Raw genomic sequence first — 57294 nt, forward strand, 5'->3', positions numbered from 1 at the left:
GACCGGCACCGAGCGGACCACGCCTCCCGCCCTGCCTGCGCAGGAGCGCCGGCGGAAGGATCGGATCAGAGGCTTGCGGGCGACGATCGACCAGGCGCCGGAGCCCATCACCCTCTCGCTACCTTGCTAGAAGGGGCATCAGCGACTGGCATCAGCGCCGCCCTGTGCCGAGGCCTCCAGGGCGTGCCCGGCGCCCGCAACGTGCCGGACCGGTCTCGGCCGGCCTGCAAGAAAGCCGGGCGAGCCAGGAGCCGATTCGGGAGACGGCGGGCGCTGCCCCAATCGCGGCGACCAGCGGGTATTCCGCCCGAATCGCTTGAACCTCGGGCTGGTGGTGCCATTGGAGAGCTACCCCGCGCTCAACCACGCCTTCTCGGAGCACGGTGACAGCTTCCGCGAGAGCGTCGCCTATATCCAGCGCCTGTGGGAGGACTCGCCGGCCTTCGACAATCGCCACGGGCGCATCGAGGGCACCATGGACATGCTGCCGAAACCGGCATCGGGCCGGCTGCCGCTGATCGTGACGGGCGGCAGCCAGCAGAGCCCGGAGTGGATCGCCGGCCATGGCGATGGCTGGATGCGCTATCCGCGAGCGCTCGAGACACAGGCGCGCAACCTAGACGACTGGCGCGCTCGCACTCGGGCGCTGGGCAGGGGTGTGCGACCGGCGATGCAACCGCTCTACATCGACTTGAGCCCCGATCCTGATGCGGCCCCCGAGCCGATCCACCTCGGGCGGCGCGTGGGCGTACGCGCCCTTCGCCACTACCTGGAGACGCTCGAGGCCATCGGGGTCAACCATGTCGCATTGAACCTGCGCTTCAACCGGGCGGATATCGACGACACCCTCTATCGTCTTGCCGACGATATCCTGCCCGCCTTTTCCCCCCAAGGAGAGACACGACCGTGAAGACCATTCTCATGACGGGGTCGACCGACGGCATCGGCCTGGCCACGGCCGAGAGGCTCGTCCGACAGGGCCACCGGGTGCTGATCCACGGCCGGAACCCCGAGAAGCTTCGAGCCACGCAGGCGCGTCTGTCCGCCGCGACGGAACGCCCGAACGTGGAGGGCTACGTGGCGGATCTCTCCCGCCTGGCGGACGTCGAGGCCCTGGCAGAGGCGGTCGCGAGTCGACACGCAAGGCTCGATGTCCTGATCAACAACGCCGGGGTCTTCCGGGTTTCCGATCCCCTCACGGCCGATGGGCTCGATGTGCGCTTCGCCGTCAACACCATCGCCCCCTACCTGCTGACCCGACGGCTGCTGCCGCTGATGGAAGCGGGCGCGAGAGTGATCAACCTCTCCTCCGCCGCCCAGGCCCCGGTGGACATCGACGCCCTCGCCGGCCGGAGACGGCTGGACGATGCCTTCTCCGCCTACGCTCAGAGCAAGCTGGCCCTCACCATGTGGTCGCGCCACCTGGCCATGACGCTGAACGACCGGGCCCCGCCCATCATCGCCGTCAACCCGGGCTCCCTGCTCGGCAGCAAGATGGTGAAAGAGGGCTTCGGTGTCGCGGGCAACGACCTCCAGATCGGCGCGGACATCCTGGTCCGTGCAGCGCTCGACGCCGAGTTCTCGAAGGCCAATGGGCGATACTTCGACAACGACGCCAAGCGCTTCGCATCGCCCCATGCCGATGCACTGAACGCCGAGACATGCATGAGGGTCGTGGCGACCATCGACGGCATGACGGGCTGCACGCCCAGGCCGGCCAGCGAATGACAGGACGCGCGGCCCGCTCCGTGGCGAAACGGAGCGGGCCGGCGCGTCATGGGCTGCCGCTGAGTGCGAGCCGGATCAACTCAGGTGGTTGACCTCTTGCAGGCCATAGACGGGCGTGGGAATGCCCTCCTGACGGGCCTTGAGCTGCAGCGCCAGGTAGTGGGAGTAGTGGCGGGACTGATGCAGGTTGCCGCCGTGGAACCACAGCGCCTGCTGCTGGGTCGGCTTCCACATGTTGCGTAGCTCGCCCTCCCAGGGCCCCGGGTCCTTGGGCGTGTCGGAGCCGAGCCCCCAGCACTTGCCGACCTTGTCGGCGACGTCCTGGGAAATGATCCGGGCCGCCCAGCCGTTCATCGAGCCGTAGCCGGTGGCGTAGACGATCAGGTCGGCGGGCAGCTCCGAGCTGTCGGTCAGGGTCACCGAGTGCGGGTTGATGCGCTCGATGCTCACGCCGCTGCGCAGCTTGATGTCGCCGTTGGCCACCAGCTCGCAGGCGCCCACGTCGATGTAGTAGCCGGAGCCGCGACGCAGGTACTTCAGGAACAGCCCCGAGTCGTCGGCGCCGAAGTCGAGCAGGAAGCCGGCCGCCTCGAGCCGGCGATAGAAGTCGGCGTCGCGCTCGCGGATGGCGTCGAAGGCCGGACGCTGGAAGTCCGGCAGCACCTTGTAGGGAATCGAGGCGAAGATCAGGTCGGCCTTGTGATGGTCGATGCCGTTCTGCAGCGCCTGCTCGGAGTACAGCGGCCCCAGCGCCTCTTCCATCAGCGAGTCGGACTTCACCACGTGGGTGGAGGAACGCTGCAGCATGGTCACGTCGGCGTCGTGCTCCCACAGCGCCGCGCAGATGTCGTGGGCGGAATTGTTGGCGCCCACCACCACGACCCTCTTGCCGCGATAGGCATCCGGCCCCGGGTGCTGGCTGGAGTGCTGCTGCTCGCCCTCGAAGGTCTCGGCACCGGGGAACTTCGGCACGTTGGGCATGCCGGACATGCCGGTGGCCAGCACCAGCTGCTTCGGCCGCAGGGTCACTCGCTCGCCGTCGCGATTGACCTCGACCACCCACTCGCCGCTGGCCTCGTCGAAGCGCGCGCTCTCGCACTCGGTGGAGTTCCAGTAGTTGAGCTCCATCACCTTGGTGTACATCTCCAGCCAGTCGCCGACCTTGTCCTTGGGCGCGAACACCGGCCAGTTGTCCGGGAAGGGAATGTAGGGCATGTGGTCGTACCAGACCGGATCGTGCAGGCACAGCGACTTGTAGCGGTTGCGCCAGGAGTCCCCCGCCCGCGGATTCTTCTCGATCACGATGGTCGGCACGTTCATCTGCCGCAGGCGCGCCGCCAGGCCGATGCCGCCCTGGCCGCCGCCGATGATCACGCAGTAGGGCTGACGCTCGTAGCCGAGCTCGGCCTCCTCCCGCTGGCGGGCCTCCAGCCAGGTCTCGCGTGCCTTGTTGGCGCCGTGTTCGGCGCCCATGGGACGCTTGAGGCCGCTGGGCTCGGGGAAGTCCCTGAGCTCGCTCATGACGGTCAGCAGCGTCCAGCAGCGGCCATCCTTCAGGCGCAGCAGGCCCTTGCCCCGCGCCTCGGCGGTCTCGAAGGTGAACCAGGCCTCGACGACGCCAGCGGCCTCGCTGGCCTCGCCGTCCAGCTGCCAGTTCGAGGGCGCGACGCGATCCAGTGTCGCATCGAGCATCGACTGGATCTCGTCGGGGCCTTCCAGCGTCTTGAGGTTCCAGGTGAAGGCGACCAGGTCGCGCCAGTAGCATTCCTCGCCGAACAGCGAGAGCACCCGGGCGATATCGCGGCGCGTCAGGGCGGCATCGAAGTCATCGAGCCATTGCCGGGCGATCTGAGTGGGCGTGCGTGCGGTCATGGCGTCTCTCCGCTTGTTATTGGTGATGGGTGATCGTTATCGGGTCACGCCCCCAGTCACTGGCAGCATTCGTGCCAGATCGTCATGTATAGATAGCAAGGCACTGATAAAAAAGATAAAAGCTCAAACATCACGCGCCGGATCGACTCGCCGAGCCACGACGCGATGTCACAGCTGTACCCCGTACGCCGTGACAGCCCGCGTTACACCTGTCACCCCCCCGACCAAGGGCGAAGCCCGCGCCGATTGACGCCCGCGCCCAGCGGCATAGGCTGAACGGAGCGCATCGACACATCACAACAACATCACAAGAGCCGCCCTCAGGCGGCCCGAGCGGAGGCAGCCTTGGCTCTGCAACCCGAGAAACGCCAGCACATCCGGACCCTGATGCGGCTGGGCGAAGGCCAAGACGCCGGCCCTGCCGAACACCGCGACGTCATTCGCCGCTCCTGGCAGCGCTGTCTGGGCGAGTATCGGCTCGACCCCTGCCACCCGCGGCCGGTGCGGGTGCTCACCCAGCAGGCGCTGCGCGACCACCAGGAATCGGTGGACGAGCTGCTGCACGTGGCCCGCGCCGGGGTCGATCGCCTCTACGGCCAGGTCGCCCGGCTCGGCTACGCGCTGCTGCTCACCGACCGGCGCGGCATCACCGTGGCCTTTCGCGGCCAGTCCGAGCAGGACCGGGCCCTGCGCCGTGCCGGGCTCTACCTGGGCGCCGACTGGGACGAACGCCACGCCGGCACCTGTGCGGTGGGCACCTGCCTGCACGACGGCCAGGCCATCACCTGCCACCAGGGCGAACACTTCGACGCCACCCACATCGACCTGACCTGCACGGCGGCGCCGATCACCGATCCCCAGGGCCGGGTGATGGCGGTGCTGGACATCTCCGCCCTGCAGTCGCCGCGCGCCCAGGAGAGCCAGACCTTCGCCCTGTCGCTGGTCAACCTGCACGCGCGGATGATCGAGGACGCCTACTTCCTGCACCGCTACCGGGACAGCCTGATCCTGCGCTTCGACAGCGCACGGGAATTCGTGCACCTGAACGGCCGCGGGCTGATCGCCATACAGGAGGATGGCAGCCTGATCGCCGCCAATCACGAGGGCCGCGCCCTGATCGACGCCCACCTGCGCCGCTGGCCGCCCTGGTCGGCGGCCTGCCTGCCCGGCGCCACCCAGCTGTTCGACGCCGAGCTCGGCGACCTCTTGGGCATTCCGGCCGCGGGCGAGGATCAGATCCGCGCGTTTCGCGCCCGGGCCAACGACGCGACCTGCTTCGTCACCCTGCTCGAGCCGCGCGGCCGCCCGCCGAAGGCCACCACCACGGCGGCCCCGCGCGATGCCTCGGTGCCGGCGCTGGACCGGCTCGCCGCCGACGATCCCGCGATGCACCGCCTGCTCAAGCTGGCCCGGCGGCTGCGCAACGAGACCGTGAGCGTGCTGATCCGCGGCGAGACGGGCACCGGCAAGGAGGTGCTGGCCCGCGCCCTGCACGACAGCGGTCCGCGGGCCCAGGCGCCCTTCGTGGCGGTGAACTGCGCGGCCATTCCCGAAGCGCTGATCGAGAGCGAGCTGTTCGGCTATCTGCCCGGTGCCTTCACCGGGGGGCGGCCCAAGGGCATGCGCGGGCTGATCCAGCAGGCCGACGGCGGCACCCTGTTCCTCGACGAGATCGGCGACATGCCGCTGACGCTGCAGACCCGCCTGCTGCGCGTGCTGGCCGAGCGCGAGGTGATGCCGCTGGGCGCCGAGACGCCGGTCAGGGTCGACATCCGCGTGGTCACCGCCACCCACCGCGACGTGACCGAGCTGATCCGTGCCGGCGACTTCCGCGAGGACCTCTACTACCGTCTCAACGGCGCCGAACTGCGCCTGCCCGCGCTGCGCGAGCGCGCCGACCGGCACTACGTGATTCGCCGCGTCCACGACGAGCTCCAGGCCGAACGCGGCCAGTCACATCACCTGCGCGCCGACGCCATGAGCGCGCTGCTGGCCCACGACTGGCCGGGCAATATCCGCCAGCTCAGAAACGCGCTGGCCTTCGCCATGGCCACCGCGGAGGGCGACGAGATCACCCTTCACGACCTGCCCGAGGCCTGCCATGGCGCCGTCGGGCCCACCACCCTCACGGCACCGGCGTCGCTTGGCTCGGCACCCAGCTCCGCATCTGCCGCGCCCTCGGCGGACGGCCAGGCGCTGCTCGAGCTGCTCAGGCGCTCGGCCTGGAACATCAGCCAGGTCGCCCGCCAGCTCGGCGTCTCGCGCCCCACCGTCTACCGCCGCATGCGTCGCCATGGCCTGGTGGCCCCCAATCACCGGCCCGTCTCGTAGGGCACCAGGGCGGCGGATGCTCCCCTGCTTCCACCGCCTCCCGCTTGCGCCGACTCACTGCGCCAACTCACTCCGCCCCCTCGCCGACCTTCACTCCGGTTCTTCCTGATGCCGTCCGGCTTCTATGCTCAAGGCAGGGCTCTTCTCGATCACGGCTCTTCACTATCGCCATCCTGCACGATCACGACCTTGGTCTAGGCCCCAAAGGCTGCACTTTACGTTAACGTCAACCAATCCTAGGCTGGACCAGAACAGCCGAGCACCCGAACGCTCCCGGACCGACACACAACGAACGGAGATCGCCGCCATGCACGCCCCCTATACCCCCCTCGACTTCGGCCTCGACGACGAGCTCAACATGCTGCGCGATCACGTCAACGCCTTCGCCCGCGACGAGATCGCCCCGCGCGCCGCCGAGATCGACGCGAACAACGCCTTCCCCGCCGACCTGTGGCGGAAGTTCGGCGACATGGGCCTGCTCGGCATCACCGTGCCCGAGGAGGACGGCGGCGCCGGCATGGGCTATCTCGCCCACTGCATCGCCATGGAGGAGATCTCCCGCGCCAGCGCCTCGGTGGGGCTCTCCTACGGGGCCCACTCCAACCTGTGCGTGAACCAGCTCAAGCTCAACGGCTCGGCCTCCCAGAAGGCGAAGTACCTGCCGAGGCTGATCAGCGGCGAGCACGTGGGGGCACTGGCCATGTCCGAGCCGGGGGCCGGCTCCGACGTGGTGTCCATGAAACTGCGCGCCCGCCAGGAAGGCGACCGCTTCATCCTCGACGGCAACAAGATGTGGATCACCAACGGCCCCGACGCCGACGTGCTGGTGGTCTACGCCAAGACCGATCCCGACGCCGGCTCCAAGGGCATCACCGCCTTCATCATCGAGAAGGACATGCCCGGCTTCTCCACCGCCCAGAAGCTCGACAAGCTCGGCATGCGCGGCTCCAACACCTGCGAGCTGGTGTTCCAGGGCTGCGAGGTGCCGGCCGAGAACGTGCTCGGCGAGGTCAACAAGGGCGCGCGGGTGCTGATGAGCGGGCTCGACTTCGAGCGCACCGTGCTGGCCGCCGGCCCCATCGGCATCATGCAGGCCGCCATGGACGTGGTGGTGCCCTATATCCACGAGCGCAGGCAGTTCGACCAGGCCATCGGCGAGTTCCAGCTGGTGCAGGGCAAGGTGGCCGACATGCTCACCACCCTGAACGCCTGCCGCGCCTATCTCTATGCCGTGGCCGGCGCCTGCGACCGGGGCCACACCTCACGCAAGGATGCCGCCGGCGTGATCCTCTACTGCGCCGAGAAGGCCACCCAGGTGGCGCTGGACGCCATCCAGCTGCTCGGCGGCAACGGCTACATCAACGATTACCCCACCGGGCGGCTGCTGCGCGACGCCAAGCTCTACGAGATCGGCGCCGGCACCAGCGAGATTCGCCGCATGCTGATCGGCCGCGAGGTCTTCAACGAATCCGCTTGAGGGGATAGCGGCGCTCATCCCGCTAGTTCATCGGTGAGGTACTGAAGGAGCCATTGATGGCCATTCTGAACACCCAGATCAATCTGCGCAGCGAGGGCTTCCAGGCCAACGACGCGGCGATGCGCGCCGAGGTCGGCAAGCTGCGCGAGCTGACCGCCGCCATCGCCCAGGGCGGCGGCGAGAAGGCGCGCCAGCGCCACGAGGCCCGCGGCAAGCTGTTCGTGCGTGACCGCATCGACCACCTGCTCGACGAGGGTTCGCCGTTCCTCGAGCTCTCGGCGCTGGCCGCCCACGAGGTCTACGACGACCCGGTACCCGCCGCCGGCGTGGTCACCGGCATCGGCCGCGTCTCGGGCGTGGAGTGCGTGATCGTCGCCAACGACGCCACGGTCAAGGGCGGCACCTACTTCCCGCTGTCGGTGAAGAAGCACCTGCGCGCCCAGGAGGTCGCCCGCAAGCACCGCCTGCCGTGTATCTACCTGGTGGACTCCGGCGGCGCCTTCCTGCCGCGCCAGGACGAGGTCTTCCCCGACCGCGACCACTTCGGCCGCATCTTCTACAACCAGGCCACGCTCTCCGCCGAGGGCATCCCGCAGATCGCCGTGGTGATGGGCTCGTGCACCGCCGGCGGTGCCTACGTGCCGGCCATGGCCGACGAATCGATCATCGTCCGCGAGCAGGGCACCATCTTCCTCGGCGGCCCGCCGCTGGTGAAGGCCGCCACCGGCGAGTCGATCAGCGCCGAGGACCTGGGCGGCGCCGACGTCCACGCCCGCATCAGCGGCGTGGCCGACCACTACGCCGAGAACGACGCCCACGCCCTGCAGCTGGCCCGGCGCTGCGTGGCCCGGCTCAACTGGCAGAAGCGCGGCGAGCTCGCCATGCAGGCCTCGAAGCCGCCGCGCCTCGACCCCGAGGAGCTCTACGGCATCGTCGGCACCGACCTGAAGAAGCCCTTCGACGCCCGCGAGGTGATCGCGCGGCTGGTCGACGACTCGGCCTTCGACGAGTTCAAGCGCGACTACGGCGACACCCTGGTCACCGGCTTCGCGCACCTGCACGGCCATCCGGTGGGCATCGTCGCCAACAACGGCGTGCTGTTCTCGGAGAGCGCGCTCAAGGGCGCGCACTTCATCGAGCTCTGCGCCCAGCGCAAGATCCCGCTGATCTTCCTGCAGAACATCACCGGTTTCATGGTCGGCTCGAAGTACGAACACGAGGGCATCGCCAAGCATGGCGCCAAGCTGGTCACCGCCGTGGCCTGCGCCAGGGTACCCAAGTTCACCGTGCTGATCGGCGGCAGCTTCGGCGCCGGCAACTACGGCATGTGCGGCCGCGCCTACGACCCCAACCTGCTGTTCATGTGGCCCAACGCGCGCATCTCGGTGATGGGCGGCGAGCAGGCCGCCGGGGTGCTGGCCCAGGTCAAGCGCGAGCAGTTCGAACGCGACGGCAGCGAGTGGAGCGCCGACGACGAGGACGCCTTCAAGCAGCCGATCCGCGACCAGTACGAGCACCAGGGCCACCCCACCTACGCCAGCGCCCGGCTGTGGGACGACGGCGTGATCGACCCCGCCCAGACCCGCGACGTGCTGGGCCTGTCGCTGGCCGCCGCCATGAACGCGGACGTCGAAGACACGCGCTTCGGCGTGTTCCGGATGTGAGGGAGATCGCCATGCACACCGACACCGAATCCCGGCCCCCGATGTGCCACCTCGAGATCGACGACCGCGGCGTGGCCCGGCTGACCCTCGACCGGCCCGAGGTGCATAACGCCTTCGACGACCACCTGATCGGCCAGCTCAACGACCACCTGCGCCGCGCCGGCGAGCTCGCCCACCGCGGCGAGGTGCGCCTGCTGGTGCTGGCCTCGAAAGGCAAGAACTTCTCCGCCGGCGCCGATCTGCACTGGATGAAGCGCATGGCCGACTACGACTTCGAGGACAACCTGGTCGACGCCCGCGAGCTCTCGGCGCTGATGCACGGTCTGGACACCCTGCCCTGCCCGACCGTGTGCCGCGTGCAGGGCGCGGCCTTCGGCGGCGCCGTCGGCCTGGCCGCCTGCTGCGACATCGTCGTCGCCTCCGAGAAGGCCCGCTTCTGCCTCTCCGAGGTCCGGATCGGCCTGTCGCCGGCGGTGATCAGCCCCTACGTGCAGCGCGCCATCGGCGAGAGGCAGCTGCGCCGCTACGCCCTGACCGCCGAGGTCATCGACGCGGCCATCGCCCAGCAGCTGGAACTGGCCCACTGCGTGGTCGAGCCCGACGCCCTGGACGCCACCGTCGACGCCATGATCGACACCCTGCTGGCCACCTCGCCCCAGGCCAGCCGCGCCACCAAGGCGCTGCTGGCCGAGGTCGCCCGCGAGCCCGACAGCAACGCCACCCGCGACCACACCTGTCGCATCATCAGCGAGCTGCGGGTGAGCCACGAGGGCCAGGAAGGCCTGGCCAGCTTCTTCGAAAAACGCCGCCCCGCCTGGGCCCCGGATTCCGACACGGAGCGCCATTCATGAGTCCCACGCCCCCTTCCGCCCCGCGCTTCGATACCCTGCTGGTCGCCAACCGCGGCGAGATCGCCTGCCGCGTGATGCGCACCGCCCGCCGCATGGGCCTGCGCACCGTGGCGGTCTACTCCGACGCCGACGCCAACGCCCGTCACGTGCGCGAGGCCGACGAGGCCGTGCGCCTGGGTCCGGCCGCCGCCCGCGAGAGCTACCTGAACGTGGACGCGGTGATCGAGGCCGCGCGACGCACCGGCGCCGGCGCCATCCACCCCGGCTACGGCTTCCTGTCCGAGAACGGCGCCTTCGTCGAGGCGCTGGAGGCCGCCGGCATCGTCTTCGTCGGCCCGCCCGCGCCGGCCATCGCCGCCATGGGCGACAAGTCCGCCGCCAAGGCGCGCATGCAGGACGCCGGCGTGCCGCTGGTGCCCGGCTACCACGGCGAGAACCAGGACGACGCCCTGCTGTTTGAGGAGGCCGGGCGCATCGGCTATCCGGTGCTGCTCAAGGCCAGCGCCGGCGGCGGCGGCAAGGGCATGCGCGTGGTCGAGAGCGACGGCGAGTTCCAGGCCGCGCTGGACGGCTGCCGCCGCGAGTCGAAGGCCGCCTTCAATGATGACCGCATGCTGATCGAGAAGTACCTGGTGCAGCCGCGCCACGTCGAGGTCCAGGTGTTCTGCGACCGCCACGGCAACGGGGTCTACCTGTTCGAGCGCGACTGCAGCGTGCAGCGCCGCCACCAGAAGGTGCTCGAGGAGGCGCCCGCGCCGGGCATGACCGAAGCGCTGCGCCGTGAGATGGGCGAGGCCGCGGTGCGCGCCGCCCGCGAGATCGGCTACGTGGGCGCCGGCACCGTCGAATTCCTGCTGGATGCGGATCGCTCGTTCTACTTCATGGAGATGAACACCCGCCTGCAGGTGGAGCACCCGGTCACCGAGATGATCACCGGCCAGGACCTGGTCGAGTGGCAGCTGCGCGTGGCCATGGGCGAGCGGCTGCCGCTGGCCCAGGACGAGCTGACGATCGGCGGCCACAGCTTCGAGGCGCGGCTCTACGCCGAGGATCCGGCGCAGGACTTCCTGCCCGCCACCGGCACCCTGAGCCGCTTCGCCCTGGACCTCGCCGGTGCAGGCCTGGAGGCCGACAAGGTCAGGCTCGACAGCGGCGTGGAGAGCGGCGATGCCGTGTCGATGCACTACGACCCGATGCTCGCCAAGCTGATCGTCCACGGCGACGACCGCGCCCAGGCGCTGGCCACCCTCAATCGCGCCCTGGCCGCGCTGGACGTGCGCGGCGTGGTCACCAACCGCGCCTTCCTCCAGCGACTGGCCGGCCATCCGGCCTTCCGCGCCGCCGAGCTCGACACCCGCTTCATCGAGCGCCACGAGGCCACGCTGTTCGCCGAGCGCGAGACCGCGCCGGAGGAATACGCCGCCGCGGCGCTGATCGGCCTGCATCAGCTGGCCCGGGAGTGCGAGAGCGACTCGCCCTGGGACCGCCACGACGGCTTCCGCCTGAACGCGCCCCACACCATCCGCATCGCCCTGTGCGCGCCCGAGCATGCGGCGGACGAGGACGACGCCGAGCGCGTGACGGTGGTCGAGGGCCGGCGCGAGCGCGAATCCGCCCCCTGGCAGCTGAGCCTGAACGGCCAGACGTTCGAGGCCACCCTCGAGCCGCTCGAGGGCGACGCCGTGGCGGTGACCATCGACGGCCATCGTCGCCGGCTTCAGGCACGGCTCGTGGGTGAAGGTGGGGAGCGCAACGTGGTGGTGATGGTCGACCCGATGCGCGAGACCCGCCTTTATTGGCGGCGCATCGACGCCATCGACCACGGCCAGCGCGAGGCCGAATCCACCCTCACCGCGCCCATGCACGGCACCGTGGTGGCATTGCTGGCCGAGGCCGGCAGCCGGGTCGAGAAAGGCATGCCGCTGATGGTGATGGAGGCCATGAAGATGGAGCACACCCTGGCCGCCCCCGCCGACGGCCACGTGGCATGCTTCCACTTCGCCGCCGGCGACACCGTCGGCCAGGGCGACGTGCTGCTGGAATTCGCGCCGGAGGAGTAAGCCATGACATTCCCCACCCACGTTCGCCTGGTCGAGGTCGGCCCCCGCGACGGGCTGCAGAACGAGCCCGAGGCGATCGACACCGGCACCAAGCTGGCCCTGATCGACCGCCTGGGCGCGGCGGGCATCACCCACATCGAGGCGGCGAGCTTCGTCTCCCCCAGGTGGGTGCCGCAGATGGCCGACCATCGCGAGGTGATGCACGGCCTGCGCCGCCACCAGGGCGTGACCTACTCCGCCCTCACGCCCAACCTCAAGGGCCTGGAAGCCGCGCTGGAGTGCGGCGTCGACGAGGTCGCGGTGTTCGGCGCCGCCTCCGAGGCGTTCTCGCGGAAGAACATCAACTGCTCGGTGGCGGAATCCCTCGAGCGCTTCGCCCCGGTGCTGGAGCGCGCCCGCGAAGCCAACGTCCGAGTGCGCGGCTACGTCTCCTGCGTGCTCGGCTGCCCCTACGAGGGCGAGATCGCCCCCGCCAGGGTGGCCGAGGTCGCCAGGGCGCTGCATGAGATGGGCTGCTACGAAGTCTCGCTGGGCGACACCATCGGCACCGGCACCCCGCTCAAGGCCAAGCGCATGCTGGAAGCCGTGGCCCGCGAGGTACCGATCGAGCGCCTCGGCGCCCACTTCCACGACACCTACGGCCAGGCACTGGCCAACCTCTACGCCGTGCTCGAGGAAGGCATCGCGGTGATCGACAGCTCCGTGGCCGGTCTCGGCGGCTGCCCGTATGCGAAGGGAGCTTCCGGCAACGTGGCAAGCGAGGACGTGATCTACCTGCTCAACGGCCTCGGCATCGAACACGGCGTCGACCTCGAGAAGCTCGCCGCCACCGGCAGCTGGATCACCCGCGCCATCGACCGGCCCAACCGCTCCAAGGCGGGCGTGGCGCTGGCCTCTCGGTAGGCTCGCGACGAGGCCGCGCCAGAACGCAGAAGCCCCGAGCCGGTTGACCGGCTCGGGGCTTTAGTGGCGCTTCGGCGCGCGAGTCCGCCGGGCTCTGTGCGGAAACCGTCTGCGCTCGCCGACCTTTCGCAACAACCTAGGGCCGGCGCCACTCCCCCTGTCGGTATCCCAGGATCTCGCCGCTCTCGTCATCGAGGGCGAAGAGGTGGAGCCAGCCGTTGCCCACCAGCGATTGCAGGCTCTCGTGGCGCGCGATGATGGCCTCGATCGCCTCGGTGGGCGCCGCCAGGTAGACGCTCAGGCGCAGGGGCTCGTGACGCCAGCGCTCGCCGTCGTGCACCGACTGCAGCGGCAGGCCGATGCGCAGGTCGCCGCCGTTGCCCTCGAAGACGCCGATATGCCCGCCGACGACGTTGTGCAGCACCTTGTTGCCGCTGCCGAACTTGCTATTGTCGGTGACGGAGGCGTTGTACTGCATGTTGATCCAGTGGGCGACCACCATGGGCGCGGTCATGATCAGTTCCAGCCGCGAGGAGTCGGTGTCCGAGCGCCAGTCGTAGTCGTGCAGGAAGCTGCGCCCGTCGAGGTCGAGCGGCGCGATAAGCCGCCGCGGCGCGGCGATGAAGCTGGCGTTGTTGGCCAGGCCCCACTCCGGACGCGTCTGCGACCAGTCGGCGCCGCGGCGATCGAGGGTCTTCTCCAGCTCCGGTGCGTCGGCCGACAGGCCGAGACTGGCGGCACGCTCGCGCCGGGCCTGGGCGCCGGCCCGCTCGAGCCAGGCACGCTCCTCCTCGCTCAGCGCGAAGGCATCCGTCTCCCCCTCCGGCAGCTCGATGCGATCGGTGATGGTGTGGTGCAGCGCCGGCACGAAACGGGTCGTTTCCGGGATCACGAGGCCGCTCTCGGCCAGCGCCTCGCGCAGCGCGGGATCGTTGAGCAGCCTCGCCAGGGCCCTCACCGAGACCTCCCCGGACTGCCCGCCGCAGGCCCCGCACTCGAGCCCCGCGGCATGCGGATTGTTGCTGCTGTGACTGCCGTGCCCCACCAGCAGCACCCGGGGTGCGAGGTGCTCGGCGAGCCCCATGGCCCCCAGCACGGTCCTTGCGAGCGTCGCCTTGTCGGCCAGGGTCAACGCCTCGCCGCTGTCGCGCCAGTGCCAGCCGAGCTCGTCCATGGCGAGCGGCGCGCGCTTGGCCTTGGCCTCGAGCGAGCGGCGCAGCAGCTTGCCGGCATAGAGCAGGCCGCCCGTTTCCACCGCGGTGAAGCTGGCACTCGCCGTGCGGCTCCACTCCTGCAGTCGCGCCTTCCAGTTGAGCTGCTTCGCCGAACGAGCCTCACCCTCGCAGGAACCGCTCCTGAGGGTCACCCGCGGCGCCAGCAGGCCCGGCAGATGGGGCTGGGCCAGCGCGGTGCCATCCTGCTGGTGTTCCAGGGGCAGGCCGAAGAAGCCGGCGAAGCCCAGGGTCTGGATAGACGGGCTCTGGCTTTCCAGCGCACGGCGCAGCGGCTCGGAGCGCACGTCGATGCAGAACACCGCCTGCAGGCGAGGTTCCTCGGGCGACGAGGCCGAGGCACGCACCGCCTCGCCCAGGGCACGGTGCAGCGGCTGCTGGTAGGCCAGCTCGCCGGCGAGCTGCCACACCCACAGGGGCCGCTGGGCGCGCCGATGGCGTTCGACCCGCTGCGGCATCTCCTCCAGCTCGGCGTGCCACTGGCGAGTCAGATGGTCGCCCTGGTCGGGATACTCCGCCCGGATGTAACGCCACAGCGCCAGCTCCCACGCCAGACGCATCGCCAGCAGGCTGCGCATGTCCGACGCGGGCCCCACGCGCTCGCTCTCTTCCTCCGGCGTGGCCAGCGCCTGCTGCCAGTCCTGGTAGGCCACCCAGGCGGCCCAGCCGTTGATGTCGAGCAGCAGGGCCTGGGCATAGCTCTCGAGACGCTCTGTATCCACCTCCAGCTCGGCGACGGCGGCCTGGAAGAGCCCGTCCTCGGTGTCCGGCAGGGTCTTGAAGTAGCGCAGTAGCGTCGGCTCGCCCATCAGGATGGCGATGCCGCGATCCTTCAGGGTCATCTCCCGCCAGTGCTGATAGAGCCGCATGCCGCGGGGCGCCTGCAGTCGCTCGGCGTTGAGCGGCCCATCCTCCTGGAAGTAGGCGGCGCAGAACTGGCTGATCTGCTGGGTGATCTCGTCGCGCCAGGCCATCTTGTGCTGGCGGTCGCGGCGGGCATCGATCAGATCGCTGATGTTGTGCCAGTGGGGCAGCCGGCCGAGTTCCTCGACGACATCCAGCAGGTCGCGGTAGCCCCCCTGGTAGTCGAGCCGCTCGGCCGCTTCTTCCAGGTGTTCCGACGTGATCTCGCCGCGTTGCCAGGCGTCCAGGTAATGGCTCGGCGGCATCAGGCACTGGACGTTGCCCAGCGCCGAGAGCCGCGCCGACACGGTCGTGGCATCCTCGCCGCGCTGGGTCCAGTAGGGGCTCACCGCAATCAGACGATCCAGCGGCCAGTTCGGGGCGATGCGTGCGCAGGCGCGGTCCAGCGCCGCGTCCTGGTCAGCGGTCAGCGGCGCGACGTCGTTCGCGTCGGCCGGGCGCACGGCACTAGCATGTTCGAGACTCGTCATTGAGAACTCCCGCGAAAGACGGTGTGCAGCTGCTTGGCCCTGATCCGGCCGGGCAGGTCGTGGGGCCAGAGCCTGAGGGTATTCCGGGTGACCCACTCGTCCAGGTAAAAGCCGGCATAGCAGTAGCGGTTGAGGGTCTGGGATGCCGGATAGTGAAGCCCATGGCGCTGCAGCCAGTAGCCCGCGAAGAGCAGCACGAACAGCGCACTCACCCACAGGTCGCCCCAGAGCGAGACGCGGTGACCGGTCTCGGGCAGAAAGGCGGCGAACAGCGTCTTGAGTCCGACGTAGGCGAGCACCACCAGCGCGGCCAGGCCGACAAAGCCGACGACGGAGCCCGCGGCGCGCTCGCTGTTGCGCTCGGCCAGCAGCACGGTCAGGGCGAGGGCAAGCAGCACCCAGGGGCTGTTGGCATCGAAGGCCGCCGCCTCGGTCAGGCTGCGTGCCAGCGCCACCACCGCGGCCACCAGCGACACGCTGACAAGGCCAGCCAAGAGCCACTGGCGCGGCGTGGGACTGCGTCCGGGGGCCCGGCGGCGCAGCAGATCCTGCTCGACCGCCTCGCCCGAGCTCAGGAAGGCGTAGGCCTTGTAACAGGAGTGCGCCAGCAGGTGCAGCATCGCCAGCTCCGTCAGCCCCAGGGCGATCTCGACCAGCATCAGGCCCATCTGGGCGCTGGTGGACCAGGCCAGGCGCACCTTGATGCTGACGCGGGTCATCATGACCAGCGCCGCCAGCACGCTGCCGAGGCCCGCCACCGCCAGGACCAGCGCCTGGGCCGGAGCCGACCGCATCAGCAGCGGCGAAAACAGCAGCAGCAGGTAACCGCCGAGGTTGATCACGCCGCCGTGCAGGGTGGCCGACACCGGCGTGGGCGCCTCGACCACCTGGATCAACCAACCGTGCAGCGGGAGCTGGGCGCACTTGATCAGTGCCGCCATCGCGAGCAGGCAGGCCGCCGCCTGTTCCGTCAGGGTCAGGACGCCGTCGGCGGAGGCATAGTCGCTCACGATGACGCTGATCCGGACGCTGTCGTGGTGCAGGTAGAGCAGCAGGAAGGCCACCATGGCACAGAGCTCGGCGGCGCGAGCGAAGAGGAACTTCTTGTGGACCGCCAGCGCCGCACGGGGGCGGTCGGGATAGAACATCAGCAGCTGATGCATCGCCAGGCTGATGCCCAGCCAGGCCAACAGGAACGCGAGGAGGTGATCGCCGAGCACCGCCACGCTCACCGCGGCAAACACCGCCTGAACGAGGGCGACGAAGCGCCGCTGGCGCGGCTCGCCCTGCAGGTAGGTGGCGCTGTAACGCACCACCACGAAGGCGATGAAGTTGGCCAGCAGCAGCATGATCAGCTGCAGCACGCCGCTATGCCACCAGCCGACCACCGCCGGAAGGCCCGATACCAGCCCCAGCACCAGCGCCGAGGCCGACAGCAGCAGGCCGCTGGTGGTCGTGATCCGGCCGGTGCGCCAGGCACGCTCGCGGGGGGCGCGTGCGCTCGTCACTGCCCCCAGCGCCAGGATGACCGGCACCAGAGTAAGCAGGAAGGTGAAGAACAGCGCATGTCCGTGCATGGAAGGCCTCCGGTGGTCCATGGAGCGTGCAGTATCCGGCGAGCCGCTTTTTAATTAAAATAGATATTTATTGACCTATTGTTCTATAAAAAAGAACCCAATGAGCCGACTCAACTACCATCACCTCTACTACTTCTGGCGCGTGGCCCGCGAGGGCAAGCTCACGCGGGTGGCGGAAACGCTGCACCTGTCGCAGAGCGCCCTCTCGGCACAGATCCGCAAGCTGGAAGACAGAATGGGCAAGCCGCTCTTCGAGCGACGCCATCGCGCCCTGGTGCTGACCGAGGCAGGACGACGGGTGTTCAACTATGCCGAAGTGATCTTCACCAAGGGCGAGGAGCTGGAGTCGCTGATCGGCCGCGGCATCGAGCCCGAGTATCAGCGCCTGCGCATCGGCACGCTCTCCACCATGTCGCGCAACTTCATCGAGAGCTTCATCGCCCCCCTGATCCACCAGAGCGGCCAGCGCGTCCACTTCAGCCTGCACGCCCGCGACATGGCCAACCTGCTCGATGGCCTGGCCCGCCACGAACTCGACGTGGTGCTGACCAATACCCAGATGCCGCCATCCGATTCCCCGCAAGCCTCATGGCAGAGTCAGCTGCTGGCCCGGCAGCCGCTGTCGATCATCGGCCCGCCCGACTCGCTCCCCGGCCGCCCCTTCCCCGAGGGCTTCGACGACATGCGCTGGGTGCTCCCCGGCGAGCATCACGAGATTCGCCGCGCCTTCGATGGCCACTGCAGCCTGTACCAGTATCGGCCGAAGATCCTCGCCGAGGCCGACGACATGGCCATGTTGCGCCTGCTGGCCCGTGACAGCGGCGCCCTGAGCGTGATGCCCGAGGTGGTGGTCAAGGACGAGCTGCAGCAGGGGCGTCTGACCCGCGTGGAGCAGCTGCCCAACGTCTACGAGAACTTCTATGCCATCACCCTGCCCCGGGAGTTCATGCCGGGCATCGTCTCGGAGCTGCTGGCCCGGCCCCCGAAGGATATGGCCTAGCTCGGTGGCCCCTTGCCACCAACGAAAAGCCCCGAACCGGTCTCCCGGTTCGGGGCTTTGCCTTGTCAGGCGGTTTTACCGGCTAGCGCAACGCGCGGCTCAGGCGCTGGCCTTCTCGGCCGCCAGGGCGGCGCGATGCGCGTGCAGCTTCTTGTAGCTCTCGATCAGGCGCTGGTGACGCTCCAGGCCTTCGAGCTGCATGCCGACCGGCTCCAGGCCCGGGAAGCGGACCGTGCCGTTCACCGCGCCGACCACGGTCTCCATGGTCGCTTCGCCGAACATGCGCTTGAAGTTGTAGAGGAAGTCCTCGAGCTCCAGCTCGTCGTCCAGGGCGATCTCCAGCACCGCGTTCACGGCCTGGTAGAACAGCCCGCGCTCGACGGTGTTGTCGTTGAACTGCAGGAACATCTGCACCCGATCCAGCGCGTCCTCGAACTGGCCCAGCGCCAGGTTGGCCATCAGCTTGAGCTCGAGGATGGTCAGCTGGCCCCAGACGGTGTTCTCGTCGAACTCGATGCCGATCAGGGTGGTGATGGTCTCGTGGTCGTCGATCTGGGTCTCTTCCAGGCGCTCCAGCAGGTCGCTCAGCTGCTCGTCGTCGAGGTCGTGCAGGTGCAGGATGTCCTCGCGGAACAGCAGCGCCTTGTTGGTGTTGTCCCACACCAGGTCCTCGACCGGATAGACCTCGGAGTAGCCCGGCACCAGGATGCGGCACACCGGCGCGCCCAGGTCCTCGTGCACGGCCTGGTAGGCCTCCAGCTCGAGCTCCTCGAGGATGCCGAACAGGCCCGCGGCCTCCTCTTCCGTACTGTTGGAGCCGCTGCCGGAGAAGTCCCACTCGACGAACTCGACGTCGGCCCTGGAGCTGAAGAAGCGCCAGGACACCACGCCCGAGGAATCGATGAAGTGCTCGACGAAGTTGTTGGGCTCGGAGACCGCCAGCGAGTTGAAGGTGGGCGGCATGAAGTCGTTCAGGCCCTCGAAGCTGCGGCCCTGCATCAGCTCGGTCAGGCTGCGCTCCAGCGCCACCTCGAAGCTCGGGTGCGCGCCGAAGGAGGCGAACACGCCGCCGGTCTTCGGGTTCATCAGGGTGACGCACATCACCGGGAACTGGCCGCCGAGGGAGGCATCCTTGACCAGCACCGGGAAGCCCTGGGCCTCCAGCGCCTCGACGCCCTCGAGGATGTGCGGGTACTTCTGCATCACCTCCAGCGGCACGTCGGGCAGCGTGATCTCCTCCTCGATGATCTGGCGCTTCACCGCCCGCTCGAAGATCTCCGACAGGCACTGCACCTGGGCCTCCGGCAGGGTGTTGCCGGCGCTCATGCCGTTGCTGAGGAACAGGTTCTCGACCAGGTTCGACGGAAAGTAGACCGTCTCGCCGTCCGACTGGCGCACGTAGGGCAGCGAGACGATGCCGCGCTCGGCGTTGCCGGAGTTGGTGTCGATCAGGTTGGAGCCGGCCAGCTCGCCCTCCGGGTCATAGATCGCCCGGCAGTGGTCGTCGAGGATGCCGTCCGGCAGCGAATCGTTCGGCCCCGGCTGGAACCACTTCTCGTCCGGATAGTGGACGAAGTCGTGATTGGCGAGGTCCAGGCCGAAGAACTGGTCGTTGTAGAAGAAGTTGCAGCTCAAACGCTCGATGAACTCGCCCAGCGCCGAGGCCAGCGCGCTCTCCTTGGTGGAACCCTTGCCGTTGGTGAAGCACATGTTGGAGTGGGCATCGCGGATGTGCAGCGACCACACGTGGGGCACGATGTTGCGCCAGGAGGCGATCTCGACCTTCATGCCGAGGCGCTCGAAGATCGCCGTCATGTTGGCGATGGTCTGCTCCAGCGGCAGGTCCTTGCCCTCGATCCAGGTGCTCTCGCCCTCCTCCGGCTTGGCCATCAGCAGGGCCTGGGCGTCCTCGTCGAGGTTCTCGACCGTCTCGATCTGGAACTCGGGCACGTTCTGTACCACCCGCTTGACCGAGCAGCGCTCGATGGAGCGCAGGATGCCCTGGCGGTCCTTATCGGAGAGGTCCTCCGGCAGCTCGACCTGAATCTTGAAGATCTGCTTGTAGCGGTTCTCCGGGTCGACGATGTTGTTCTGCGACAGGCGGATATTCTCGGTGGGAATATCACGCGCGTTGCAGTAAACCTTGACGAAATAGGCCGCGCACATGGCCGACGACGCCAGGAAGTAGTCGAAGGGACCGGGGGCCGAGCCGTCGCCCTTGTAGCGGATCGGCTGGTCGGAGATGACGGTGAAATCGTCGAACTTGGCCTCCAGCCGGAGGTTGTCGAGATAGTTGACCTTGATTTCCATTGACAAAGCACCGGATTCGTGTGTGGGGCGGCCGTAGCGCGTAGCCGGCCATTATCCAGCTTTTGGCGGGCTTCGTCTTGGGCGGGTGGTCAAAAAAGCGCCGGCCGGCGTGACCGGCAGACGCCGCCCTGGCGGGACGGCCTCAGCGGAGCGCTTCGTCTGGTGGGGGAAAGCCCCCGAGCGCCCGGGCCGCATCAGGTTGATGTGGTAGCGAGCGGAGAGCCGGCCCCGTCACGATGCCTCGGGGGCCGATGTTCATGCTTGGCCAAGCTTTTCCATGTACTCCTTCAATACATGAGCGTGACTGTGCTTCTTGTCTTTTGCGCCGTATAAAAGCACCAGGTCATCCCGATCAACCTCGGATAAGTACTTCTTCACGTCATCTTTCTTGTTGCTCAGCTCGCTCATGTATTGCTTCCTGAACTCCCCCCATTTCTCGGGATCATGAGAAAACCACTTCCTGAGATCATCACTTGGGGCCAGTTCCTTCCAGTGCCCATCGAGATGTGCCTCTTCCTTCGATACGCCTCGTGGCCACAACCGGTCCACCAGGGCGCGATAACCCGACGGCGGTTCATCGTCATAGATACGGTAGGTGATGATGTTCATCCTCACTCCTCTCGACGCGTGATGTCTGCAGACTCCGCCGCATGATCAGCACCGGCATTTTCGGCCGTGTCATCACGGCGGAGGCCGCATTCTCGTCAATTAAGAGCCTATGCCATCACGTCGATGAGCACCAAACGCCACCGATGAGATGACGGGCACTCCCCTGTCACGGTCACCGGGAACGGGGGGCGGCTGGCATCCTGGCGAGCACGACATGATTCCCGGGGCATCGGCGCAGGCCCGGGGAAGGCGCCCGAAGGCCCGGCACTTGACCGGCCGATGTTTCCGTACCACGCTTAAGATTATGTTTATAAAGGCATCCATCGCCATCGCTCAGTAGCCGTGTCGGTACTCGATGCACCGTGATGGCATCACGCGCGGCTCGGCGAGCACGACATTCGCCCATCATCTGGCAGGCCGGGCCAGCGCCACCTCGGTGTCGCTAGCCGCTACGCCGACGCATCGCTTCCTATACAGCCCCACCGACACAGGCACGTTGCTGTCATATCTACCCACCCCTGGAGGATGAGACCGTGACCGACCATCGCCATAACACCGAGACCACTACCGCTGGCGAGCCCTATCCGAGTGATGAACATTCGCTGACCGTCGGCAACGATGGGCCGATCGTCATGCACGATCATTTCCTCATGGAACAGATGGCCGCCTTCAACCGGGAAATGATTCCGGACCGCCAGCCACACGCCAAAGGCGGCGGGGCTTTCGGCCATTTCGAGGTTACCGAGGATCTCAGCCAGTACACCAAGGCGGCCTTCCTGCAACGGGGCGCCAAGACCGAGATGGTGGCACGCTTTTCCACCGTCGCCGGCGAATCCGGTAGCCCGGATACCTGGCGTGACCCACGCGGTTTTGCGCTCAAGTTCTATACCGACGAAGGCAACTTCGACATGGTGGGCAACAATACGCCCGTCTTCTTCGTCCGGGATCCGATGAAGTTCCAGCACTTCATCCATTCGCAGAAGCGGCGTGCCGATAACGGACTCCGCGATCACGACATGCAATGGGACTTCTGGACCGAGTCTCCCGAGTCGGCCCACCAGGTGGCCTGGCTCATGGGGGATCGTGGCATTCCCGCCACCTGGCGCCACATGAACGGCTATTCGAGCCATACCTACATGTGGGTCAATGCCAAGGGGGAGCGTTACTGGGTCAAGTATCACTTCAAGACCGACCAGGGCATCAAGTGTCTGACCCAGGAACAGGCCGACCGGATGTGCGGGGTAGACAACGACTACCATCGCCGGGACCTGTTCAACGCCATCGATCGCGGCGAGTATCCGACCTGGACCCTGTACGTGCAGGTCATGCCGTATGAGGACGCCAGGACCTACCGGATCAGCCCCTTCGACCTGACCAAGGTCTGGCCACACGAGGACTATCCGCTGCACAAGGTCGGCACGATGACGCTGGACCGCAATCCGACCGATTTCCACTCGGAGATCGATCAGGCGGCATTCGAGCCCAACAACATGGTGCCCGGCACTGGCGTCTCCCCCGACAAGATGCTGCTGGCCCGCGTGACCTCCTATGCGGATGCCCACCGAGCCCGGCTCGGCGTGAACTACAAGCATATCCCGGTCAATGAACCCAAGGTTCCCGTTCACAGCTACACCAAGGGCGGCGCCATGCGCATCCACAAGACGGCCGACCCGGTCTATGCGCCCAATACCAAGGGAGGTCCACGCGCCAACCCGGATGCCTACCCGGCCGACAACGTATGGGAGGCCAACGGCAGCATGGTCCGCGAGGCCTACACGCTGCGCGAGGACGACGGCGACTTCAATCAGGCCCACGACCTCGTCAGCAAGGTCATGGACGATGCCGAGCGGGACCGCCTGGTGTCCAATGTGGTCGGCCATCTCTGCGGCGGCGTCACCGAGCCCGTGCTGGAGAAGGCCTTCCAGTATTGGAAAAACATCGATCAGCGGGTCGGCGAACGCATCGAGCAAGGGGTGCGCGACCACCTCAACGCCAGGTAACGTTCGCGCTGTCGCGATCCCGGCATCGGCAAACGGCGATTCCCATGAATCGCCGTTTCGCCAGATCGGGATCGAGCGCTTGCCCGCCTGAAGGCCCGCGGTATTCGGGTATATGAGGTTTTCGTGCGCCGGGGAGGCCCGGCGCGAAGGGAGCACGCCATGTCACGACCGACCGATGCCCAGGCAGCCGATCATGCCGAGCCCGAGAACGATTCGGCGCCGATCCGCCGGATGCGCCTGGTCTACGACGGCGACTGCCCGATCTGTCGGCGCTATGTGCTCTGGTATCGCATCCGCCGCGACGTCGGCGAGCTGGAGCTGATCGACGGGCGCGAGGATAGCGAGGCCCGCCGCGAGCTCAGCGCCCAGGGCATCGACCTGGACCAGGGCTTCGCGCTGCAGGTCGGCGAGCGCTGGTATCACGGCAGCGAGACCCTGCTTCGCCTCACCCTGCTCGGCACGCGCAGCGGCGTGTTCAACCGGCTCATGTATCGCCTGTTTTCGAGCCGCGGGCGAGCCGCCCGCCTCTACCCCTGGCTCAAGGCCTGTCGCAACGCCCTGCTGCGGCTGTGCCGCATCCCGCCCATTAACAATCTGCGCCGCTGAGCGGAGACGGGCCCACCCGATGGGCGGAGCCGCACTGAGACGATGAACGTCCGTGGTTCAGTCGAAGCGTGACGCCATGAAGCCGGCGATGGCCGCGTTCACCCGCTCCGGCTGCTCCAGTGCCGAGAGATGACCGGCAGCGGGGATGATCGCGAGGCGCGAGTCCGGCAGCCGCTCGTGAAGGCGGCGCGAGAACGGCACCGGCAGCGAGCGGTCCTCCTCCCCCACCGCCACGAGTGCCGGCACGTCGATCTCGGCCAGGCGCTCGAGCAGCGAGTCGCGCTTGATCAGGGCGTCCAGGCCCAGCAGCGCCGAGGGCACGTCCACGGAGGCGAAGCGCGCCTTCCACTCGGCCACCAGGGCCGGCTGCTCGCGGCGGGTGGTGGCCGAGAACATCAGCCGGGCCACCGAGGGCAGCAGCGGCCCCAGCCCGAAGCGCCTGGCGACGGCGCCCATGGCGCGATACTCGAGCGTGTGGACCAGGGTCTCCGGACCGGCGTCGGTATCCATCAGGATCAGGCCGGCCACGCGCTCCGGATGCTCGAGCGCGGCGCGCAGCGCCACCATGCCGCCGATCGAGAGCCCGCACCACACGGCACGCTCGATGCCGAGCTCGTCGAGCACCGCGATCACGTCCGAGACGGCGTCGTAGAGCGTGAACGGCTCGCTGAGGTGGCTCGAGCCGCCGTGGCCGCGGAAGTCGATGTTGATGATCCTGCGCTCGCCGTCCAGTGCGGGCAGCTGCTCGCGCCACATCTCGCCGCTGCAGAGGAAGCTGTGGCCCAGCACGATGGGCAGGCGCGGGGTCGCCTCGCTGCCATGGTCCTCGAGGGCAATCCTGACGCCGCGGTTCTCGACCAGGGTCATGGGGCTATCTCGTCAGCCGTCTCATGGTTGGGTGACGGCAGGATAGCAAAAGCCCCGGACCATGGCGGGCCCGGGGCTTCGATCAGGCAGCGGGCCAACGGCCCGCGTCCGCCGTCAGTCGCGGCTGAAGGCCACCGCATCGGGAGCACGCGGTTTTTCGACGCTACCCAGCCGGGTCAGGCCGTTCGGCGCGGCGATGCGGAAGAAGCGCTCCACCACCTCGCTCGGGGCCGGCCGGGTGGCCAGCGACACCGCCACGAACACCGGCAGGTTGAGCATCAGCCCCCAGAAGCCGGCGTGGATGCCCAGCGGGTGCTTCCACACGGTGGTGAAGGCCACGGTCACCAGGAAGCCGCTGACGATGCCCGCCATCACGCCCCACTTCGAGGCGCGCGGCCACAGGAACATGCCGATGAAGGCCGGCAGCACCTGGGTGGCGAAGCCCAGCCCCACCAGCAGGATCATCACCAGGCTGCCGGGCTCGGCGATCGCCAGCGGCGCGATCACCATCGCCATCAGGGGCACGATCATCCAGCGCGCCAGCTTGCCGGTGAACGCCTCGGAGAGGCCCAGCAGCGGCTGCACCACATCCTTGCTCCAGGACAGCGCCACCGAGTGGATGAACGGCTCGCTGGAGGACATCGATGCGGCCAGGGTGCCGGCACCGAGCAGCCCCACCAGCCACACCGGCAGGAACTGCATGGCGTATTCGAGCACCACGGTATCGGCACGGGCCAGGTCGGGCAGCGCGAAGATGCCGATGAAGCCCACCACCACCATCGGCAGGATCACCACGTAGTAGGTCGGCAGCCAGGTGGCGCTGCGGCGGATGGTGCGCGCGGAGGATGCGCTCATCCACTGGGTCCACACCGGCGGCATGAAGGAGAACATCGACACGATGATCGAGGTGGTCCAGAAGCTGAAGCTCATGTCGCCACCGCCGCCGGGCAGGGTCAGGAAATCGCCGTGCTCGGCCTGCAGCCGCGAGAACAGCGCGCCGACATCGAGCCCGCCGGTGGCACCGTGCAGCGCCCACAGCCCCACCGCCCAGGCCACCACCAGCATCAGCACGCCCTGGAAGGCGTTGGTGCGGCCGATGGCGCGCTGGCCGCTGACGAACAGGTAGACGGCGATGCAGGCCAGCACCAGCGGCACCGCCAGCCACACCGGGATGACCCCGCCGCTCATCACGTTGAGGATGTAGGCGGAGCCGATGGTCTGCAGCACCGCGTAGGCCACCGAGCCGATCGACATCACCAGCGCCGCCAGCGCCCCCAGCAGCGGGCTCTGGTAGCGGTCGGCGATGGCGCTGGCCTGGGTGACATGGCCGAAGCGCTCACCGAACTGCCACACCTTGGGGCCGAAGTACCAGGCGATCAGCGCCAGGTAGGCCAGATAGACGGCCACGTAGAACACCGGTACGCCCTTGGCATAGGCCCAGCCCGGCGCGCCCATGAAGGTGTAGGCGCTCACGCTGCCGGCGGCGATCAGCAGATACAGCGTCACCGGGCCCATGCTGCGCCCGGCCACGCCCCACTCCTCGAGGCTGTTCATGCGCCGCCCGCCGCGGGCGCGCAGGCCGATGATCATGGCGATGGCCACATAGGCCAGGGTGATGAGAAACGCCCAGGCACTAGTCATGCTCACGCTCCTTGCGTGCGAGCACGCGATTGGCGATCAGCATCACGGCGAAGCAGGCGAAGATCACCACATAGCTCCACACCACCAGCAGCGGCAGGCCCATTACCAGCACGGAACGATTCACCCAGCCGATCACCGGCCAGATGCCGGCCGCCACCACGGCGATGAAGGCGATGAGCAGCCCCCAGCCGGCACGGCTGGTGGGCAGGACGACGAGTCGAGATGACATGACAAGAACTCTCCCACGATGAATATGTGAGGCAATGCCCGAGAGATGGACGCGGACCTTACTGCGCCGCGGGGGGAGAAGGCCAGCTCGGCGCGAGCGCCAGACGGGTCTCCAGCACCTTGGCCAGCTTCAGCACGAAGTGATCCGCCAGCCGCGGACCGATCAGCTGCACGCCTAATGGCATGCCATCGCGGGAAAAACCGGCGTTGAGCGACAGCGCCGGCTGCTCCCCCATGTTCCACGGCACGGTGTAGACGATGTGCTCGAAGGGGCGACGCGGATCGTTGGAGGGCGACGGCCAGTCCGCGGGGAAGGCGACGTTGGGCGTGGTCGGCGAGATCACCGCGTCGAGGTCGTCGAACACCGCCTCGGTGGCGCGGCGCATGGCCAGGGTCTGTTCGAAACCGCGCACCGCTTCCCCGCCACCGATCCGCCCGCCGTCGTCGGCCCAGGCGAGGATCGCCGGCAGCACCCGTTCACGCTGCTCGTTCGACAGCGCCGACAGGGCATTCCACTGGCGCACCCGCCAGAAGCGATCCAGCCCATCGAGCATCTCGCGCGTCATCACCGGCGCCAGCGGCACCAGCGTGGCCCCGGCGGCCTCGAGCCGGGCGGCGGCGGCCTCCACGGCGGCGGCGATGTCGTCGTCCAGCGGCAGGCCGCAGCCGGCCTCCATCATCACGCCGATGCGCAGCCCCGACACGTCCAGATCGAGGTCGCGCCAGTCGATGTCCTCCGGCGGCAGGCGTGTCGCATCGCGACGATCGGTACGTGACAGGGCCGTCATCATCAGCGCGGCGTCGTCGACGCTGCGCGTCATCGGGCCGGCACAGCGCCCCACGTAGTAAGGATCGATGGGAATCCGCCCCAGCGTCGGCTTGAAGCCGACGGTGCCACACCAGGCGGCGGGCAGGCGCACCGAGCCGCCGATGTCGGTGCCCACGTGAAGCGGGCCGTAGCCCGCGGCGGCGGCCGCTCCGGCGCCGGAGCTTGAACCGCCGGTATTGCACTCGAGCCGCCAGGGATTGCGGGTCAGTCCATGGAACGAGGACAGCCCCGAGGAGAGCATGCCGAAGTCGGGACACGTCGTCTTGCCCAGCAGCGTCGCACCGTCCTCGACGAGGCGTGCCGCCGGCGGCGCATCGTCGGCGGCCGCAGACTGGTCGCCGAGGCCGGTGCCGCTCGGCACCGGCTGGCCGCGGGTGGCAATCAGCTCCTTGAGCGTGACGGGCACGCCGTCCAGCGCCCCGCGCGGCTCGCCTCGCGCCCAGCGCTCGCTGGAGGCCCTGGCTGACGCCAGAAACGCCTGCGGACAGAAATCGTAGAGCGCATTGAGGTGCGGCTCCCAGCGCTCGACGTGCCGGACCAGGGCCTCGGCGGCATCCAGCGGCGACAGGCGCCTGTCACGATAGGCCGCCAGCAGCTGGGTGGCGGTCATCTGGTGGGGATCGATCATGAGGGCCTTCCGTGATTGTTGTTGGTGTGGCGGGTGTCCTCAGCCTGGCGCGTTCCCGTGTCACCAGCCATCACAATGATGACGCCAGGGTGTCCACGTTTTGTGTGCACCCCGTCCGCCCCTGCGCCGGCCGCTGCCCTCTTCCGCCTGCGATACCGATCAGTCCTGATCCCCCAGGCCCTGAAGCGCCGAGGCCAGCAGCCCCAGGCAGGCGTCGGTGGCGAAACTGCGCTGACGATGTCGATGCAGGCAAAGATCGAGGCGGGTGCGCGGCAGCTCGCCCGGCGCCAGCGGCACGCTCGCCAGCTGACCGCCGCCGCACTCTCGGGCGACCGCCATGGGCGGAAGCATCAGCAGCGCGGCACCGGCCAGCGCCAGCGCCTTCTGGGTCTCCAGGGAGGCGGTATGGAAGGTGGGCGTCAAGGTGAGCCCCTGATCGCGAGCCGCCTCGTCCAGGGCCTGACGCACGCCGTAGTGTTCGTCGGGCAACGCCAGCGGGTGCTCGGCAAGCTCGGCCAGGCGCAGCTCCCTCTTGACGGCGAGCGGATGGCTCGGCGCCATCACCACGTGGTGCTCCAGGTGACTGCTGGCAAACGGCTGGATATCGTCATGATGTGGCAGGAAGAAGGCCAGCCCGATATCGGCATCACCGCTGCGCAGCGCTTCGACGATCTCGCCGGCGCTGGCGATCTGTATGTCGAAGCGCAACCGCGGGTAGTGCCGCCCCAGATCGGCCAGCGTCGGCGCCAGCAGACCCGCCACCACCCCCTCGGCCACCCGCAGACTGACCCGCCCGGTGCGCAGTCCCTTGAGATCGCCGATCTGCTCCTGGACCCGCTCCAGGTCTCGCAAGGTCCGCCTGGCCTGCACCGCCAGCAGCTCGCCGGCCGACGTCAGGCGGATACCGCCGGGGCCACGCTCGAGCAGCGGCGCCCCGAGCCGGTGCTCGAGCAGATCGATCTGACGGCTGATGGCGGTAGGCGCGATATGCAGCCGCGCCGACGCCTCACGCAGCGAGCGGCAGCGGGCGACCGTGTCGAAGTAGTGAAGGGCTCTCCAGTGCATGGCTCAGACCGGCCGCGCGGCGGCAGACGGCACTGGACCTCGCGGCGAGAGGTCCCGCCGCATGATGGTCACGGTCTCGCCGTGGTACTCGCGCTCCTCCAGGTCTTCCCAGCCCAGCTGCCGATACAGCGACTGCTGGTCCGGCGTGTAGAGATAGAACAGCTCGTGGCCGCCGTCCTCTGCCTCTTGCTCCACCCGGCGCACCAGCGCGGAGGCGATGCCGCGGCCACGCCACTCCGGCAGCACGAAGACCGATGCCAGCCAGGGCGTCAGCTCACGACGGTCGCTCATGTCGTCGGCGACCAGGCTGGCCATGCCCACCGGCCGCTCGCCGTCCATGGCGGCGAACACCGAGGGCACGCCTTGCGATCCGCAGTCGGCACGGAAGGTGGCGATGGTGGCGGCGCGACTGCGCCCGGGATGCAGATGCCCCCACTGGTCATGGGCCCAGCCCGCCAGTGTCGGCACGAGGGGCGAGAGGGCGTCGATGCGGACGAGAGGCAGGCCGGATTCCATGGCGAGAGTCTTCCTGTCGAGTGGCGTGATGTGGCCAGGCCGCGCACGGCCCGGCAAAAAACGCCACAGTATCCCCGCTCCGGCCGCCACTGGCCAGGGCCCCTCCCCGACCCGGGCGGCTCGGCCAGGCGCGAGGGCTCGGCCACCCGGGAAGATGCCGATGTCCATCACCCTGAACAGGCCCTGGCACTGGTGGTGACACGGCGGGTCGCCCGCGGGGTCGGCCGGCGCTTCCGGCACGGCGACTGGCACCTGGAGCCACTGGCGGCCGCGGTCCGACTCAGGAAGCCGCCCCGCCATCGCCGCGGGCGATATCCTGGCGGCCGAGCACCACCACCTCCCGCGGCCACCATTCAGGGTGCTCGTCGCGAATGAAGGCCATCAGCCCCTCGCGCACGTTGTTTTCGGCGATCCAGCCGCCGACCGGCTCGCGGGTCATCAGGTAGCAGGAGGCCTCCAGGGTCGCCTCGCGCTGCGCCGTCACGTGGCACTCCAGCCTGTCGGGGTCGACGACGTACTCCTCCCGCCGCGCGAGCTCGACGAAGCGCTCGCGCAGCACGGCGATGTCGGCGCTGAGGTGCAGGGTCAGCGCGATCTTCCGGTAGAGCCGGGGGTTCTTGGTCGAGAGGTTGTCGAAGGGCTGGGAGACGAAATAGCGGATCGGCACGATCAGTCGCCGCTCGTCCCAGGAGCGCAGCCGCACGAAGGTGTAGTAGATCCCCTCCACGTAGCACCACTGGCCCTCGAACACGATCAGGTCGCCCATGCGGATGGGCTTGGCCAGCGAGACCTGGACGGAGGACAGGATATTGCCCAACACCGCCTGCCCGGCGATACCCACCAGCACGGTGAGCACGCTGGCCGAGGCCACCAGGGTCATGCCCAGGGTGCCGAAGAGGTTGATCTGGCTCAGCACGTAGGCGATCACGGCGACCACCGTGACCAGGATGATGCTGCGGCGAAGGGCATACAGGGAGGTCAGCAGCTTGCGCTCATCGCGATGCCTGGTGTCATCGATCTCGCCGACCAGGCTCTGGGTCATCTTCATCAGGAAGGCGTCCAACAGCCGCACCGCCACCAAGCCGACGCCCCAGGCCGCGATGATGATCAGCAGCACGCGCAACGAAGTGGTGACGGCCCCGGAGAACGACACCACATAGTCGAGCAGCATCCGCGCGACCAGGGCCATGGCGATGAACGCGATGGGCGTCTGGACTCGCCCGGTGAAGGCACCACTGATCCGCCGGAAGATGCGCCGCACCAGCCAGTCCACCAGGCGATGCACGCCCCAGCCCACCAGGCCGATGATCAGCAGGAAGATCGGCAGGGCGATCCATTCCCATAGCCGCAGCTCGCCGAGAGGTGCCTGCAGGCGCGAGGGAATGTGATCCTCCAGCCAGGAAGGGCCGTACTCGGCGTACAGGGCAGGCACGTAGGCCAGGCTGTCCGGCGTGATCAGCCATACCGGGGGCCGCTCGCCGACCCGGTAGCGGGCCAGGCGGATGTCATGGGGCGCGCCGGCGGCCTCCAGCGAGGTGAGCAGCAGGTTGCGGCGCGGCATGCCGGCCATGGGATGCTGGCCCGAGGGCGCCACGATCATGGCATCGCGGCGGCTCGGCAGGTCGGCGGGCTCCAACCAGTCGCCCCGCTGCAGCACCGAGGCCAGCTGGCGGGCCAGCTCGGCGCCGCGGGCCGCCTGCTCGCCGGGAGAGAGGTCGGCGAGATTGAGCAGGTGCGCGGCCGAGTCGAAGTCGCCTCGTCGGGTCAGGGTCAGGAAACTGCGCAGCGCCTCCCGGGGCGTCTGGCGGCGCACCTCCTCGGGGGGCTCGCCGAGCCCGGCGTTGAGTGACTCGAGGTCGAACCAGCGAGGCGCTTCGCCGTCCGGTGATTGGGCGAGGCTCGGGCCGACGGCGAACAGCGCGACGACCAGCAGTATCCAGCTGAGGCAACGTGGCATGAGGAGCGGTCCAGTCCAGGGAGATCCGGGAAGCGGCCATCCAGGCCGGCGGTCGCCAGCAGTACACCCCATGGCCCTGCCGGTCGTCCAGCCCCGCCGCCACGGCTTCCCCGGCGCATCGCCCTCGCCCCCTGGTGGGCCCTGCCGTTTCAGGCGCGGTCTGCGGCGTGCCCCGGGTCGGCGATGACGAACGTCTCCGTCGGCATCATCGTTTCCATGGCCCGCCCGGGATCGGCCATCGGCTCGTGCCGCTGCACGGGCAACACCCGCCAGCGACGCCCCCGGCCATCCTGGAGCCAGCCGCACGGGATGGGGCGACCGCCCTCAGCCGAGAATGAACACCACGCAGCCGGCGGTCAGCGCCCCCATCGTGCCGTTGAACGCGCGCCAGGCACGCGGCCCCTTGAGCCAGCGGCCGATGGCCATGCCGAAGCCGGCCCACAGCGAGATGCAGGGGAAGGCGATCAGTTCGGAGACCCCGGCCAGCAGCAGCGCATTGATCACGGTGTTGCCCTCCTCGGGCAGGAAACTCGCCATCAGCGTCAGGCCCATCACCCAGGCCTTGGGATTGGCGAACTGGAAGGCCGCGGCCTGCCAGAAGCTCAGCGGGCGGCCTTCATCCTCATCGAAGCTGGGCGGCGGTGCGGTGGCGATGCCCCAGGCCAGGTACAGCAGGTAGAGGCTGCCGACCACGCGCAGCGTCGTCTGCACCATCGGGAAGCGTTCGAACACCAGCCCCAGGCCCAGCGCCACCGCCGTGAACAGCACGAAGCAGCCGCCCATGATGCCCAGCAGGTGCGGCAGGGTGCGCCGGTAGCCGTAGTTGGCCCCGGAGGCGGTCAGCATCATGTTGTTGGGCCCCGGCGTGATGGTCATCGAGATCATGAACAGGGCGGCGGGGCCGAGGGCGGCGAGCGTGTCCATCTTGAATTGTACCCCTACATTTTCTGGTGGTACGGCTTCTTCTTGCCGACCTTTTCGAGAATAATGGGCACAAATATGGCGTCAAAGGTTTTATTGTCACCATGACAATCTGGACACCCGCGCTGCCCGAAGGCGGCCCACGCTACCGTCGCATCGCCGAGGCCATGGCCGCGGCGATCGGCAACGGCGAGCTCGCCCCGGGCGAGAAGCTGCCGCCCCAGCGCCGGCTGGCCGATCGCCTCGGCGTGACCGTCGGCACCATCACCCGCGCCTATGCCGAGGCCCAGCGCCAGGGCTGGGTGGAGTCCAGGGTCGGCAGCGGCACCTACGTGCGCCAGCCGGCCGAGGAGGACCACCTGCCCTTCTTCCGCGCCGGCCAGCCGGCGGACGACGGCGTGATCGACATCAGCATGAGCCTGCCGCCGCCTCACCCGCTGCGCGCCAGGGGCCTCAAGCGTGCGCTGGCGGGCCTCATCGACTCGCCCGAGGCCGTGCAGGCGGCCACCGAGTACCAGCCCGAGGCCGGCAGCGAGGTCCAGCGGGCGCGCATCGCCGCCTGGCAGGGCCGGCTCGGTCTGCCCGACGACCCCGAGCGCCTGCTGATCACCCAGGGCGGCCAGCATGGCATTCACCTGCTGGTGCATCACCTCGCCCAGCCGGGCGACCTGGTGGCCGCCGACGCCCTCACCTACCCGGGCTTCGTGTGCGCGGCCCAGCAGGCCCACCTGCGTCCGATGGCGGTGCCGATGGACGCCGACGGCATGGACATGGACGCCCTGGCCCGGCTGTGCGCCCGCCAGCCACCGCGCCTGATCTACACCACGCCGGATCTCAACAACCCCACCGGGGCACGGCTCGGCGAGGCAAGGCGCGAGCGCCTGGTGGCGCTGGCCCGTGAGCACGACATCTGGCTGATCGAGGACGCGGTGCAGTACCTGCCCGAGGCCCAGCGCGGCACGCCGCTGGTCAGCCTGGCGCCGGAGCGCACGCTGCACGTGTTCAGCACCTCCAAGGTGATGGCCGGCGGCCTGCGCATCGGCAGCCTCACGGTGCCGGAACGGCTGCAGGAGCGGCTGTGCTCGGCGCTGCGCTCCCAGAGCTGGATGGTGCCGCCGCTGATGGTGGAGGCGGCCTGCCGCTGGATGGAGGACCCGGACAGCCACGAACTGCTGCGCTGGCAGGTCGAGGAGCTGGCCGCTCGCCGCGCGCTGGCCCTTGAGCGCCTGGCCGCCTATGAGCCGCAGAGCCGCGAGGGCTCGTCGCTGGTCTGGCTGCCGCTGCCGGCGGGCCGACGCAGCAGCGAGGTACAGGCGCTGCTCGCGCGGCGCGGGGTCAAGGTCTCCACGCCCGAACCGTTCTGCATGGGCAGCGAGCCGGCGCCCCAGGCCATCCGCCTGTGTCTGGGGCCGGCCGAGACCCGCGAGGCGCTCGAGCGGGCGCTGACCATCGTCGACGAACTCTTGGGCGAGCCGCCCGCCTCGCCCTGGCAGACGCTATAGCCCATCGAGTGCCGGCCACACCGGCCGGCAACGCCCCGGCGCCAATACCTGTTCCTGCTGATCGGCACCACCTCGATGGATGGAACCGGACCCGACGCCTGTCCGATCACGACGCCCTCATCACCCCCCTCACAGAACGCGTCCGCGAGTGGACCATCCACGCCCCAGCGCCTACACCTTGAACATGACCCTTCCGAATACAGGGAATGTCGCGGGCCGCGGCGCCCGGGGCGTGCTGCGCTTCCTGGGGCTGGTGGCGCTGGGCGGCCTGACCGGCGGCCTGGCGGCGCTGGCCGCCGTGGGCTTCGTCGGCGCCGTGGTATGGCTCAATGACCTGCTGCTGGTGTCGCCGCGCGGGCGCATGATGTTCGCCCACCCCGAGTGGCTGGCCATGGCCACGGTGCTGGTGCCGACGCTGGGCGGGCTGATCGTCGGCCAGTTGCATCGCGCCATTCCCGAGGGCCGCCCGCATACGCCCGCCGACGCCATCGCCGCCGTGCAGACCCGCCGCGGCCGCCTGCCGCCGCGCGCCGGGGCACTGTCCGCGCTGTCGGGGCTGGTGTCGCTGGGCGCCGGGGCCTCGGTGGGCCAGTACGGACCGCTGGTGCACATGGGCGCGAGCCTCGGCTCCGCGGGGGCCCGCCTGCTGAGACTGGGCCGCTCCGAGGACAACATCACCATCGCCTGTGGCGTGGCCGCGGCCATCGCCACCGCCTTCAACGCCCCGCTGGCCGGCATCGTCTTCGCCCACGAGGTGGTGCTGCGCCACTATGCCCTGCGCGCCTTCGCCCCGGTGGCGGCCGCCGCCCTGGTCGGCCACGTGATCGCCGCCGAGGTGCTCGACCGCGGCGCACTCTTCCACGTCGAACAGCTCGCCATCCCCCGCCCCTGGGAGTTCGGCGTGTTTCTCGTCATCGGCGGGCTCGGCGCGCTGGTGGCCGGCGGCTACATGCAGGCCATCCTCGGCGTCGGCCGGCTGGCCCGGCGCCTGCCGCTGCCCGCCCCGCTACGCCCCGCGCTGGCCGGGGCGCTGCTCGGCGTGACCGCACTGTGGGTGCCCGACATCCTCGGCATGGGCCAGGAGACGCTGCGCTTCGCCACCATCGCCGGCGCCTTCGGCGGCGTGGAGCTCGCGGTGGTGATGGGGCTCAAGCTGGCCGCCACGGCGCTGTGCCTGGGAATGGGCTTCGGCGGCGGCGTGTTCAGCCCGGCGCTGGTGATCGGCACCCTGTTCGGGGCGCTGTGCGGCACCCTGGTGGGCCTGGCCGGGGGCGCCCAGGACACCTTCGTCTTCTACGCCATCTGCGGCATGGTAGCGGTCACCGCGCCGGTGATCGGCGCGCCGCTGACCAGCCTGCTGATCGTCTTCGAACTCACCGGCAGCTACGCGCTGACCACGGCGGCGCTGGCCAGCGTGACCCTGGCCAGCCCCATCGCCGCCCAGCTGTTCGGCCGTTCGCTGTTCGACATCCAGCTGTTGGCCCGGGGGCTGGACCTGTCCTCGGGCCGCGGCCGGGCGGTGCTGGAGGACGCTCGGCTGGGCGATCTGCTCAGCCAGGAGGGCGTGACGCTGCGCCCCGAGACCTCGGTCGCGGCGGCCATCCACGCGCTGAGCCAGGCGGGCCACGGCGAGGCCTATCGGGTCGACGCCGATGGCCGCTACCGCGGCAGCCTGACCCTGGCCGACCTGGAGGTGATGCGCGAGCAGGACCGGGGGGACGCCCCGATCGCCGACTGCCCGGCCACGCCGCGCCCGGTGCTGGGCCCCGAGGCCTCGGTCTGGGTCGCCATGCGCCAGCTGCAGGAGATGACCGGCGAGGCCATCGCCGTGGTCGACGAGGACGATACCTTCCATGGCGTGGTCTATGAGTCGAGCATCGCCCGCGCCTTCCTGCGCTACGGCGACGAACTCAGAAAGGAGGAGCACGGTGCGGGCTAGGCGACTATGGGCCGTGATGGCGCTGCTGTCGGGCCTCGCCGCAGGCGGCATGGCGCCGGGTCAGTCGGGACAGACAAGCCCTGCGAGCGGCACCGGGCCGCTGACGGTGCTGAGCTGGGGCGGCGCCTACGAGCGCGCCCAGCGGCGCGCGCTGTTCGCCCCCTTCACCGAGGCCACCGGCATCCCGGTCGCGGTGGCGCGCTACGACGGCGGGCTGGCGGCGCTGCGCCGCGCGGTGGCCGAGCGGGACGTGCCCTGGGACCTCATCGACATGACCCGCAGCGAGGCCATGGCGGCCTGCGAGGCGGGGCTGCTCGAGCCGCTGCCGGCCGGTCTCGCCGCCCCGGCGCCGGACGGCACGCCCGCCGAGCGCGATTTCATCGACGGCGCCTTCGGCGACTGCAGCCTGACCCACTCGGTGTTCGCCACCGTGGTCGCCTATCGCACCGACGCCTTCCCCGGCCGGCGCCCCACCGAGATCGCCGACCTGTTCGACCAGCGGCGCTTCCCCGGCCCTCGCGCGCTGCAGCGCACGCCCTCGGTCAACCTCGAATGGGCCCTGCTGTCCTACGGCGTGCCCCGCGAGGCGCTGTACCGGCTGCTCAGCACCCGTCGCGGCCTGTCACTGGCCTTCGCCCGGCTGGCAGGGCTCGAGGACCTGCGCTGGTGGGAAACCGGCAGCACGCCGGTCGAGCTGCTGCTCGACGGCGAGGTGACCATGGCGTCCGGCTACAACGGGCGCTTCTTCGACGCCATGGCCCACCGCGACGCGCCGATCGCCATCCTCTGGGACGGCCAGGTCCAGGAGCATGAGGTATGGGCGATTCCCCGCCACGCTCAACACGCCGAGGCGGCACGGCGCTTCATCCGCTTCGCCACCGCCAGCGAGCGCCAGGCGGCGCTGACGCGCCACATTCCCTACGGGCCGTCACGCCACAGCGCCATGCAGGGGGTCACCACCCATGCCGACAGCGGCATCGACATGCGCTTGCATCTGCCCACCCATCCGCTCAACGCCGGCGGCGCGGTGATCAAGGATGACGCCTGGTACGCCAGGACCCGCGAGCGCATCGGCGAACTCTTCCGCGCGGCGCTGCTTGGCGAAACCGGCAACGACTGAGGCGATGCCTCGGGATGACGACGCGCGTCACCCTCGCCTATCCTGAGCGCCCGCCACGCCAAGGGAGATCATCATGTCCTGGGACCAGCAGGAAATTCGCCTCGCCCCGCGCGAACGGGGCTTCCACCTGATCACCGACGAGATCACGCACGCCCTGCCCGGCCTGGGGGAGCTCGAGGTCGGCCTGCTGCATCTTCAGCTGCTGCACACCTCGGCCTCGCTGACCCTCAACGAGAACGCCGACCCGGACGTGCGCCACGACCTGGACGCCTTCCTGCGCGACCTGGTACCGGGCGATCTGCCCTATTTCAGGCACACCATCGAGGGGCCGGACGACATGCCCGCTCACGTGGCGGCCAGCCTGCTCGGCACCCAGCTGACCCTGGCGGTGCGCGACGGTCGACTGGCGCTGGGCACCTGGCAGGGGCTCTATCTCGGCGAACATCGCGACCACGGTGGCCGCCGGCGCATCATCGCCACCCTCAATGGTCGCCCCCGCCAGCCGCCCTCCGCGGGATGATCCGGACGCGACGGACTATGCTTGAAGTCAGGAAGACACGCCTGCCAGGCAGGGAGGCGCGGCAATCGATGGCTCGGCCTGCGAGGCCGAAGGAGTGCACGTCATGGCCATGCCGATGACGATCAGGGAGTACCTCCGCGCCTGCGACATCGAGTACGAGGAGGTCACCCACCCACACGCGGTTTCCACCAGCCGCATCGCCGAGATGTCCCACGTCGGCGGCAACCAGATGGCCAAGGCCGTCATGCTGCACGGCGATCAGGGATATCGCGTCGCCGTGGTGCCCAGCACCCGGGATGCGGACCTGGACAAACTCTCACGGTTGTTCCACGAGCACCTCGAACTCGCCTCCGAGGAGGAGATCCAGCGCGAGTTCGACGACTGCGACCCCGGCGCGGCCATCGCCGTGGGTCAGGCCTACGGCCTGAAGGTCTATCTCGATGACCAGCTTCGTCACCAGCCCGACATCTACTTCGATGCCGGCGACCACGAGACGCTGGTGCACATGAGCGGCAACGCGTTCGACCGCCTGATGGCTGACAGCCCACACGGCGCCTTCAGTCGCCCCCGCTGAGTCGGCTCGCGCGACACGACAATCGGCCACGCCCCCAAGGGGCGTGGCCGATTCACGTTGGCTCGGGCAGCGCGCTCGCTCAGGCGCTGCGGACGTACTTGATGAAGGGCGTCAGCGCCCCGACCCGGTCATAGAGACGGCGTGCCGGCTCGTTGAATTCCTGGGTCATCCAGTAGATGTCCGTGACGCCGTCCTCGCCGGCCTGGTGACAGGTGCGCTCGATCAGCTGGCGGCCCGCTCCCCGGCCGCGATGGCAAGGGTCGACGAACAGGTCCTGGAGATAGCAGACGGGCCCCAGCTTCCAGCAGTGCGCGTGATAGAGATAATGCACGAGCCCCGCGAGCACGGGCGTCTCGCTGCCCGTGGCATCCATCACTTCCGCCACGAAACCGCTGGGCTCGCTCTCCCCCAGCGCCAGCAGCCGCTCGAAGGTGTGATCGTAGACGGCCTCGGGAAGTTCGGTGTCGTAGAAGGCGAGATAGTCCTGCCACAGGCGTGCCCATTCCGGCTTGTCGCTCATCTGAAGCGGGCGGATCAGAAAAGAGTGATCGGACATGAGAACTTCCTCGTCGGTCTTGGCTTTCTTGTCGGTCTCGATGTTATTCACGGCGGGTCGATGGGTTCTCGTGGTTCACGGCCCGAGGCTCGACGACTCAGCACGTCTCGAGCAGCAGGTTGCGCGGCGTCAGCTCGCGTTCGCAGAAGGTCCCGAGGCGCACCCGCTGCCCGGCTTCGACCAGTCGCCAGGCACGGTCGAGCACCAGCCAGACCTCGAGCGGCCGACGAAACAGATGCCGCACCAGCTCCAGGCGTTCGACCTCGGTCTGGCGTTGCCAGCCGGCGGCCTCGAAGGACGCCCAGTCCACCACGTCGGGCAGTGTGACACCCTTGCTGTCGGCCGCCCAGCGGCAGAAGCCGGCGAAGTCGTCGGGAAGCCTGCCGTAGGCGCAACTGGGTACGGGGAGGTATTCATCGCAGCCGCGGACCTCGCGCTGCAGGCGGTCGAAGCCCTGTCGCCAGGCGTTGGCGCGCCGACGATGACGCCGCACGCCCTGCGGTGCCGTGACCGTCTCCTGGACCGCCATGGCCAGATCCTCCCGCGACAGGGTCAGGCCGTGTTCGGCCATCAGCGCCCGCCCCCGGGCCGACAGCGCGCGGTAGTCGACGTCCTCGGTGCGGTGATAGCAGCAGGGCGACAGCGTCACCGCCGCGCCGCGCTCGGCGACCAGCTCGAGCAGCCGGGCGTGCAGGTCGCCGCAGGCGTGCAGCGCCGCCACGCGCCGTCCGGGGGCCAGCCAGTCGCCGGCGTCCTCGGCCATCACGTCCTGACGATGCAGCCGCACCGGCTGCCCCTGCCGCTCGGCCAGCGCCTGCCCCGCCTCGCACAGCGACGCCTGCCACTCCAGACCGGTGACCGGCCGGCCGTCGCGCCGGGCCAGGGTCCGCGACAGATGGCCCTTGCCAGCACACCACTCCAGCAGCGACGCCGCGTCGTCCGATGCCACGCAGCCGGCGAAGGCCTGGATCTGACGCCACTTGCGCGCGCCGATGCCCTCGCCCCAGGCGTCCGGCAACGCCGTGTCGTCCGAGGCCAGTCGCGGCAGTTCGACCGCCTCGGCCAAGGCGTCGACCGGCAGCCAGGCCGCCAGCGGCGAGGCGTCGAAGGGGCTTGCCTGGAGGCGGTCGGTCTCGTCGTCGGACAGCGCCATCAGTGCCTCGGCGAGCCCGGGGGCGCGCTCGCCCCAGGGCACCTCGCGATGCTGAAACGGCAGCGGACGCCACAGCGCCTGCGCCTCGGCGAGCAGGCGCGTCAGCGCCGTGAAGCGTGCTTCCAGGGCCGGCTCAGATGGCATTGCGCAGGCCAAGCTCGTAGGGATGCGGGTGGAGATAGGACTGGGCGCGAATGTAGTCGGACCCGTAGCGCTGGATATAGTGGTTGAGCAGCCGCATCGGCACCGCCAACGGCACCTGCTCCAGACGATACTCCTCCACCGCGGCCAGCAGATCCTGGCGGGTATCGCCATCCAGCGCACGCTTGAGATAGCCCATCACGTGCATCAGCGCATTGGCGTGGGACTTGCGGGTGGCCGGCCGCGACAGCGCCGCCATGAAGCGCTGCAGATAGTGGGTCATGGCGTCTTCCAGCGGCACGTCGTGGGCCTCGCCCAGATAGCGCCCCAGCTCGCGGTAGGTCTCGACCCGGTGGGCCATCAGCAGGAACTTCTGGCGGCTGTGAAACTGGATCAGGGCGTGACGGCTGGGAGCCGGCTCGACGTTGCGCTTCCAGTCGTCCAGGGCGTAGACGCGGGTGATGAAGTTCTCGCGCAGCACCGGGTCGTTGAGCCGCGCCTCCTCCTCCAGCGGCAGCTCGGGATAGTCGCGACGCATGGCGCGCACGAAGGCGCCGGAATCGGCATGACTGGGCATGCCGTTGGGATGATAGACCTTGACCCGTTCGAGGCCGCAGCTGGGCGAGCCCTTCATCAGCACGAAGCCGCGCAGGTGCCGGTGCGCCTCGATGAAGGACGCGCTGACCTCCTCCAGGCGTTCGGTGACGTCCAGCGACTCATCGACGCTGCCCTTGACCCGCGGCGTCTCGCCGGTCTTGCCGACCAGGCGAATCGGCTCCCGGGGCACGCCCAGGCCGGCGGCCAGCTCCGGACAGAAGGGCTCGAACGCGAAGCGCTCCGCCAGCACCTGCAGGCAGTAGCGGGATCGCTTGTGACCGCCGTTGTAGCGCACTTCCTGGCCGGTCAGGCAAGCACTGATACCGACCGGAATGCCCTCTTTCGGATGCGACGTCATGGCGAGGCTCCTTGCCCTGGAATGGATGCGACACGTGAGTCCGCACAGGATAACGCCGCCCCCCTCGCATCGCGAGCGCGAGCGGGCAGAGCGACTCGGCCGAACGTTCTTAATAATCCCTTAAGACTGGCCCGACAGGATATGGCCTACGCCAAGGAACCGTCTCACCCTCATTCCGCGCTCGGCATTCACCGAACGTCGATGCCATGTGCACGCTCTACGGGCCGTCGGCACATAGTGATCAAACGGCCCTTGTAGTAGAATTACGCGCGTTTTTTCCCTCCCCTCTTCAATCTCAGGATGCATTCGCCATGCTGACAAGATGTCGACCGCAACACTGGCCCCGGCAACATGACCGGAGGCCAGGTTTTTTCGTGCTCGCAGCACTACTGCTGTTCAGCCCCCAGGTGCTGGCCGCCGGCGCCGGTGAGCTCGATCTGACCTATACGCTGAGCGGCTTCATTGCCGTCACGCTGTTCATCCTCGCCTATGCGCTGGTCATGGCCGAGGAGAAGCTGCACATGCGCAAGTCGAAGCCCGTGCTGGTCGCGGCTGGCCTTATCTGGACGTTGATCGGTTGGGTCTACGTCCAGGAAGGCCTGCCGGATGCCGCCGAACACGCCTTCAAGGAAACCCTGCTGGAATACACCGAGCTGCTGCTGTTCCTGCTGGTGGCGATGACCTATGTCAACGCCATGGAAGAGCGCCGCGTGTTCGACAAGCTGCGCGCCTGGATGGTCGAGAAGGGCTTCAGCTATCGCGCCCTGTACTGGATCACCGGCATTCTCGCCTTCTGGATCTCCACCGTGGCCAACAACCTGACCACCGCCATGCTGATGTGCGCGGTGGTGCTCAAGGTGGCCGAGGGTGACAAGCGCTTCATCGGCCTGTGCTGCATCAACATCGTGGTGGCCTCCAACGCCGGCGGCGCCTTCAGCCCCTTCGGCGATATCACCACGCTGATGGTCTGGCAGGCCAAGCTGGTCGAGTTCCAGGAGTTCTTCGAACTGCTGGGGCCGTCGCTGGTCAACTACCTGGTGCCGGCGATCATCATGAGCCTGTTCATCCAGAACAAGAAGCCGAGCCCGCTGGAGGAGCACATCTGGCTCAAGCGTGGCGCGCGGCGCATCGTCTGCCTGTTCCTGCTGACCGTGGTGATCTCGGTGCTGTGCCACACCGTGCTGCACCTGCCGCCGGCGCTGGGCATGATGACCGGGCTCGGCTTCCTGCAGTTCTTCGGCTACTACCTGCGTCGCAGCCTGCCGCGTTCGCTGGAACGCAAGCGCACCCGCTACAGCCAGCGCGGCGACTGGCGCAAGCTCGAGTCGCTGGGCAGCGTGGTGCCGTTCGACGTCTTCACCCGGATCGCCCGCTCCGAGTGGGATACCCTGCTGTTCTTCTACGGCGTGGTGATGAGCGTCGGCGGCCTGGGCTTCATGGGGTATCTGGGCCTGCTCTCCCAGACCCTCTACGCCGGCTGGGACCCGACCTGGGCCAACGTGGTGCTGGGCGTGATCTCGGCGGTGGTCGACAACATCCCGGTGATGTTCGCGGTGATCTCCATGGACCCCGACATGTCGATGGGCAACTGGCTGCTGATCACCCTGACCGCCGGCGTGGGCGGCAGCCTGCTCTCGGTGGGCTCCGCCGCCGGGGTGGCGCTGATGGGCCAGGCCCGCGGCATCTACACTTTCGCCGCCCACATGCGCTGGGCACCGGTCATCGCCCTGGGCTATGTGGCCAGCGTGCTCACGCACCTGTGGCTCAACGCAGACAGCTTCAGCGTCTTCCACTGACGGAGGCCCGCCCCTCGGGGCGGCATCGGCACGATAGACCACGTGCGGCGGGCCTCGGCCCGCCGCACGTGGTGTTGTCGCAGGCGTCAGCGGCGTTTCCGCGCGCCGCTCTCCTCACCGTGGCGCGGCATTCAGCGCTCCAGCCCCAGTCGCCGATGCCAGTCGGCGAGACTCTCGTCCGGATAGCCGTCGAAGCAGCGATCATCGGGCCCCGCCTCGATCTCCACCCAGCTCGCCCTGCTGCCAAGCATCAGGTGCACGCGTTCGGGCGGCAGTGGCAGGTCGCCGTCGATCGCCGAGGCGAAGGGATGGACGAGCTCGGGCCAGCGCGGATCGAACACCCACAGCGCGCTGCCGCAGCGTGAGCAGAAGTGCCGCTCGCCCGGGCTTTGCTCGCCGTCGATCACGGCGTGATAGACCGTCTTGTGCTCGGCTCCCTCGACCTCAAGCGTCTCGGCCAGCGCGCCGAGATTGATGGCGTAGCCGCCCCCCGCCCGCGGTCTTGCGGCAGATCGAGCAGTAGCAGCGATTGAACGGATAGGGATGCGGCGCTTTCACGCGGAAGCGGATCGCGCCGCAGTGACAGGAACCCTCGAGTTGCATGGTGTCGCTCCTTGGACATTCAGCTCTGGCATTCAGCTCTGGCATTCACCCCTGCCCTCCAGACTAGTCGACACCTGATCGAAGATGACGCCTGAAACGGCCATCGGCCGGGCATGCCCGGCCGATGGGAGCCCGCGTGGCACAATGCCAACCCGGGCCGGTGTCGCCTACGTCGCGTCGCCTACGTCGCGTCACCTACCTCGCGTCGCCGCATCGAGCGGGGGCGTTTGGCAGCGAGCGGCTGACGCGCCGACCGCTCCCCCCGAACGCCAGGCCACGCGGGTCAGGGCGCCGCACACCGCGACAGACCATCGGCCAGGTCCTCGATGACGCCGGTATAGAGGCCCGGCCCCGGCTCGTGGCCGATGCCCAGCGGATCGATGCTCTCCGAGGTATCGACGGGCAGATTCCCGAACACGCTGCGCACCAGGTCCGGATTGAACTGCGGTTCGGTAAACATGCACTGCACATCGAGCGCCGAGACCTGCTCCTGCACGCGGCGAATCCGGGCCGGGCTCGGGTCCGAGGCATCTCCCAGCGAGATCGCCCCGGCCGCCGGCACGCCGAAGCGGCGTTCGAAGTACTGATAGGCATCGTGGAAAACGATGAAGCGTGGCTCGCCGGCCGCCTCGAGGCGCCGCTCCACGTCCGCGATCAGGTCATCCAGCGCCGCCCGTGCCTGCTGCGCATTGTCGCGATAGGTCTCGGCATGCTCGGGATCCGCCTCGGCCAGCGTATCGGCCATGAGCGTCAGCCACGCCTGGGCATTGCGCGGATCCAGCCAGGCGTGGGGATCCAGACCGTCATGGTGGTGCTGATGGGCGGCCTCATGCGTGTCCGCGTGGTCGTGGTCGTGGTCGTGGTCGTGGTCGTGGTCGTGGTCGTGGTCGTGACCATGATCCTCGCCATGATCATGGTCATGGGCGGCGAAGGTCGCTCCCTCACGGACGTCATGGCGCACCAGCCCGGGGGCATCCAGCAGCTCGACCGTGGTCGCGTCGGCGGCCAGGCTGTTCAACGAATTCGCCAGCCAGGGCGTCAACGCATCGCCGACCCAGAACACCACGTCGGCCCGGTCGAGCGTCGCTGCTTCCGAGGGCCGCAGGGAATAGCCATGCGGGGACGCGCCGGGCTGGATGACCAGCGCCGGCGTTCCGAGGTCGCCCATGACCTGGGCGGCAAGCGACTGAACGGGGGGAATGTCCACCGCGACACGCGGGACATCGGCCGCCGCAAGGCCCGGAACGGCCAGCAACGAGAGCAATAATGAACGGGGCTTCAGGGGCATGGGAGGGTCTCCTGGTGAGGGGCTCTTTCGGATCCTGAATAAAATGTTATATCATAACATTTTTAGCAAGCCCCGAATCGATTCGGCCTGTGCCAGAGCGACGACGCCCTGCTGGAGCCCCCATGCCCCTACTGACTCTGAGCGACGTCGGCGTCACCCGACGTGGCAATACCATCTTGGAAGGCATCGACCTGTCCCTGGAACAGAACGAGCTGGTCACCATCGTCGGGCCGAACGGCTCAGGGAAGACCACCCTGCTGCGCGTGATCATCGGCGCCCTGGCCCCCAGCCAGGGACGGGTGTCTCACGATGCCTCGCTGTCCATCGGCTATGTGCCACAGCGGCTGCACATCGATCCCACCCTGCCCATGACCGTGGCTCGCTTCATGGCCCTGCCCCAGCGCCACTCCAGCGACGCCGTGCGGCGCGCACTGGAGCAGGCCGATGCGGCCGGGCTTGCCGACAGGCAGATGGCCGGCCTCTCGGGCGGTCAGTTCCAGCGCGTGCTGCTGGCCCGTGCCCTGCTGACCTCCCCGGACCTGCTGATTCTCGACGAGGCCAATCAGGGGCTCGATCACCGCGGCACCGCGGAATTCTACCGCCAGCTCGCCCGGGTGAAACGGGAGCTGGGCTGCGGGGTGCTGATGGTCAGCCATGAGCTGCATGTGGTCATGCGTGCATCGGACCGCGTGGTGTGCCTGAACGGCCGGATCTGCTGTCAGGGACCGCCCGACACGGTGGCCGGCTCATCGGCCTATCGCGACCTGCTCGGCGTCGACGAGCGCGATGCCGTCGCCTTCTATCGCCACGATCACGCGCCCGAGGAGGCGCTTTCCTGATGATGCTCGATGACTTCCTCGTTCGCGCCGCCCTCGGCGGCACCGGCGTCGCCCTGGCGGCCGCACCGCTCGGCTGCTTCGTGGTGTGGCGGCGCATGGCCTATTTCGGCGATGCCACCGCCCACGCGGCCATCCTCGGCGTCGCCCTTTCCCTGGTCCTGTCCACCTCCCTGTTCGCCGGGGTGCTGGCGGTCTCGCTGCTGATGGCGCTGGCCGTGTCGCTGCTGAGCGGACGGGGCTATGCCATGGACACGCTGCTCGGCGTCACCGCTCACGCGGCACTGGCCTTCGGGCTGGTGGCGGTGTCCTTCGTCTCCGGCGTGCGCATCGACCTGATGGGCTACCTGGTCGGCGACATCCTCGCCGTGAGCCGTCAGGATCTCGCCATCATCTGGGGCGGTGCGCTGATGGTGCTGGGCCTGCTGAGCTGGCGCTGGCCGGCGCTTTTGACCTCGACCCTGAACCCGGACCTCGCCCATGCCGCCGGGATCAACCCGAAGCGCGAGCAGCTGGTGCTGACGCTGTCGCTGGCGCTGGTGGTGGCCGTCGCCATCAAGGTGGTGGGCGTGCTGCTGATCGCGGCGCTGCTGATCATTCCCGCGGCCACCGCCCGACCGTTCAGCCGCACGCCGGAGCGCATGGCGATGGCCGCGGCGGCGATCGGCGTCCTCTCGGCCAACGGCGGCCTCGTGGCCGCCTATCGGTTCGATACCCCTACCGGCCCCACCATCGTCTGCATCGCCACGCTGCTGTTTCTGTGCACGAGCCTGGCCGGTGCGTGTCGCGTCCGCTCCCGGCCGGCTCGCTCCGAGCGCTAGGCCCGCCCCGCGGGAAAGGCCTCAGCTGTCGGCCTCGGGCCAGTTCCACTGGCTGCGCGCCACGGCGTCGTGGGCGTGCAGGCTCTCGGCGTGCACCACCCTCAGGCGAAAGCCGGCCACACCGGGCTGCTCGCGCAGGGCCCGGTCCAGCCGCCGGGCGGCGTCCTCGCAGAACATCAGGTTCTGGCCGTTGGCCAGGGCGAAGGCCTGCTCGTCGACGCGCTTGACCGCCGTCTGCAGCGCGGTGCCGAGGCTGGCTTCCGCCCGCTCGACGACCTCGACCAGCGGCAGGGTCTCGCCCCCGTCATCCAGCCTCAGCTCGAGATGCGCGCGGCTGCGCTGACTGTGCGGCGTGGCGACGATGCCCTGCTCGCTGCCGAGCCAGCGGCGCACCGCCTCGCGGTCGAGTGCCGCCTCGTCCTCGAAGTCGCGGTCGAACCGCTCCTGGATCAGCTGTCGCGCCAGCCCCGCCGAGCAGGGGCAGGTCGAGGAGTAGCCGATCTCGAGCGACAGCCTCAGCGCGAAGCCGTCCGGCCCGAGCCGGCCGCGCAGCGCGAAGGGATAGGCCTTCCACCCCGCCAGCGGGCTGACCAGCGCCGGCCGGCGCAGCATGGCCTCGCCTTCCAGATCGAGGAAGGCCTCGCGCGAGAGCCCATGATGGCTGTCGAGGAAGTTGGCCAGCACCTCCTGGAGCCGCCCGGGGGTGATCTCCCGGTCGACCAGATGCTCGAGGGCCAGGTAGAGCCGCGACATGTGAATGCCACGCGCCTCGGCGGCGTCCAGGCTGACGCCGACATGAGCGCGTGCCTGGACCGGTCGGCCCGCCAGCGTCAGCGGCAGATCGATGCCTTCCATGCCGACCCAGGACAGGCGTCCCGGCTGATCGGCGGTACCATCGGCGATATCCATCAGTGGCGTTGTCATCAGGCCTCCTCGGCGTCGAGCTCGGCGGGCGCGAAGTCGGCGAAGGGATCGGGCAACGCGCGCCAGACGTCGTGACCGGCCAGCAGGGTCTCATCATCGAGCAGGCAGCCGTCCAGGGCCTCGCGCATGCGCGCCTCGTCCATGCCCTGGCCGATGAACACCAGCTCCTGGCGCATGTCGCCGAAGGGCTCCTCCCAGACCTGATCGATCGCCTCGAGGTAGCCGGGATCCGTCGGCCAGTCGACCTCGGGCACGGCCTTCCAGAACAGGCCGGCGAAGCCGTAGTGGGCGATGCCGCCGGCCTGGCTCCACTGGCCGGCGAGGCGCGGGCGCGAGGCCAGCCAGAAGAAGCCCTTGGAGCGCAGCAGCCGCTCGCCGAACCAGTCGGCATTCAGCAGCTCATGGAACTTCTGCGGATGGAAGGGCCGCCGCGCCCGATAGGTGAAGCTGGCGATGCCGTATTCCTCGGTTTCCGGCACGTGCTCGCCCCGCATCTCCCGGAGCCAGCCCGGTGCCCGCTGGGCCCGCTCGAAGCTGAAACGGCCGGTATCCAGCACCTCTTCCAGCGGGACCGCCCCCTGGGACATGGCCAGGATCCGCGCCTCGGGATTGAGGCTTCGCAGCACCGCCTCGAGCTCGGCACGCTGGCGCTCGTCGATCAGATCGGCCTTGCTGATCAGCAGCACATCGCAGAACTCGATCTGGTCGACCAGCAGGTCGGCAACGTTGCGCTCGTCGTCCTCGCCCAGGCTCTCACCGGCCTCGGCCAGCGTCTGGGCCTCGCGGTACTGGGCAAGGAAGTTGGCGCCGTCGACCACGGTGACCAGGGTATCCAGGCGTGCCAGTCGCGACAGGCTCTCGCCGTTCTCGTCCTCGAAGGTGAAGGTCTCGGCCACCGGCAGCGGCTCGGAGATGCCCGTGGACTCGATGACCAGCTGGTCGAAGCGTCCCTCGCGGGCCAGGCGGGCCACCTCGATCAGCAGGTCCTCGCGCAGCGTGCAGCAGATGCAGCCGTTGCTCATCTCGACCAGGCGCTGCTCGGCGCGGTTGACCGCGATGTCGGGGACCGACTCGCCGCTGCCCTCGTCCTGCCGCAGCAGGGCCGCGTCGATGTTGACCTCGCTCATGTCGTTGACGATGACCGCCACCCGACGCCCCTCGCGATTGGCCAGGATATGGTTGAGCAGCGTCGTCTTGCCGGCGCCCAGAAACCCGGACAGCACGGTCACGGGCAGGGGATGAGGCTCGCTCATCGATGTCTCCTTGTTGCCTGATGGTCACGGTCGTCGCCCGCTCCTGGGGGAGCGTGGCTTTTCAGGCCAAGGAAGATACGTTATAACATAACAAACTGGCAAGAAGCCCCGAGCCCTGAGCCGCTTCACGACGGAGATGCCCATGCCGCCATCCTCGCTATTCCCCGCGCCCCTGCCCTGCCCCGACGCCACCGCCCTGGCGCCACGCCCGCTCTCGACGCCTCACTGGGCGGAGGGCGGCGGCATCGAGGTGCTGCCGCGCATCTTCGAGGACGCCATCACGCTGGCCGTGATGCGTCGCCCGGTCGGCAGCGACCTGCTGGCCGGCGCCCTGGCCCAGGCGGAAGCCGGGCGTCCGCTGTCGTTCAACTGGCGCGGTGCGCCCGGCGTCGAGCTGCGCACCGCGCTGTTCGAGACCCTGGCCGCGCCCGCGGCGTCCGTCGCCCTGGTGGAGGACGTCGTGATCCTGGCCGAGGCCATGGGCTTCCTGTTCAATACCGACACGGTGGGCCTGCGATTGCGGCTGTTGGACGCGCCCATGTGCCCGCGCTTCCACTGCGACAATCTGCCGGTGAGGATGGTCACGACCTATCTGGGCCCGGGCAGCGAATGGCTGCCGGAAGCGGCGATGAATCGCGCCGGGCTCGGGGCGCCGAACGCCGCCAAGCCGGAGATCGTGCGCGACGACGACGCCATCCGCCGGCTGGAATCCGGCGATGTGGCGCTGCTCAAGGGCAGCGGCTGGATCGGCAACGAGTCGCACGGCCTGGTGCACCGCAGCCCGGCCCTGGCGGAGGGCCAGCCGCGGCTGCTGCTGACCATCGATCCCGGCTGAGGTTGAGCGTCACGCCTTCCAGGGCAACGGCGGCGGCATCAGCGGCGCGCCGTCGTAGCCCGGGATCGTGCCGAAGCGCTCGGCGCCCGCCTCCCAGTCGCGCTGGGCCTCGGCGATCTCGGCCTTGTCATGGCCGACGAAGTTCCACCAGATCAGGATCTCCTCACCCAGCGGCTCGCCGCCGACCAGGAGGGCACGGCCGCCGGCGGGCAGCGACAGGCTGACGGCGTCGCGTCCACGCCCCAGGTAGGCCAGCTCGTTGGGCGCGAACGCCTCCCCTTCGATGCCGACCTCCCCTTCCAGCGACAGCACGCCGTACTCGAAGTCCCGGCGGAGAGGAAGCTCGACGGCGCTCGCCTCCCGACTGGCCAGATCCAGCCCGACCAGCTCGGAAAAGGCCAGCGTCGGCGCGCGGCGGCCGGCGAACTCGCCGATCAGCAGGGTGACGTCGGCGCCCTGCGCCTGCCAGGCCGGCAGGGTCGGATAGTGATCGAAGCGCGGGTCGGTGCGCCGGTCGGCCTCGGGCAGGGCGATCCACAGCTGGGCGGCATGCAGGCGGGTCTCGCCGGGCACCGACGCCTCGGTGTGGCTGATGCCGCGCCCGGCGGTCATCAGGTTGACCTGGCCGGGGCGGATCACCTGATGGTTGCCGAGGCTGTCGCGGTGCAGCACCTCGCCCTCGATCATCCAGGTGAAGGTCTGCAGGCCGATGTGCGGATGGGGACCGACTCGCAGGCCGTCGGCGTCTCCCTTGAAGACGCTGGGGCCGGCATGATCGAGGAAGCACCAGGCGCCGATCAGGCGGCGATGCCGGGACGGCAGCACCCGATTGACCGGAATGCCGCCCACATCGGCGGTGCGCGGCGACACGTGCTGGATCTGGCGCTTGCCGTCGACGACCGGGCAGTCCAGCGACGATGCCGGCTCGGTATCCTGAATCTGGGTGCTCATGGACGCGGCCTCCTGAAGAGATGACGATGCCTCGTGCTGAGCATATGGTGCAGAACGTGGCCCCGCCAGCCAGGCGGCGTGCTATTCTCCCCGCTCGTTCAGAGCCTATCCCATCCGCGAAGGAGATTCCCATGACTCAGGCCACCGCTCGCCATATCCTCGTTCCCAGCGAAGAACAGTGCCTGGCCCTCAAGGCCGAGATCGAAGGCGGCCGCGACTTCGCCGAGGTCGCCCGTGAACACTCCCAGTGCCCGTCCGGCCGCCAGGGCGGCGAGCTCGGCAGCTTCGGCCCCGGCCAGATGGTGCCGGAGTTCGACAAGGTGGTGTTCTCCGCCGACCTGAACCAGGTCCAGGGCCCGGTGAAGACCCAGTTCGGCTATCATCTGCTGGAAGTCACCAGCCGCGGCTGAGTGGCTGCTGTGGTACACGAGGGCCGCGTCGGTGTTCCGACGCGGCCTTTTTCATCAGGCGCCGCCCTGCCCCATCGGCCTAACGTCCCGCGCCTCGAACACCACCCGCACGCGATGGCCCGTCGCATCGGCCAGGTTCTCGTAGGGCCAGCCCAGCCGCTCCGTCAGCTGAGCGGTCAGCTGCAGCCCCAGGCCGAACCCGCTTTCCCCGGCCGTCTCGCCGGCCTCGGCCGCACTCGACGGCAGCCGATGATTGTCGATCTGTACCTCAGCACCGCGCTGGCGAATCACCACCCGCCCCTCCCAGGTGTGCACGAGGGCGTTGCGGATCAGGTTGCCCAGCACGATCCGGGCCGGGGCCTCCGGCAGGCTCACGCGGCAGAATTCGGTGTCGAGCTCGACCGCGACCGCCTTGTCGTGCAGCAGATACTCCAGCTCGGCGACCTGCCCCTCGAGCAGTGCCGCGAGGTCGACGTTGACATCGGGCGGCGCCGCGCCCTCCTCGCGGCTCAGCCACAGCAGGGTCTCGGTGAGGTGCTTCATGGTGGTGCCGGCCCGCTCCATGCGCGCGAACACCTGACGATGGCGTGGGCTCCAGGTCTCGTCATGGGTCTGCTGGAAACGCCGCAGCAGCTCCAGGTTGTGGCGCAGCACGGTGATCGGCGTGCGCAGCTCGTGGCTGGCGTGGGCCAGGAAGCGCTGCTCCCGCGCCAGGCCGTCGTGGGCCGATTGCAGGCCACCGCGCAGCAGCGTGGCCAGCTCGTTGAGCTCGGGATAGCCGAAGTCCGGGGTCGGTTCCTGCAGGCGCCGGGCATCCAGGCCGCGCGCCCAGTGGCCCAGCGCCTGTACCGGGCGCGACACATGGCGCAGCCACCACAGCAGCGCCACCAGCAGCCCCACGGCGATGGCCACGCCCAGCCCCAGCAGCGTCATCAGGCTGTTCAGGGCATCGCGCGGCGGCGGTATGCCCTCGTCGGCCATGCCCGGCTCGGGGGGCGGGACCACCGCGTCCACCACATAGAGCGAGCCGGAGGCCGTCGGATGATGCATGGCGAAATAGAAGGTCGGCCGCTCCGACGGCCCGTCATCGCGGCCCTTGTAGAGGCGCCCGGGCTCGCTCGGCACCCCATCGAAGGCCTGGCGCACCGCCTCGGGCATGGCCTGCCAGCGACCGCTCAGCTGGTAGCCGGCGACCTCCTCGAGGCCGCGGGGCCGTTCGCCCTCGAGCCGCCGGGCATAGCCGTCGGCCACCCGCGCCATGTGGGCCAGGGTGATGTTGTCCATGCCGCGCAGGAAGTAGTTGGCACTGAGCAGCGAGTAGCCGACCACCAGCAGCAGCCCCAGCGACAGTCCGCCCAGCAACAGCTGCCCCCTGAGGCTGCCGAGCCGCCTCATGACGACGCCCTGAGCGCCACCCCATGACCGGGCAGCGTCTGGATGAGGCGAGTCGTGAAGGGGGCATCCACCGCCTGGCGCAGATGATAGAGATGGACCTTGAGGCTGTTGCTGTCGGGCACGTCGTCGCCCCACAGCGTGCTCTCCAGCGCCGCGCGCGTTACCACGTGCGGCGAGGCACGCAGCAGCGCCTCGAGCAGCCGCCAGCCGGTGGGCGAGAGATGGATCGACCGCCCCGCGCGAACCACGCGCCGCTCGCCGAGATGCATCTCCAGGTCGGCGCAGCGCAGGCACTGCATCTGGCCACTGCGGCGCTTGGCCAGCGCATGGAGGCGCACCACCAGTTCCTGCAGCTCGAAGGGCTTGACCAGATAGTCGTCGGTGCCGGCCGCGAAGCCGGCGAGCTTGTCGTCGAGGCCGTCGCGGGCGGTGAGCATCAGCACCGGGATATCGCGCCCGGCCTCGCGCAGCCGCTCGCAGACGCGCAGGCCGTCGAGCCTGGGCAGATGCAGGTCGAGCAGCACCACATCGAACGCCTGTCGCTCGACCAGCGCGAGCCCCGCCGCGCCGTTGGCGGCGTGGTCACAGCAAATGCCCTCCAGCGCCAGATAGTCGATCAGCGTCTCGGCCAGGTCGAGGTCGTCCTCGACCAGCAGCGCGTTCAGCATGACGCCTCCTCGTCGGACGACGGCCAGCAGCGGCGCTTCAGCCACGCCAGCCGGTCGGCGATGTCATGCTGCACGACCAGCAGGCTGGGGATCAGCACCAGGGTGATCACGGTGGCGAACATGATGCCATAGGCGAGGGACACCGCGGCGGGGATCAGGAACTGCGCCTGGCGCGAGGTCTCGCCGAGCAGCGGCATCAGCCCGGCGAAGGTGGTGACGGAGGTCAGCAGCACGGCCCGCAGGCGGTCGCGACCGGCCTGGCCGATCGCCTCGCGCACCTCGACGCCTTCGCGGCGCAGGGCGTTGAAGCGAGTGACCAGCAGCAGGCTGTCGTTCACCACCACCCCGCTCAGGGCGATGATCCCGTTCAGCGACAGGATCCCCAGCGCCAGGCCGTTGACCCAATGGCCCAGCAGCGCGCCGACGACGCCGAAGGGGATCGCGGTCATGATCAGCAGCGGCTGCACGTAGGAACGCAGCGGAATCGCCAGCAGCATGAAGATGGCCAGCATCGCCACCAGGAACACGTGCTGCATGGAGGTCTGCGTCTCGGCCTGCTGCTCGGCCTCGCCGGCGAAGTGGATGTCGAGCCCCGGATACCGGGCCTCCAGCGTGGGCACCGCATCGCGGCGCAGCTGCGCCACCAGCTCGGAGGAAGACAGCAGCGCCTTGTCGACGTCGGCGCTGAGGTAGACGGCGCGCTGGCCATCGATACGGGTGATGGTGTCGCGGGTTATGTCCTGGGTCAGGGTCGCCACGCTGGCCAGCGGCACCACGTCGCCGTCGGGGGTGCGCACCTGCGATTCGATGACGTCGGCCACGCTGTGCCGCGCATCGTCGGGGTAGCGGACCTTGACCTCGATCTCGTCGTCGCCGCGCTGGTAGCGCTGCACCACCCGGCCGCTGAAGGCCTGGCGCACCTGGGAGGCCAGGTCGTCGGTGGTCATGCCCAGCGCCAGTCCCTGGGCATTCAACGCCAGCCGCAGCTGGGGCTGGGAGGGATCGAGGTTGTCCTCGATGCCGCTGACCGCCGCGATGCCGGTCAGCGTTTGCTTGAGCGACTCGCCGGCCCGCTCCAGGGTCTCGTCGTCGGAGGCGCGCAGCTCGATACGCAGCGCCTCGGCCATCTCGCGCACGTGCTGGATACTCAGCGAACGCGCCCCTTCGGGCACGCCGGCAAGCTCGCGCCAGCGGCGCGTGAAGGTCGCGATGTCATAGGACGCATCGCTCCTCAGCTCGACGGTGAGCGAGCCCTGCTGCACGGAGGTCGAGAGTACCTGCAGATGGGCGATGCCGCTGTCGCCCTCCCCGGTGAGCGAGCGGTCGGCCTCGCGGGCCTCGTCGGCCAGATCGTTCAGCGCCTGGTGGGTGAGACCCACGCTGGCATCGCCATGCATCGTCAGAGACGCGTTGACGGTGTCGCCCGGCACCTCGGGGAAGAAGCTCATCCGCAGCAGGCCGGTGAACGGCATGCTCAGCACCATCACCAGCAGGGCGACGAACAGCGTGACCACGGCGTAGCGATGCACCAGGGCGATATCGATCAGCGGGCGATAGCAGCGCTCGGTGAACCAGTCGAGCCCGCCATCGGCGGCGGACTGCACCCGCCGCCAGGCCCGCGTCAGCGTCCGGCGCGCCGGCCGCTGACGCGTGTTCACATGCGCCAGGTGCGCGGGCAGGATCAACTTCGACTCGATCACCGAGAGCACCAGGCAGATCGCCACCACGGTGGCGAACTGGGCGTAGAGCTGGCCCAGGTGACCGCTGATGCGCGACAGCGCGAAGAACGCCACCACCGTGGTGGCCACGCCGAACAGGGTCGGCACCGCCACCACCCGGGTGCCGAGGATGGTATTGTCCAGGCTGTCGCCTCGCCGCTGGCGCGTGGCATAGACGCTCTCCCCCACCACCACGGCATCGTCGACCACGATGCCCAGCGCCATGATGAAGCCGAAGGTGGTGAACATGTTCAGCGTCAGCCCGGCCAGGCCGTCGCCCATGAAGAACAGGGTGCCGAAGAAGATGAACGGCAGCCCCATGGCCACCCAGAAGGCCACGCTCAGGTTGAGGAACACCGCCAGCAGCAGGAACACCAGCACGATGCCGGTGATGGCGTTGTTCACCAGCAGCGATAGCCGCTCGAGGATCGACTGGCTGCGATCGAACCAGGTGTCGAGCTCGACGTCGTGAGGCAGGCTGGGATCGGCCCGCCAGTCCTCGATCACCCGCCGCGCCGCCGCCACCGAATCGGCGATGTCGCTCTGCCCGGTGGTCACCACCTGCAGGGCGATACTGGTGCGCCCCTCGAAGCGTGACAGTACCGGGTCCTCGTCGTCGAAGGTGTCGCGGACATCGGCGACCTCGCCGAGGCGCAGGATACGCCCGCTGTCGGTGGTCAGCAGCGGCAGCCGGGCGAAGTCGCGCGCCTGATAGGCCTGCTCCGAGGCCTTCAGCTGCAGGTAGAGGTCGTCGTTGCGCAGCGTCGCCGTCATGGCGTTCGAAGAGCCATCGTTGATCGCGTCCTCGACGTCGGAGAGCGATAGCCCGTAGGCCTGCAGCACCCCTTCGCGGATCTCCACCACCATCATCGGATCCTGCCAGCCGGAGAGGCTGACCTCGCCGATCTCCGGCTCGCGCAGCAGCCGCTTCTTGAGCCGCATCGACAGCGTCTGCAGGGTCTCGCGGTCGGCATCGCCGTGGAGCTGGAGCCACAGCGCATGATCCTCGCGGCGATCCTTCTCGATCACCGGGTTGTCGGCATCGGTCGGGAAGGTCGAGATGGCATCGACGCGGTTCTTGACGTCGCGCATCAGGGTGTCGAGGTCATAGCCCGAGACCATGTCGACCGTCACCGTCACGCCGCTGCCGGTCGAGCTGCTGGTGACGGTGTCGATGCCCTCCACGTCCTCCAGCTCCTGCTCGATCTTGATCGCCAGCCCTTCCTCGGACTGCTTCGCCGAGCCGCTGTCGTACTCGACGCTGATGGTCAGGCCGTCGGGCGCCAGGCTAGGAAAGGCCTCGCGGCGCAGCTCGCCCATGCTCATCACCCCCAGCGCCAGGACCAGCACCATCAGCAGATTCGCGGCAATGGGGTTGGCGGCGAACCAGGCGATCAGGCCTCGGGAATGGCCGCTGTCACGCATTGTCATCGGCCTCCACCGGGGTCACCGCCATGCCCGGCAGGTAGCTGTTCAGGGGATGCGACACCACGCGATGCGTGCCCTCGGCCAGCTCGGCGGGCGGACGCACGTAGAGGTAATCGCGGTCGGAGAACAGCGGGGCCACGGCGACGCTGGCCAGATGATCGTCCTCGGTCAGATACCAGATCTCGCCGGCCTGGCTCAGCGCCGAGGGCGGCAACCGCCACAGGCCATCGACCCGGCGGCCCTCGAGGCTGACCTCGAGGAAGGTACCCGGCATGAGCGCCGGCGTCTGCGCCAGCGGCGCATCGACCGCCACGATCAACGAGCGCTGGCGGTCCTCGTCGAGGTGTCGCTCGCTGCGCAGCACCCGCCCCTGCCACTGCTGGCCGGTATCCACGGCACTCAGGGTCACGGCCTCGGGCGCGACCTCGCCGCTCTCGGGATCCTCCAGGCGCGCCCACTCGCTGGCCGAGAGCGCGACCGCGATCTCGACCCGATCGGTGCTGTAGAGGGTCGCCACGCTGCCGCCCGCCTGAAGATAGCTGCCCGGCGCCACGTCGCGGCTCACCACCAGGGCGTCGAAGGGCGCCTCGATGCGGGTATCGGCGAGATCCTCCCGAGCGCTGGCCAGGGCCCGCTCGGCCTGCTTGACGTCGGCCCGGGCCGCCGCGAGCTGAGGCGCGCGCAGCACCAGCGGCGAATCCGGCTCGCCATTCAGCCCGGAGCGCTGCCAGTCACGACGGGCCTGCTCGCCCTCGCGCTGTTCCTCGAGCAGCGAGACACGATGGGTCGCCAGCGTCGCCTCCGCCTCGGCCACGGCCTCCTGATAGGCCTGATCGTCGAGGGTCGCCAGGGTCTCGCCGGCGGGCACCACGCGGCCGCTGGCGAAACGGTCGCTCAGGCGTTCCACCCGGCCCGAGACCTGCGTGGTCAGCTCGAGTTCATGGTGGGGCGACGCCTCGCCGTAGCCCTCGACGCGAGGCTGGTAGCGACCCGCGGCCACCTCAACGACGGAGACATCGGGGCGCACGTCGGTGTCCTGCTCCGCCGCCTGCCCCGCCCCCTGCCCGGGAGCCCCGCCGGGCGGGCCGCCGGCGGCCGAACTCATCCTCACGGCGATGAAGGCCACCACACCGGCCAGCACGACCAGGGCCAGCAGCAAGGGAATCCATCGGGAAGGTCGTACGTTCATTCGTTCACTCCGAGCCCCAGGGCCAGTCCCAGGTCAATGCGGTTGGTCAGTCGGCTCTCGATCAGGTCGTTGCGGCTGGCTTCGAGATCGTAGGTCTGCTGCTGCACGTCGAGCAGGTCCACCAGGTCGACGAGCCCGGCGCGGTAGCGCTCGGTATATTGCCCAAGGCTGCGGCGGGCGCTCGCCAGCGCCTCGGCGGTATCCGCCTGACGCCGGGCCAGCGAGGTCTCGAGGCCGATGGCATCCTGCACCTCGCCCACCGCCTCGAGCAGCGTTTCGCGATAGGCCTGATAGGCCTGAGCGGCCTCCAGCTCGGCGATGTCCGCCGCCGCCTTGAGCCGCCCGCCCTGGAACAGCGGTGCGGTGAGCTGGCCCAGCAGCGACCACAGGGGATCGCCGAGCAGGGCCTCGTGGGGCGTCTCGGCGACGTCCTCCAGCGCCGCCGTCACGTCC

Annotated in this window: 46 protein-coding genes and 1 pseudogene (1 of these 47 cut by a window edge); 21 read left to right on the forward strand and 26 right to left on the reverse strand. The window is 69.0% G+C overall.

All coding sequences use genetic code 11. The annotated features are described in order from the left end of the window. Window positions 1-316: 316 nt before the first annotated feature. Both ACGTNF_RS04860 and ACGTNF_RS04865 read left to right on the forward strand, forming a co-directional pair. Window positions 317-910 (forward strand): LLM class flavin-dependent oxidoreductase, encoded by a 594-nt coding sequence (locus ACGTNF_RS04860; RefSeq protein WP_394600670.1) that lies wholly within the window; start codon window positions 317-319, stop codon window positions 908-910. Continuing rightward, window positions 907-1728: an SDR family NAD(P)-dependent oxidoreductase gene (locus ACGTNF_RS04865; protein ID WP_394600671.1), complete on the forward strand. Its 822-nt coding sequence runs from the start codon at window positions 907-909 to the stop codon at window positions 1726-1728. The genes ACGTNF_RS04860 and ACGTNF_RS04865 overlap by 4 nt, the downstream gene beginning before the upstream one ends. A 75-nt stretch (window positions 1729-1803) precedes the next feature. Here ACGTNF_RS04865 and ACGTNF_RS04870 read toward each other — a convergent pair whose 3' ends face one another. Beyond that, on the reverse strand, window positions 1804-3600 hold the full coding sequence (locus tag ACGTNF_RS04870; protein WP_394600672.1) for an NAD(P)-binding domain-containing protein: 1797 nt from the start codon (window positions 3598-3600) through the stop codon (window positions 1804-1806). Window positions 3601-3987: 387 nt separating this feature from the next. Here ACGTNF_RS04870 and ACGTNF_RS04875 point away from each other — a divergent pair, with 387 nt between their 5' ends. The 6 genes from ACGTNF_RS04875 (at window position 3988) to ACGTNF_RS04900 (ending at window position 12886) form a co-directional block, all read left to right on the forward strand. Beyond that, window positions 3988-5931 (forward strand): sigma-54-dependent Fis family transcriptional regulator, encoded by a 1944-nt coding sequence (locus tag ACGTNF_RS04875; RefSeq protein WP_394601076.1) that lies wholly within the window; start codon window positions 3988-3990, stop codon window positions 5929-5931. A gap of 307 nt (window positions 5932-6238) precedes the next feature. Next, entirely contained in the window at window positions 6239-7408 is a 1170-nt protein-coding gene (locus ACGTNF_RS04880) for an isovaleryl-CoA dehydrogenase (protein ID WP_394600673.1), read from the forward strand. 56 nt (window positions 7409-7464) lie between these two features. Continuing rightward, window positions 7465-9072, forward strand: a complete 1608-nt coding sequence (locus ACGTNF_RS04885; protein WP_394600674.1) for a carboxyl transferase domain-containing protein — start codon at window positions 7465-7467, stop codon at window positions 9070-9072. Between the two features lie 11 nt (window positions 9073-9083). Continuing rightward, window positions 9084-9923: an enoyl-CoA hydratase-related protein gene (locus ACGTNF_RS04890; protein WP_394600675.1), complete on the forward strand. Its 840-nt coding sequence runs from the start codon at window positions 9084-9086 to the stop codon at window positions 9921-9923. Further along, complete coding sequence (locus ACGTNF_RS04895; RefSeq protein ID WP_394600676.1) at window positions 9920-11983, forward strand: acetyl/propionyl/methylcrotonyl-CoA carboxylase subunit alpha; 2064 nt, start codon at window positions 9920-9922, stop codon at window positions 11981-11983. Before ACGTNF_RS04890 ends, ACGTNF_RS04895 begins: the two co-directional genes overlap by 4 nt. Before the next feature lie 3 nt (window positions 11984-11986). Beyond that, the gene (locus tag ACGTNF_RS04900) at window positions 11987-12886 is read left to right on the forward strand and encodes a hydroxymethylglutaryl-CoA lyase (protein ID WP_394600677.1); all 900 of its coding nucleotides are present in this window, start codon (window positions 11987-11989) and stop codon (window positions 12884-12886) included. A 136-nt stretch (window positions 12887-13022) separates the two neighbouring features. On the opposite strand, the gene ACGTNF_RS04905 is transcribed toward ACGTNF_RS04900, so the two are convergent. Together ACGTNF_RS04905 and ACGTNF_RS04910 are read right to left on the reverse strand one after the other, a co-directional pair. Continuing rightward, on the reverse strand, window positions 13023-15512 hold the full coding sequence (locus ACGTNF_RS04905) for a YbcC family protein (protein WP_394600678.1): 2490 nt from the start codon (window positions 15510-15512) through the stop codon (window positions 13023-13025). Continuing rightward, window positions 15509-17089 carry an NADH-quinone oxidoreductase subunit L gene (locus ACGTNF_RS04910; protein WP_394600679.1) on the reverse strand — a complete coding sequence of 527 codons (1581 nt, stop codon included), beginning with the start codon at window positions 17087-17089 and terminating at the stop codon, window positions 15509-15511. The genes ACGTNF_RS04905 and ACGTNF_RS04910 overlap by 4 nt, the downstream gene beginning before the upstream one ends. A gap of 100 nt (window positions 17090-17189) precedes the next feature. On the opposite strand from ACGTNF_RS04910, the gene ACGTNF_RS04915 reads away from it, so the two are divergent. Then, the gene (locus tag ACGTNF_RS04915; protein ID WP_016855353.1) at window positions 17190-18089 is read left to right on the forward strand and encodes a LysR family transcriptional regulator; all 900 of its coding nucleotides are present in this window, start codon (window positions 17190-17192) and stop codon (window positions 18087-18089) included. 99 nt (window positions 18090-18188) lie between these two features. On the opposite strand, the gene ACGTNF_RS04920 is transcribed toward ACGTNF_RS04915, so the two are convergent. Both ACGTNF_RS04920 and ACGTNF_RS04925 read right to left on the reverse strand, forming a co-directional pair. Next, window positions 18189-20399 carry an OsmC domain/YcaO domain-containing protein gene (locus ACGTNF_RS04920; protein WP_394600680.1) on the reverse strand — a complete coding sequence of 737 codons (2211 nt, stop codon included), beginning with the start codon at window positions 20397-20399 and terminating at the stop codon, window positions 18189-18191. 255 nt (window positions 20400-20654) lie between these two features. Then, on the reverse strand, window positions 20655-21008 hold the full coding sequence (locus ACGTNF_RS04925) for a DUF488 domain-containing protein (RefSeq protein ID WP_016855355.1): 354 nt from the start codon (window positions 21006-21008) through the stop codon (window positions 20655-20657). Window positions 21009-21541: 533 nt separating this feature from the next. Between ACGTNF_RS04925 and ACGTNF_RS04930 the strand changes: the two genes are divergently transcribed. Further along, window positions 21542-23008: a catalase gene (locus ACGTNF_RS04930; RefSeq protein WP_394600681.1), complete on the forward strand. Its 1467-nt coding sequence runs from the start codon at window positions 21542-21544 to the stop codon at window positions 23006-23008. A 159-nt stretch (window positions 23009-23167) separates the two neighbouring features. Next, window positions 23168-23614 (forward strand): DCC1-like thiol-disulfide oxidoreductase family protein, encoded by a 447-nt coding sequence (locus ACGTNF_RS04935; protein WP_394600682.1) that lies wholly within the window; start codon window positions 23168-23170, stop codon window positions 23612-23614. A 57-nt stretch (window positions 23615-23671) separates the two neighbouring features. Here ACGTNF_RS04935 and ACGTNF_RS04940 read toward each other — a convergent pair whose 3' ends face one another. The 8 genes from ACGTNF_RS04940 to ACGTNF_RS04975 form a co-directional block, all read right to left on the reverse strand. After that, a complete protein-coding gene (locus ACGTNF_RS04940) occupies window positions 23672-24481 on the reverse strand; it encodes an alpha/beta fold hydrolase (RefSeq protein WP_394600683.1) in 810 nt (269 codons plus the stop codon). Window positions 24482-24595: 114 nt separating this feature from the next. Further along, window positions 24596-26122 carry a sodium:solute symporter family protein gene (locus tag ACGTNF_RS04945; RefSeq protein WP_394600684.1) on the reverse strand — a complete coding sequence of 509 codons (1527 nt, stop codon included), beginning with the start codon at window positions 26120-26122 and terminating at the stop codon, window positions 24596-24598. Continuing rightward, window positions 26115-26351 carry a hypothetical protein gene (locus ACGTNF_RS04950; RefSeq protein WP_394600685.1) on the reverse strand — a complete coding sequence of 79 codons (237 nt, stop codon included), beginning with the start codon at window positions 26349-26351 and terminating at the stop codon, window positions 26115-26117. Before ACGTNF_RS04950 ends, ACGTNF_RS04945 begins: the two co-directional genes overlap by 8 nt. 58 nt (window positions 26352-26409) lie before the next feature. Further along, complete coding sequence (locus ACGTNF_RS04955) at window positions 26410-27807, reverse strand: amidase (RefSeq protein WP_394600686.1); 1398 nt, start codon at window positions 27805-27807, stop codon at window positions 26410-26412. Between the two features lie 159 nt (window positions 27808-27966). Then, the gene (locus tag ACGTNF_RS04960; protein ID WP_394600687.1) at window positions 27967-28872 is read right to left on the reverse strand and encodes a LysR family transcriptional regulator; all 906 of its coding nucleotides are present in this window, start codon (window positions 28870-28872) and stop codon (window positions 27967-27969) included. A gap of 3 nt (window positions 28873-28875) precedes the next feature. Next, window positions 28876-29388, reverse strand: a complete 513-nt coding sequence (locus ACGTNF_RS04965) for a GNAT family N-acetyltransferase (protein WP_394600688.1) — start codon at window positions 29386-29388, stop codon at window positions 28876-28878. Window positions 29389-29668: 280 nt separating this feature from the next. Then, window positions 29669-31345, reverse strand: coding sequence for a mechanosensitive ion channel family protein (locus ACGTNF_RS04970; RefSeq protein ID WP_394600689.1), 1677 nt, complete (start codon window positions 31343-31345; stop codon window positions 29669-29671). Window positions 31346-31669: 324 nt separating this feature from the next. After that, a complete protein-coding gene (locus ACGTNF_RS04975; protein ID WP_394600691.1) occupies window positions 31670-32269 on the reverse strand; it encodes a LysE family translocator in 600 nt (199 codons plus the stop codon). Between the two features lie 101 nt (window positions 32270-32370). Between ACGTNF_RS04975 and ACGTNF_RS04980 the strand changes: the two genes are divergently transcribed. From ACGTNF_RS04980 to ACGTNF_RS05000, 5 genes are all read left to right on the forward strand, one after another. Then, window positions 32371-33768 carry an aminotransferase-like domain-containing protein gene (locus ACGTNF_RS04980; RefSeq protein WP_394600693.1) on the forward strand — a complete coding sequence of 466 codons (1398 nt, stop codon included), beginning with the start codon at window positions 32371-32373 and terminating at the stop codon, window positions 33766-33768. Between the two features lie 148 nt (window positions 33769-33916). Continuing rightward, on the forward strand, window positions 33917-35707 hold the full coding sequence (locus tag ACGTNF_RS04985; protein ID WP_394600695.1) for a chloride channel protein: 1791 nt from the start codon (window positions 33917-33919) through the stop codon (window positions 35705-35707). Further along, complete coding sequence (locus ACGTNF_RS04990; RefSeq protein ID WP_394600696.1) at window positions 35697-36827, forward strand: extracellular solute-binding protein; 1131 nt, start codon at window positions 35697-35699, stop codon at window positions 36825-36827. Before ACGTNF_RS04985 ends, ACGTNF_RS04990 begins: the two co-directional genes overlap by 11 nt. 73 nt (window positions 36828-36900) lie before the next feature. Continuing rightward, on the forward strand, window positions 36901-37347 hold the full coding sequence (locus ACGTNF_RS04995; protein ID WP_394600697.1) for a secondary thiamine-phosphate synthase enzyme YjbQ: 447 nt from the start codon (window positions 36901-36903) through the stop codon (window positions 37345-37347). Window positions 37348-37450: 103 nt separating this feature from the next. Continuing rightward, complete coding sequence (locus ACGTNF_RS05000) at window positions 37451-37921, forward strand: aminoacyl-tRNA deacylase (RefSeq protein WP_394600698.1); 471 nt, start codon at window positions 37451-37453, stop codon at window positions 37919-37921. A 79-nt stretch (window positions 37922-38000) separates the two neighbouring features. Here ACGTNF_RS05000 and ACGTNF_RS05005 read toward each other — a convergent pair whose 3' ends face one another. From ACGTNF_RS05005 to ACGTNF_RS05015, 3 genes are all read right to left on the reverse strand, one after another. After that, on the reverse strand, window positions 38001-38477 hold the full coding sequence (locus ACGTNF_RS05005; protein WP_026068471.1) for a GNAT family N-acetyltransferase: 477 nt from the start codon (window positions 38475-38477) through the stop codon (window positions 38001-38003). Window positions 38478-38574: 97 nt separating this feature from the next. Further along, entirely contained in the window at window positions 38575-39774 is a 1200-nt protein-coding gene (locus ACGTNF_RS05010; RefSeq protein ID WP_394600700.1) for a methyltransferase, read from the reverse strand. Beyond that, complete coding sequence (locus ACGTNF_RS05015; protein ID WP_394600701.1) at window positions 39764-40726, reverse strand: YbgA family protein; 963 nt, start codon at window positions 40724-40726, stop codon at window positions 39764-39766. Before ACGTNF_RS05015 ends, ACGTNF_RS05010 begins: the two co-directional genes overlap by 11 nt. 311 nt (window positions 40727-41037) lie before the next feature. Between ACGTNF_RS05015 and nhaD the strand changes: the two genes are divergently transcribed. Further along, window positions 41038-42522, forward strand: a complete 1485-nt coding sequence (gene nhaD, locus ACGTNF_RS05020) for a sodium:proton antiporter NhaD (protein WP_394600702.1) — start codon at window positions 41038-41040, stop codon at window positions 42520-42522. Window positions 42523-42653: 131 nt separating this feature from the next. Here nhaD and ACGTNF_RS05025 read toward each other — a convergent pair. After that, window positions 42654-43125: pseudogene (locus ACGTNF_RS05025) on the reverse strand (GFA family protein). A gap of 283 nt (window positions 43126-43408) precedes the next feature. Then, the gene (locus ACGTNF_RS05030) at window positions 43409-44413 is read right to left on the reverse strand and encodes a zinc ABC transporter substrate-binding protein (protein WP_394600703.1); all 1005 of its coding nucleotides are present in this window, start codon (window positions 44411-44413) and stop codon (window positions 43409-43411) included. A gap of 122 nt (window positions 44414-44535) precedes the next feature. On the opposite strand from ACGTNF_RS05030, the gene ACGTNF_RS05035 reads away from it, so the two are divergent. Then, complete coding sequence (locus ACGTNF_RS05035) at window positions 44536-45252, forward strand: metal ABC transporter ATP-binding protein (RefSeq protein WP_152479247.1); 717 nt, start codon at window positions 44536-44538, stop codon at window positions 45250-45252. Continuing rightward, a complete protein-coding gene (locus tag ACGTNF_RS05040) occupies window positions 45252-46070 on the forward strand; it encodes a metal ABC transporter permease (protein WP_016855380.1) in 819 nt (272 codons plus the stop codon). The genes ACGTNF_RS05035 and ACGTNF_RS05040 overlap by 1 nt, the downstream gene beginning before the upstream one ends. 21 nt (window positions 46071-46091) lie before the next feature. Here the strand turns inward: ACGTNF_RS05040 and folE2 are convergent, their stop codons facing one another. Both folE2 and zigA read right to left on the reverse strand, forming a co-directional pair. Next, window positions 46092-46994: a GTP cyclohydrolase FolE2 gene (gene folE2 / locus ACGTNF_RS05045; protein WP_394600705.1), complete on the reverse strand. Its 903-nt coding sequence runs from the start codon at window positions 46992-46994 to the stop codon at window positions 46092-46094. After that, window positions 46994-48247 (reverse strand): zinc metallochaperone GTPase ZigA, encoded by a 1254-nt coding sequence (gene zigA, locus ACGTNF_RS05050; protein ID WP_394600706.1) that lies wholly within the window; start codon window positions 48245-48247, stop codon window positions 46994-46996. Before zigA ends, folE2 begins: the two co-directional genes overlap by 1 nt. 142 nt (window positions 48248-48389) lie before the next feature. Between zigA and ACGTNF_RS05055 the strand changes: the two genes are divergently transcribed. Further along, window positions 48390-49082 carry a DUF1826 domain-containing protein gene (locus tag ACGTNF_RS05055; RefSeq protein WP_394600708.1) on the forward strand — a complete coding sequence of 231 codons (693 nt, stop codon included), beginning with the start codon at window positions 48390-48392 and terminating at the stop codon, window positions 49080-49082. A 9-nt stretch (window positions 49083-49091) separates the two neighbouring features. Here the strand turns inward: ACGTNF_RS05055 and ACGTNF_RS05060 are convergent, their stop codons facing one another. Further along, complete coding sequence (locus ACGTNF_RS05060; protein WP_394600710.1) at window positions 49092-50033, reverse strand: pirin family protein; 942 nt, start codon at window positions 50031-50033, stop codon at window positions 49092-49094. A 131-nt stretch (window positions 50034-50164) separates the two neighbouring features. Here ACGTNF_RS05060 and ACGTNF_RS05065 point away from each other — a divergent pair, with 131 nt between their 5' ends. Further along, window positions 50165-50443 carry a peptidylprolyl isomerase gene (locus tag ACGTNF_RS05065; protein ID WP_016855385.1) on the forward strand — a complete coding sequence of 93 codons (279 nt, stop codon included), beginning with the start codon at window positions 50165-50167 and terminating at the stop codon, window positions 50441-50443. A 54-nt stretch (window positions 50444-50497) separates the two neighbouring features. Here the strand turns inward: ACGTNF_RS05065 and ACGTNF_RS05070 are convergent, their stop codons facing one another. The 5 genes in view from ACGTNF_RS05070 to ACGTNF_RS05090 are tightly spaced (each overlapping or abutting the next) and all read right to left on the reverse strand, a layout consistent with a single transcriptional unit that may run on beyond the window. After that, complete coding sequence (locus ACGTNF_RS05070) at window positions 50498-51838, reverse strand: histidine kinase dimerization/phospho-acceptor domain-containing protein (RefSeq protein ID WP_394600711.1); 1341 nt, start codon at window positions 51836-51838, stop codon at window positions 50498-50500. After that, a complete protein-coding gene (locus tag ACGTNF_RS05075) occupies window positions 51835-52506 on the reverse strand; it encodes a response regulator transcription factor (RefSeq protein ID WP_016855387.1) in 672 nt (223 codons plus the stop codon). The genes ACGTNF_RS05070 and ACGTNF_RS05075 overlap by 4 nt, the downstream gene beginning before the upstream one ends. Continuing rightward, window positions 52500-55655, reverse strand: a complete 3156-nt coding sequence (locus ACGTNF_RS05080) for an efflux RND transporter permease subunit (protein WP_394600713.1) — start codon at window positions 55653-55655, stop codon at window positions 52500-52502. Before ACGTNF_RS05080 ends, ACGTNF_RS05075 begins: the two co-directional genes overlap by 7 nt. Beyond that, complete coding sequence (locus ACGTNF_RS05085) at window positions 55642-56841, reverse strand: efflux RND transporter periplasmic adaptor subunit (RefSeq protein WP_394600714.1); 1200 nt, start codon at window positions 56839-56841, stop codon at window positions 55642-55644. Before ACGTNF_RS05085 ends, ACGTNF_RS05080 begins: the two co-directional genes overlap by 14 nt. Then, window positions 56838-57294: the end of a TolC family protein gene (locus ACGTNF_RS05090; protein WP_394600715.1), read on the reverse strand. It continues 908 nt past the right edge of the window; 457 of the gene's 1365 nt are visible here — the last part of the coding sequence; its start codon lies beyond the right edge, outside the window; its stop codon occupies window positions 56838-56840. The genes ACGTNF_RS05085 and ACGTNF_RS05090 overlap by 4 nt, the downstream gene beginning before the upstream one ends.

Origin of the sequence: Halomonas sp. B23F22_10 (genome assembly GCF_043496975.1) — a bacterium.
Classification (GTDB): Bacteria; Pseudomonadota; Gammaproteobacteria; order Pseudomonadales; family Halomonadaceae; genus Halomonas; species Halomonas smyrnensis.

Bases quoted from the DNA above. Each gene is read 5' to 3' on its own strand.
- ACGTNF_RS04870 (WP_394600672.1), bottom strand. From the start codon at position 3,600: ATGACCGCACGCACGCCCACTCAGATCGCCCGGCAATGGCTCGATGAC.
- ACGTNF_RS04875 (WP_394601076.1), top strand. From the start codon at position 3,988: ATGCGGCTGGGCGAAGGCCAAGACGCCGGCCCTGCCGAACACCGCGAC.
- ACGTNF_RS04880 (WP_394600673.1), top strand. From the start codon at position 6,239: ATGCACGCCCCCTATACCCCCCTCGACTTCGGCCTCGACGACGAGCTC.
- ACGTNF_RS04885 (WP_394600674.1), top strand. From the start codon at position 7,465: ATGGCCATTCTGAACACCCAGATCAATCTGCGCAGCGAGGGCTTCCAG.
- ACGTNF_RS04890 (WP_394600675.1), top strand. From the start codon at position 9,084: ATGCACACCGACACCGAATCCCGGCCCCCGATGTGCCACCTCGAGATC.
- ACGTNF_RS04895 (WP_394600676.1), top strand. From the start codon at position 9,920: ATGAGTCCCACGCCCCCTTCCGCCCCGCGCTTCGATACCCTGCTGGTC.
- ACGTNF_RS04900 (WP_394600677.1), top strand. From the start codon at position 11,987: ATGACATTCCCCACCCACGTTCGCCTGGTCGAGGTCGGCCCCCGCGAC.
- ACGTNF_RS04905 (WP_394600678.1), bottom strand. From the start codon at position 15,512: ATGACGAGTCTCGAACATGCTAGTGCCGTGCGCCCGGCCGACGCGAAC.
- ACGTNF_RS04910 (WP_394600679.1), bottom strand. From the start codon at position 17,089: ATGCACGGACATGCGCTGTTCTTCACCTTCCTGCTTACTCTGGTGCCG.
- ACGTNF_RS04915 (WP_016855353.1), top strand. From the start codon at position 17,190: ATGAGCCGACTCAACTACCATCACCTCTACTACTTCTGGCGCGTGGCC.
- ACGTNF_RS04920 (WP_394600680.1), bottom strand. From the start codon at position 20,399: ATGGAAATCAAGGTCAACTATCTCGACAACCTCCGGCTGGAGGCCAAG.
- ACGTNF_RS04925 (WP_016855355.1), bottom strand. From the start codon at position 21,008: ATGAACATCATCACCTACCGTATCTATGACGATGAACCGCCGTCGGGT.
- ACGTNF_RS04935 (WP_394600682.1), top strand. From the start codon at position 23,168: ATGTCACGACCGACCGATGCCCAGGCAGCCGATCATGCCGAGCCCGAG.
- ACGTNF_RS04940 (WP_394600683.1), bottom strand. From the start codon at position 24,481: ATGACCCTGGTCGAGAACCGCGGCGTCAGGATTGCCCTCGAGGACCAT.
- ACGTNF_RS04945 (WP_394600684.1), bottom strand. From the start codon at position 26,122: ATGACTAGTGCCTGGGCGTTTCTCATCACCCTGGCCTATGTGGCCATC.
- ACGTNF_RS04950 (WP_394600685.1), bottom strand. From the start codon at position 26,351: ATGTCATCTCGACTCGTCGTCCTGCCCACCAGCCGTGCCGGCTGGGGG.
- ACGTNF_RS04955 (WP_394600686.1), bottom strand. From the start codon at position 27,807: ATGATCGATCCCCACCAGATGACCGCCACCCAGCTGCTGGCGGCCTAT.
- ACGTNF_RS04960 (WP_394600687.1), bottom strand. From the start codon at position 28,872: ATGCACTGGAGAGCCCTTCACTACTTCGACACGGTCGCCCGCTGCCGC.
- ACGTNF_RS04965 (WP_394600688.1), bottom strand. From the start codon at position 29,388: ATGGAATCCGGCCTGCCTCTCGTCCGCATCGACGCCCTCTCGCCCCTC.
- ACGTNF_RS04970 (WP_394600689.1), bottom strand. From the start codon at position 31,345: ATGCCACGTTGCCTCAGCTGGATACTGCTGGTCGTCGCGCTGTTCGCC.
- ACGTNF_RS04975 (WP_394600691.1), bottom strand. From the start codon at position 32,269: ATGGACACGCTCGCCGCCCTCGGCCCCGCCGCCCTGTTCATGATCTCG.
- ACGTNF_RS04980 (WP_394600693.1), top strand. From the start codon at position 32,371: ATGACAATCTGGACACCCGCGCTGCCCGAAGGCGGCCCACGCTACCGT.
- ACGTNF_RS04995 (WP_394600697.1), top strand. From the start codon at position 36,901: ATGTCCTGGGACCAGCAGGAAATTCGCCTCGCCCCGCGCGAACGGGGC.
- ACGTNF_RS05000 (WP_394600698.1), top strand. From the start codon at position 37,451: ATGGCCATGCCGATGACGATCAGGGAGTACCTCCGCGCCTGCGACATC.
- ACGTNF_RS05005 (WP_026068471.1), bottom strand. From the start codon at position 38,477: ATGTCCGATCACTCTTTTCTGATCCGCCCGCTTCAGATGAGCGACAAG.
- ACGTNF_RS05010 (WP_394600700.1), bottom strand. From the start codon at position 39,774: ATGCCATCTGAGCCGGCCCTGGAAGCACGCTTCACGGCGCTGACGCGC.
- ACGTNF_RS05015 (WP_394600701.1), bottom strand. From the start codon at position 40,726: ATGACGTCGCATCCGAAAGAGGGCATTCCGGTCGGTATCAGTGCTTGC.
- nhaD (WP_394600702.1), top strand. From the start codon at position 41,038: ATGCTGACAAGATGTCGACCGCAACACTGGCCCCGGCAACATGACCGG.
- ACGTNF_RS05030 (WP_394600703.1), bottom strand. From the start codon at position 44,413: ATGCCCCTGAAGCCCCGTTCATTATTGCTCTCGTTGCTGGCCGTTCCG.
- ACGTNF_RS05035 (WP_152479247.1), top strand. From the start codon at position 44,536: ATGCCCCTACTGACTCTGAGCGACGTCGGCGTCACCCGACGTGGCAAT.
- ACGTNF_RS05040 (WP_016855380.1), top strand. From the start codon at position 45,252: ATGATGCTCGATGACTTCCTCGTTCGCGCCGCCCTCGGCGGCACCGGC.
- folE2 (WP_394600705.1), bottom strand. From the start codon at position 46,994: ATGACAACGCCACTGATGGATATCGCCGATGGTACCGCCGATCAGCCG.
- zigA (WP_394600706.1), bottom strand. From the start codon at position 48,247: ATGAGCGAGCCTCATCCCCTGCCCGTGACCGTGCTGTCCGGGTTTCTG.
- ACGTNF_RS05055 (WP_394600708.1), top strand. From the start codon at position 48,390: ATGCCGCCATCCTCGCTATTCCCCGCGCCCCTGCCCTGCCCCGACGCC.
- ACGTNF_RS05060 (WP_394600710.1), bottom strand. From the start codon at position 50,033: ATGAGCACCCAGATTCAGGATACCGAGCCGGCATCGTCGCTGGACTGC.
- ACGTNF_RS05065 (WP_016855385.1), top strand. From the start codon at position 50,165: ATGACTCAGGCCACCGCTCGCCATATCCTCGTTCCCAGCGAAGAACAG.
- ACGTNF_RS05070 (WP_394600711.1), bottom strand. From the start codon at position 51,838: ATGAGGCGGCTCGGCAGCCTCAGGGGGCAGCTGTTGCTGGGCGGACTG.
- ACGTNF_RS05075 (WP_016855387.1), bottom strand. From the start codon at position 52,506: ATGCTGAACGCGCTGCTGGTCGAGGACGACCTCGACCTGGCCGAGACG.
- ACGTNF_RS05080 (WP_394600713.1), bottom strand. From the start codon at position 55,655: ATGACAATGCGTGACAGCGGCCATTCCCGAGGCCTGATCGCCTGGTTC.
- ACGTNF_RS05085 (WP_394600714.1), bottom strand. From the start codon at position 56,841: ATGAACGTACGACCTTCCCGATGGATTCCCTTGCTGCTGGCCCTGGTC.